This is a genomic window from Flavobacterium sp. N2550 (assembly GCF_025947265.1).
Classification (GTDB): domain Bacteria; phylum Bacteroidota; class Bacteroidia; order Flavobacteriales; family Flavobacteriaceae; genus Flavobacterium; species Flavobacterium endophyticum.
Map to the genome: position 1 here is coordinate 2,020,343 of NZ_CP110007.1, position 57,671 is coordinate 2,078,013.

Sequence of the window (57,671 nt, forward strand, 5' to 3'; positions counted from 1 at the left end):
GTTATGATTGTGAGCGAAAAAGCTGTGATTGTTGACGTTTCAATATCATAACGATGATTGATATTGTGCAATTTTAACTTCGTAACTTCCTTATCAATAAGTTTGTATATTTTTTGTTGGATAGCTTTTGTCTGCATGTTTCCTTCAATTAATTTGGCATGCAGTAGGGCAGGATCGGTAATTTTTGAATTGGAAATGGCCAAGACTTCTTCAAAAAGCGCTAGCCTTTTTTGGATATCTTTGCTCAGGTTTTCGATATTCTGGATATCTTCGCGACTTGAATAACCGGTTTTTAGCTGGGAAAGACCGTTGAAGAGTTTTCGTTTAAGTTGCAGATTGTTTTCATAAAAAAGGGAATCTTTGGTAATGATATAGCTTCGGATCCCGCTTTCCCTTTGGATTATTTCGGTGATGATTTTTTCGAGCTCAAATTGTTTCTTATTAGAATCCGAAATCAAATCTACAGATTGGTTCAAGCTTTTCATCTGGATATGAAAAACGATAGCGACGCTTATCACCAAAATAAAAGATACCCCTAGAGCTGTTCTGTAAACAAGTGTAGGGGTAAGTAATTCCTTTAATTTCATATCCTTTAGTTTTCGCCTTTATATGCTGAAAAAGAAAGTGTCTTTGTTTAATCCAGAAGTATGGAATTGCCAATTTATATTGACGACTTCTTTAAGCACTTTTTTCAAATTCGTAAAATCATTTGGCTTTTTGATGTAGATGTTGGCACCGCCTACAAACGTTTCTTCTATGTCTTTTTCTGCCGATGAGGTAGAATAGATGGCTATGGATATATCCTTGAATTTAGAATTCTGCCTAATTTCTTTGAGGCATTCATTCCCATTCTTGCTCGGCATGTTTAAATCTAAGAATAAAATATGGGGCAGGATCGTATCCGGATGTTCCAAGTAATCCATCAATTCTCTTCCGTTTTTGAAAACGGTCAGATTGTTGTTGATTTTTAATTCTTTTATTGCATCATTAAAAAAATTGCGATCATCTTCATCATCATCTGCAAGCATAATATTTATCGGAGACTTATCCTTAATCATGGTTTAGGTTTTTTTTTGATATCTCAAATATAGCGTTTAATTTCTTTATTCCTTAGTCATGTTGCGCCTTTTATCGACAATCCTTTTAAACATTGAAGGCGTAAGCCCTGTTGTTTTTTTGAATTGTCCGGATAAATGGGCTACGCTGCTGTAATTCAATTTATAAGAAACTTCTGTCAATGTGAGTCCGTCTTCTATAATTAGCTTTTTGGCTCGCTCTATTTTCTGCATGATTATATAATTCTCTATTGAGGTATAGGTATGCTCAGAAAATATATTCGAAATATAGCCGTAGCTAAGATTGAGTTTATCCGAAAGATAAGATGAAATGGTCGAGGTAGGGAGTTTGTCTTTTTCATATACCATTTCTACTATAGTGTCTTTTATTTTTTGGATGAGCTGGCTTTTTTGGTTATCGAGCATTTCGATACCGTATTTTTTTAGGGCCTCTCTCAGCTGGGAATAGATTTCTTCAGGAATTGCTTCCTTGAATTCGATCTCGCCTAAGTCTAAAAGCTGGTATTGAATGCCAAATTTTTCAAGTTGTTCTTGCAAAATTACCCTGCAAGCTTGGTTAATATCATATTTGATGTATAGTTTCATATTCGTGTCGCAGATTAGGACAATAAATTTATTAAAAAATGTTCTAAGTCCTATCGTTTCTCACCGACTATTCACATGAATTTTTAATTGCATATAGTTTTTAGTTAGGAGTCAGCTACTTAACGATATAAAAATGGAATGCTTTATAAAGCATTCCATTTTTTATAAATTGAGATTCATAGCATTTTCTCCCGTTTTAATCAATTGATAGGTTTTTACGTTAATTTTATTTTATTTTTTAATAAATTGGTTTAGTTTGTTTTACAAATCTCAGTTTTGTTAATACGTAAATAGTTACATTATTAATATTTTAATTTATATAATTTCTATTCTTATTGTGAAATAGAGGCAAATTTTCTGTTTTCATTCTATAACTATTTCTTAAAATTATGTAAAAATTTTTGTTAACAAAATTATAACTTTGATAACTAAGGTAAAATGTACCTGCCCAATTTATTAGTTCAATTAAAAACACAAAATCATGAAAATAGCATCCTTATTCTTATCGATTTTTGTTTTCGCAATTGCCGCCTATTTCTTTGCGGTCGATTTTAGAAGCTCTTTTGAGCTGAACTATATTATCTATATGAGCCTGTTGTTAATCTTGATGTCGATATGTGTCGTTGGGATTATGATTAATTTGCCGCTGTTCATTCGTGGAAGGCGGAAGGTGAATGTGTTTTTATACAGCAATTTTTCACAAAAAAAGCTTGCGGCGAAACACAAGCGAATCATGAGGCTGAAACAGCATAATCATTTCAAGGAAGAACCAAAATATCAAGATACTGTTTAGTTTATGCAAGTATACTAAATGCAAAACGGCTTATAACCATAGCATAAGCCGTTTTTTTATTTTCTAAGCTGGACGCTTCTATAATACTGCATTTTTTAGCTTTGAAGCTTCGTAATGTTTTTTGTTTACTGTTTTTTCTTCTCCTTTCGGAAGAGTACTCAACGATTCTCTTTCTCTTTTTCTGTAGCCTTTGTGGAATAGTTTGTCTTCCATGTCCGATGCCTTGTCGCACATTGCATCCCAGTGCCCAGTTTTTTTCATGATCATTCTGGCTACTGCTACGGCAGCAAATCCAGCTGCAATTCCTAATATTAAGTTTTTGGTTTTCATTGTGTTAATGTATTAGTTATTTTTTGATACTTAAATTTACGATTTTAAAAACGGTTATGTATTAATGATTTTATAAAATTTGAGATTTTTAGCCTCCGACAATTTCTCCGCCGTTAATATGTAATATCTGGCCGGTCATATAACTTGCGTCTTGGCTGGCCAAAAAAACATAAGCTGGCGCGACTTCGCTTGGTTGTCCTGCTCTGCCCATTGGGGTATCTTTGCCAAATTTCTTGACTTCTTTCCCATCAAAACTCGAAGGAATCAAAGGCGTCCATATGGGTCCAGGGGCTACACCGTTGACACGAATGCCTTTTTCTGCGAGCATATTCGAGGCAGAACGCGTGAAGGAAACAATAGAGCCTTTGGTGCTCGAATAATCTAAAAGGTGCGCGCTTCCGCGATAGGCTGTTACAGAGGTGGTATTAATGATGGTGTCGCCTTTTTTCATGTGCTTCATCGCTTCGATTGAAACATAAAAAAAGGGAAATATATTTGTCTCGAAAGTTTCTAGAATCTGTTTTTTGTCTATTTTCTGGATTTCTTTTTCTGGAAATTGAACAGCGGCATTGTTGACCAAAATATTCAAAGAGCCAAATTTTGCTATAGTTTTCTTGACAATGTTTCTGCAGAAAGCTTCTTTTTTAAGATCGCCTTTTAGCAGCAGGCATTCTTGACCTTCTTCAAGAATCATTTTTTTGGTGTCTTCGGCATCTTTGGTTTCGTTATAATAAGCAATAGCAATATTGGCTCCTTCTCTCGCAAAGTGAACGGCTACGCTTCTTCCTATACCGCTATCGCCGCCGGTAATCAATGCCGTTTTTCCTTTTAGCTTGTTGCTTCCAGTATAGTCCTTGCGGATAATTTCGGGTTCCGGAATCATTTTATATTCTTTTCCGGGTTGGGATTGCTGCTGAGCGGGAAAAGAGTCTGGCTTTTTCATGTCAAAGAGATTTTCGGTTTTAAAAAACAGAAGTAAAAAAGGAATCCCTGCTCTTTAGTAGCAGGGATTCCTGAATAAATAATCCCCAAAATTAAATAATTGGGCCCTCACCCAATTACCTAGTAGGTTTGCGATCAAAAATCATCATCAGTCGGATATCCCTCCAATAGGTCGTCATTAATATCTGCAACTGCACATATCATGGACGGACTGAAAAATCCCATTAGCCAATCAGGCAGTTTGGATTTCAGATCTATCGAGTTTTCCGACCCAAGATTTAGATTACGGTTGTTTTTATTATGATTCTCTTCCATGTCTAGATTCCTTTGAAATGTTTTGACGTATTATGGCGTAGGCGTTTTTGTCGTATCTGTAGGAACGGCCATAGTGTCTGGAGCAGGCGTGGTGGCTGGTTCTACATTGGTGGTGTCGACAATATCTACATCAACATTTGTTTCTGTCGGTTTTTCTTTGCAGGAGATAGTCATACTCATCATAACAATGGCTGCCGCGAAGAATAATTTACTGGCTATACTTTTCATACTTTATTTTTTAGGTTACTATATTCAAATTTCTCCTTTTTAAGACAAAAACCTCTTACACAATTAATAGAAAAAGTTATATGATGTGTTTTAACGCAAAAAGGACTGCTTTTTTACGGCAGTCCTAACGCAATCAAAATCCCCAAAAATCTACTTTTCAATAACGATAAAGTCGGAACGCCTGTTGGCCAGATGTTCAGCTTCGGTACATTTTATTCCGTTTTTGCATTTGTTTGTCAAGCGGCTCTCGCCATACCCGATGGCGCTTTCGATACGCGATGGATCGATTCCTTTTGACAAAATATAAGTTCTTGTTGATTTTGCTCTGCTGTCTGAAAGCTTCATGTTGTAAGCATCTTTTCCTCTTGAATCGGTATGAGACTCAATCTTGATCTTGATGTTCGGAAACTTAGACATCGCAAAAACGACTTTGTCTAATTCTGTAGCTGCTTGTGGCGTGATGTCTGACTTATCATAATCGAAGAAGATTGGATTGATGTCGATTTTTTCTTTATCGCCATCAATAACAACTAAATCCTCGTATTTGCTCAACTCAAAATCCACGTCTTTGATTTCGGCACCGTTGACTTTTTTACTTTCCAGCTCTTTTTCGTCTGTGCTATGGCCAGGTTTTGTAGCAGAAACTTTGACTTTCATGCCGCACGGAACGCTAATTCTATACGTTCCGAAAGTATTGGTCGCTACTTCAGAGATTTTATCGCCAAACATATCCGCAACAATTACCGTTGCTTCTGCAATAGGCAGCTTGCTTTTCGAATTGGTCACTTTGCCAGAAACCCACTGATTGCAAGGAGCTTTTTCTTTGGTAAAATAATAAAGGTCGTCGTCGCCTTTGCCTTGTGCGCGGTTGGAAGAAAAGTAGCCGTAAGTATCTTTCGGGTCTACGATATACGCAAAATCATCTTTGTTGCTGTTTATCGGCGCTCCTAAGTTTTTAGGCTCAGAAAAAGTTGCATCTTGTTTGAATTTGCTTTCATAGATATCAAGGCCTCCCCAGCCAAAATGTCCATCTGAAGCAAAATACAGTATGCCGTTCGAAAACGAAGGAAACATGTCGTTACCTGCGGTATTTATTTCAGGACCTAGATTTTTTGGCGGGCCGATAGTACCATCTTCTGCAATTTGGCAGACATACAAGTCTGAACCTCCGTATCCTCCAGGCATATCCGAAGCAAAGAACAGCCATTTCCCGTCTTCGCTCAAGGCTGGATGTCCTGCGGAATATTTCTTGTTGTTGAAGAAAATATCTTGAGGTTTGGTCAGCTTTCCATCGGCAATAGTGCCTTTTACGATCTTGAAATTGTTGGTGCCTTCCTCGTCGTTAACGAGTTTCTTTTTGCGGACAATATTGGTCGAATAGTAAACAGTCTGCAGGTCTGGCGTAAAAGCAACCGTAGCTTCGTGATATTTGGTCATGGCATTCGGAAGAAAAACAGTCTCGTTAAATAGGCTTCCATTAGCCGTATTTCTTTCTGCTACATAGAGATTCAAGAAAGGCTGCCTGTTCCAGTTATAAAGCTTTTCCTTGAATTTTGTAGTGTCCTTGCTTGAAGAATAGACTACCTTGTCACCATAAAAAGCCGGTCCGAAATCAGACTTGTCGGTATTGATTTCTAAATTGCGGATCGTATACAAAGGCTTTTCTTTAGACAAGCTGTCCATCTGTTTTTTTAGCCTTGTATAATTGGCAATCCTTTTTTGGTCGCCCTTGCTGGCAAGATATTCTTTGGTGATTTTATCGGCCTTGTCATAATCTAACACGCCTTTTAAGGATTCTATATACCTGATAAAATAATCGTCTGGAATGCTCGTGCCTTGGATATCATATAGTTTTTGGTACCATTTGAGCGCATTTCGCTTATCGTCGATGTAGTAGAATGAATCTCCAGCATTTTTGAGTGTCTGCGTTGAAGGCGATTTTTCTTTCTCCAGATATTCTTCATAAGCCTTTGAAGCATCTACATAAGAAAACTCCTTGAATAACTTGTTGGCCTTCTTTAAATTGCTTTGTGCGCTAACAGATGCGATGCTAAGGCACAGGAATAGTATGTATATATTTTTCATGAGCTTGTTTTTTAGAAGAATCGTTGCGATTTGATTTGACTTGTTTTTCTAGACAATTGGTAGCGCAGGATGATCTCGTGAGAACCATCATTGTATTTGTTGAGGTCGGTCGTGGTATAATCGTACGAATATCCAACGAAGAAATCTTTCGAAATCTGAAACCCGGCCAAAGCACTAACGGAATCATCCCAGCGGTATCCAGCACCCAGAGTAAATTTCTCTTGGATAAGGAAATTGGCCGAAACGTCTACAGAGATAGGCGCTCCGCTCACTCCTCGGGCTAAAACAGCCGGTTTAAACTTGAAATTGTCTGAAAAATTAAAAACATAGCCTCCGATAAGATAGTAGTGAAGCCTTTCGATCTGCACGGATTCTTGAATGTCATCATAATAATCGCCTTTAATAAAGCTTGGAACAGAAGCTCCGACATACCAATTGTCAGAATACAAATAAGCTCCGGCTCCAATAGAAGGCGTTATTTTGTTATTGATGTTCGTGTTTAGCATGGCATCAGAACCGTCATAAAATCTTCCTTTCGACCAATCGACGTTCAAGACTCTAGCTCCGGCTTTTACTCCAAAAGCGAGTTTGGTTTTGTAGCTGAACATTAGCGTGTAGGAGAAATTTCCGTCAAGGTAAATTTCATTAGAAGGACCTAGGTTGTCGTTTACGGCTGTAAATCCCAAACCGATCCTGTCATTTGCCAGCGGACTGTGAAGCGTAAAAGCTTGCGTCGACGGAGCGCCGTCTATTCCGACCCATTGCGAGCGATGCAACAGGACCGCTTCAAGCGTTGCTGTTGATCCTGCATAACCTGGATTTACTGTCAGGGGATTATACATGTATTGCGTATATCCCGGGTCTTGTTGCGCATTGGTTTTTATCGAAATCAAGATAAAAAGAAATGCTATGCTGATTTTGTATATAGTGATTTTCATACTCTTGCTATTTTTAAATTGAAATTATCCTTTGGAATTAGCGGATTAAATAAAGCCATCCGCTTTTTGTTCCAGTTCCATCACCTAAATCAAGAATATAATAGTACGTTCCGGTCGGAAGTTTTTTGTCTTCATTGATAGGAGAGTTGACATTCGCAGTTCCGTCCCAAGTATTTTGGTAGGCTCTGGTCTTATAAACTTCAACACCATAGCGGTTGTGAATCTGCAATGTGTTGTTTGGATAATTCTCAATGCAGTCAATTCGGAATAAATCGTTATCACCGTCATTATTCGGACTGAATTCATTGTATACAACCAGACATATAGGCTCAATAGAAAGTCGTGCTACGTTATTGCTTAGATCAGAATCTGAAGGATTCGAAGAGGCTATAGTAACCGTATTTTCATAATTTCCTGTCGATAGCACTTTTACCGTAATCTGCAACGTAGCTGTTTGTCCAGTTCCTAGGTTAGGAATAGTCCAAACTCCAGAAGTATTAGAATAGGTTCCAAAGGAAGCGTTTGAACTTATGTATTGGAAACCGCTCTGCAATGGCTCGTTGATTATTAAATCGGTAAAATGGCTTAGACCGCTATTAGTTACAGTAATCGTAAATACTATATTTTCGTCTATGCTCGGTCTAAGATTGCTTGCTGTCTTGCTGATCGTAATGTCTGAGCAGACTCCGATAGTAATATCTCGCGTAGCAAAATTATCGCTTGAACAGCCTGTAGTATTCGTGAAAGTAACGCTTATGGTTCCTGTTCCTACGCTATTCCAGGTTACAGTAGCAAAATTATCTGTGGTCTGGCCACCAGCTGTAATAGTACCGCCAGTAGCATCCCAAATATAATCTGACATTCCTGCTGCAGTAGTGTAAGTTACAGCTTCAGAATAACAAGCTTCATTGCCTCCGCCAGTAATTACTGCTAGGCCGTCGGTCAAGAATTGAACTGTAATCGCTAGCCTTGTGGCGCTTTGACAAGTTCCATCGCTTAAAGCAACATAATAAATGCCTGCTACTAATGGCGTTGTTGAGGCTAAGGCATTTCCTCCGTTCGGCGTGTTGTAGAACACGACGTTGGTTTCATTTACCTGAAGGTCGGCTACCGTCGGTCCGTCTGCTTGACAGAATTCCTGAGTAGGATCGTTTGTCGTCGGCGTATTTGGATTGTTTACTGTAACCGTAATCGCAAGCCTGTTGATGCTTTGGCATATACCGTCTACAGTGACTGCATAATAAATTCCGCTAGTCAGTGCGGTTGTCGGAGCTAAAAGGTTGCCTCCGGTTGGCGCATCATAAAAAGCGATGCTCGTTCCGTTGACTTGGATACTTGCTACAGTTGGCGCGTCAGACAGACAGAAACTTTGCGATGCATTGTTTGTCGTTGGAGTAGAAGGATTCGTTATGGTTACTGTAATGGCAAGCCTAGCTTCACTTTCGCAGATTCCATTTTGGATAGAAGCATAATAAACTCCAGATGTCAATACCGTAGTAGTTGGTACCAGATTGCCGCCTGTCGGTGCGTCATAAAATATGACACCAGCTTCATTGACTTGTATGTTTCCGACTGTCGGATTGTTAGCCTGGCAGAAATTCTGCGTCGTACTGTCCGTTGTAGGAATTCCGACTACAGTTATCGTTACTGCAATTTCAAGGCGCGTTACGCTTTCGCATCCTGTTGCATCTAACAAACTCGCATAATAGGTTCCGTTGGTCAAGGCATCTGTCGGAGCTAAAGCAGTTCCGCCTGAAGGCAGGTTATAGAAGACAACATTCGGTTCGTTTACTTGTAAATCAGCAACTGTAGGATTTTCAGATCGGCAGAATTCCTGCGTATTATCATTTGTTGTCGGCGTTGCAGGATTGCTTATCGTTACCGTGATTGCAAGCCTTACAGCGCTTTCACAATCGCCTACTTGAAGCGCTACATAATAAATTCCAGCAGTCAACGGAGCGGTCGTAGCCAATGGCGTGCCGCCTGTCAGTACATCATAAAATACAACATTCGACTCATTGATGTCTAAATCCCCAATTGTCGGATTGTTCGCCAAACAGAAATTCTGTGTCGTATTTTTTGTCGTTGGCGTAGCAGGATTTGCCACAATAACGGTTATGGCTAATCGCGTTTCGCTTTGGCAAATACCATCTGTTAGCGCGGCATAGTAAATTCCGCTAGTCAAGGCTGCTGTTGGAGCATATTGGCTTCCTCCGGTTGGAGCATTGAAGAAAATTACATTCGTTTCATTGGTCTGAATGCTTGCTACGGTCGGATTGTCTTCCAGACAGAAATCTTGCGTATTGTCATTAGTTGTCGGTATTCCGATTATGGTAATGTTGACTGTAATTTCAAGACGTATTACGCTTTCGCATCCTGTCGGGTCTAATAAGCTGGCATAATAAGTTCCGCTTGTCAAAGCATCTGTTAATGCTAATGGCGTGCCGCCAGTTGGCGCGCTATAGAAAATTACATTGGTTTGATTAACATCCAAATCAGCTACAGTCGGATTATCGCCTTGGCAGAAGTTTTGCGTAGGCGTATCTGTTGTCGGCGTTCCCGGATCGGTAATTGTCACTGTAATTGCTAATCTGATTTCACTTTCACAAGTTCCGTCTAAGATGGTAGCGAAATAAATTCCAGGAGTCAGCGGTGTTGTTGGAGCCAGCTGATTGCCGCCTACCAACGCATCGTAAAATACAACATTGGCTTCATTTACTTGGATAGAGGCCACTGTTGGATTAGCCAGCTGACAAAAGTTTTGGATAGGTTCGGCTGTTGTCGGTGTCGGAGGATTTCCGATCGTAACAGTAATGGCCAATCTCAGATCGCTTTCGCAATCGCCGTCAATCTGTGCGGCATAATAGATTCCTGGAGCCAACGGAGTCGTTGTTGGTAGCGGAACTCCGCCTATCGGTAAGTTATAAAAGACAACGTTTGGCTCATTTACCTGCAAGTCGGCAACCGTTGGATCGTTTGTGCTACAGAAATTCTGAGTCGGATCTCCTGTTGTTGGGGCAGGAGGGTTTCCAACAGTCACTGTAACTGCTTGAAGGTTTCCTGCTGTGTTCAGACAAGTCGTATCGCTGGTTACTGCAACATAATAAGTAAATGGACTTCCGGCTGTAAGCAGGCCTGTTATAGAAAGTGTTCCGCCAGTTCCGAGCGCATACGTGATACCGCCAATTGTACCATTTGTGATAGGCTGTGTCGTATCGTTTGTGAAATAATAAGTGAACTGCGGATTTGCCAGCGTACTTGTAGGCGTAAGCGTGACAGTGCTATTTAGACAGACAGTCTTATCGTCAATCGATACATCTCCAGCGGTTGAAGGTGGCAAGATGGTAAAAGTTACTTGCGTTCTATCTGCTAAAGCAGTCTGACAGTATTCATCGGAACTGATGCCTACGAAATAGGTGTACGTTCCTGGCGCAAGCCCTGTCAATGAAAGGCTGGAATCGGTTTCTGACGGAATCAATGTTTGCGTTGTGCCGCTAAGGCTGTACCAGTAGAAAACAGGATTAGTAATAGTTAGTGTCGTATTCAAGACAGCATCCAATACTACGTTTCCTGTAGTCGAACAGAAGGAAGTCGTATTGCCTCCGTTGATTTGAACCGAGGCTATTGCGTCTTCTGGTGCTGTTTCTGTAACCGTTACGCTTACTCTGCCTCGTGACATAAACTCGCATCCAAATCGAACAGGCTGAATGTAATAGACATGTTGTCCGGCTGACAATCCATCAGGAATTGTAAATGAATTTCCTGTCGAGACAATATTGCCTCCAACTCTGGCATCGTACCATATAAAAGACGTACAGGCTATGGAATCGGCTTCCAGTGTAATCGTTTCTCCTTGACAAGCTTCAATAGCATTATTGATATCGGAACCTTCAATCTTAGTATTGGCAACTCTTTCAATATTGTGAATTCTTAATTGGTCTAAGACATTGGCAACACCTCCAAATCGTATCCTGATTCGGTCAAAAGATTCTTGAGGAACGATGGTAAGAATGGCTTCTTGGTCGCCAGGTAACAGCTGTAAATTTAATAAGACACTTGAATTGTCGATTGGCGCACCAGACAAAGCATCGTTTAACATAGGCTGTATGCTTAGTCCCGCAAGAAGATTGAGCGTCAATAACGTGCTTGGTCTTGAAATTCTTATTTTTAAAGTATCCCCTACGATTGAAGGAGTCCTGAAAACTGCCGTAAGCTCGGCTGCCGCTAAAATTCCCGCACCGCTAAATAGGGTCGCAAAAGAAGTTTCGCTGTTGTCTATGGCATTACGAGGTGTACCTACGCCAACTAATGCTGTCGCTGCGCCAACTCCTAAATCAATAGCTCCAAAAAGAACATCTTCGGCATCGCCAGTTCCGCAGGCAACTTGAGTAACCGGATTCTTGTAATACGCTTCATAGACTTTAGCGCTTTGGGCAACGCTTACAAGCGAAGTAATTTCTATTCTTACGCCGTCATAAGCCTGAGGGCCTGTATTGTTTGACGGGACGAAAGTGTATTCAAAGTTGTTTTGTCCTGATAATAAATTAAGAAGCGAACCCGAAACCGGCTGTAGCGTACCTACATCTACCGGAACTCCCGAACCATTTCTTTTTGTACCTACGACAGAAAAGCCGCCTACAAGAGTGAGTCCGCTATATTCAGAGCCTAATTTTAAGGTAACTGCAGTTCCGGCTGGAATAGTTTCATTCCATTCTAAAATCTGTGAAGTGGTTCCTATACCCAAAAGTCCTATTCCTGTTGTAATAGTAGAAAACGTCTGAGGATTTCCATCTGCGGCACTTCCGGCATTGATTACGCCGCCCGTGAGTATGGTATTCCAACGCTGAGAATCGGCATAATTTCTTTCTGTCAGCGGAGGACATTCAGCAGGATCGAGTACGGTTATCGTTACACTTCCGCTTCTAGAGCATGTTCCGTCTACGGCTATCACGGTAAAAGTATATATCCCAGCAGTTGCGAACGGACCTGCAATATTAGAAGGAAGCGCAGTTCCTGTTGCAGTATACCATGTGATAGTTCCTGTAGAAATAGCATTTAGAGTAACTGTATTTCCAATTTGGGTAACCAGAGCCGTATTTGCAATAGCAAGACTTGGCTGTGGGTTTACTGTAACTACAACTGGAAGTACATCCGAAGAACAAGAAGTATTCGCACTCTGTGCTTGGATATAAAAGGTACCGCTAGAGGTTATATTGGATGCTGCTTCCGGCGTAATAGGAGTGTTGGAAGCATCAAAGAAAATATAAGTGTTGTTTGGACTGAGGTTCAGTATCGCATCAGCTAGATTAACAGAACCGCATCCTGAGATGGCAGATTGTACTTGCAGCGAAAGTACGGTAGAGAAATTTACAGTAACTTCTTTAAGGGTGTTGGCCGCATTTTCGCAGAGTCCGCCTGAAGTTAAAGATATAAAATAGGAGTAAGGCGAATCGGTAGCATTTAGCCCACTGATAGTAAGTGCTCCCGTAACTGGATCTTTTACATACGTTACTCCTGCATCGCCGGTATACCCAGTCGTGATTTCTTGCGTCTTATTTTGGTCGGTATAGTATCGAATAAGAGCGCCTCCCAAGCTTGTCGTTGGCGAAAGCGTTATGTTTCCTTGACAGGCAGTGAGCGTGTCGGGAATATTGATGTCGGCAGCAGTCGGAACGGCTATCACCTTAACAGGAACCGCGACTCTTCGCGATTCTTCCGTACATCCGATTTTTGCGGCAGCGACATAAAATACAGTATCACTGTTTAGTTGTGTAGTTTGAAATGGAACACCAGATGCGACTGTTCCTAAAGCAACACCGCCTTGAGCAGTATTGTACCATCTGATTTCATTTCCAGGCGCTGTAGTTGCAATTAGAGAAGCCGTAGTTCCTGAGCATATTATCGCGTTCAAGGTAAATGGGTCGGTGATGGTCGGCAGTTTAGGAACGCGAACAATATCGTATAAGTCAAGGCTCTGTGTCAGCTGCAGGTTGAGCAAGGAAGAATAGCGAATCGTAATTCTATCGGCAGGTGCATTTGGGGCAAAAGGGATGGAAGCGATTTGATTTCCTTGCAGTAGCGTCAGAAGGTCAAGATTGAGCAGTGAGTTCAATGACCGCGAATCTACGATTGCAGGACCGTTGTAAGCAATGATTTGGATATTGTTCGCGACACCTAAAGCTAATAGGGAGGGGTCTACTTTCAGTCTGATGTCAAATTCATCTGTCGTCTCGGAAAGGCCGTCAAAATAAACGGTCTGCTCGATTGAGGCTGCTACGCCCAAGATTCCGAGACTTAATTTAGAGAAACTGTTTGGATTAGAATCTAATACGTTTTGCGGATTAATTACGCCGGCACCGCCCAGATTTAATAAATCAAGGCTGATACCTTCTCCACTATACGAAGTATAAGAAGCATAGCCGCAATTGTCTGCGTCAGAAATATAAAATGCATCATAGACGCCAAGTTCTTTAGTGTTGAATAGGCCTAGCAAGCTGCCAATCCTGTTTCTGAGTCGGATTCTATTATAAGGCTGAGACGGAGTGATGGCAATAAAAAAGGCACCTGTCTCGTCTGTCACGATTCGGAGCCTTTCTGTGGCAAATTCGCCAATGTCTTGGCTGTCACCCTGGAGAATTATGCTATTTCCGTTTTTTGCCTGGACCGTAAATTCTTGATTTCCTATCAATACAGCACCTAATACGTTAGAAAGTAAGTTTCCAAGACTTCCGCCCAGCAATGCCGGAAGGAGATTCTCGTCTGTTTGTATTTTTACATAAGAAGTAGTATTCGCAGGCAAAGGCGCCGGATACTCTAGTTCGATATAGCCAGAATAGGCTCCAATCCCTAAGGCTAGTCCTGAACTAGCTCTGACGGCAGCTTTAGTAGCGAGGTTTCCGTCAACTGCATTAGAGGAAAGATCAGTGTTGTTTTCGCTTGAAACTGCCGTAGCATAAACTCTAGTGGATTGCGCACTGAGAGGATTATGGTAAAAGAGCAGTAAAAGAAAAATAGGAAAGTATCGAAAATAATACGCCCCTAGAAAAGTAAAATTAATTTTCATAAGCAAAGCATTTAGTTAATAGATAGATTTTGGGAACCTTTGTTTTTAACGGGAAATTAATAGTTTTCTTAAAGTTTTTCTTACATTTTTATTGTAAATGAGTAATTATGAATAATTTATAATATGTTTTGAGTGGTATTTTTAGAAAAAGTATATATTTGTTTTCGAATTGTTATTAATCTTTAAAACGTAATAATTCATCCCCAAATTTCCAAAAGCGCGCCCTCATAGATTCATCCTGTGATATGACTTTATGCTTGGTGTTTAAAAAATACCACGAGTCCTTGTGAATATTTTTTAAAAAAATGCTTTATGAATAGATTGTGCAGTCAATTTCATAAAGTGGATTTTTAACGGAATTCATAATTTAATTTTATCTTATGATAAAGTTACAATACATTTTGCGAATATGCAAGAAAATAAATCACAAAACGCGATTAGCGTTATCGAAAGATTGAAGAAAGCGCTGAAAATCAAGACAGATATTGAATTATCTGAATTTTTGAATATTAAGCCGAATACCATTTCTACATGGAAAAAAAGAAATAGCGTAGATTTTGATTCGATAATCACAATTTGCGAGTTATACGAACTCGACCTGAACGAGATATTCTTAAACAAGAAAAAAGCTGGTTCTTTTACTAATCACACTCCTCTTATTTCTCGCGAAGTACAATTTCAATATGCAAAAGGAAACGATGTGGTCTCTTTGCTCGATATTCTCCCGAAATACAGTTTTCCTTTTATTATAGAAGAAGACTCCAGAGTGTTTCAAGTGGTAAGCAATAACATGTTTCCAGTCATAGATGAAAACTCATTCGTGATTTGTGAAAGAATAGATGTTGATAGGATTGAAAACGACTCTATAATCGTTGTAATCAGCCGAGAAAAAGGACTGTTTATTAACCGTGTGGCCAAAAGCATTTATGATGATCATATTTTTGTGCTGAGCAATGAAAATGATTTTTACAGCAGCGTCAAATTAAGCGTTGTCGAAATCGCAGAAGCCTGGGTAGTTAGAGGTGTGTTGTCTTATGATGTGAATAATGCGAATAAGTTCAAGTTTATGAACGAAAGCATCAAAAGGATAAACAAGTTCCTAGACGACACTAAAGTCAAATAATACTTTTTTAAAATATAAGATTAGCAACTGATTGGCAGAGTACTTGGATGATAAGCATTCTGCCTGTTTGGTTGCATAGGTAGCTGAATTTCTGCAAAGCTGACCTAATAAATAAAATTACCTTAAAATTATGTAACGATTTTAGAATTAGATATAAATAATTTTGTGTCCTATAAGCAATAGGAATTATGAAATTACTTTGTTTCTTACTACTCCTTTTTTGCTCCAAAAGTTTTTCGCAAACTTTTGGAAAGACTCCTATTGCTATCTATCCGTCTCCCATAGAAGAAAAGGACATGTCCTATTATAAATGGTATACCCATCCGGAAGAAGAAAACATCTATATCATTAACTTCGAGCGTGACATTAACGGATTTATTACGGCCTTCAAGGAAGTAAGACGATTACTTTCCGAAAACAACCTCAAGTTTGAAGAAACCATCAGCGATATGTCTTCATTCCATCCGAGCCTGCAGTCGGAACACAGTTACGAAGAACTGCACAATTCCGTAAAAGAAGAAAAGTCAAAAATTTTCATGACTTGGAATTCAGGAAGGGACTTTCTGACGCTTTTTTTAAAGCATGATATCTATATGCTGATAGTAGGCAATAAAAAGCCAGAATGAGATTCTTTATTCCGCAATTTTGACAAATGACACTCAAACCAAAAACTAATATTTAAAATTCATATGGATTCATCTGCTATGACTATTTTTCTTGTCGATGACGATCAAGACGACCAGCAGCTCTTTGAAGAAGTCGTAAAGGAAATCAAAGCTTCCAATAAGCTCTTGATGTTCAAGAATGCCGTAGAGCTGATGGAACATCTCAATCAAGAAAATATAGCGCTGCCGCATATCATATTCTTAGACCTGAACATGCCTTTTGTTTCGGGATCCGAATGCTTGAAAGAAATAAGAAGCAACCCTAGGTTTATGGACGTTTCTGTAGCCATATACTCCACGTCGTCTTTAGAAAAAGATATAGAAGAGACATTTATTAACGGGGCAAACATCTATATCACAAAACCTAACGACTATGCCGCCTTGAAAAAGACAATAAGAAACGTCCTGAATATTAATTGGCATTACCATAAATCAGGACTCGACAGGAAAACTTTCTTCTATAATGTCTGATTTATAAAGAGCTTAGGAGAAAGGGGATGCTGATGAATAAAAAATTCAAAATAAGTAATAAACGATAAAAAAAGGATATTCTTTTTGCAATATCTTTGCACTATTCAATAGCAATTTCTATGAAAACGTTTCTATCATCTGCCGTATTTTTCATCTGCACCGTTACAATGGCGCAAGATGTAGCTTTTATAAGCGCTATTTCCAGGACAGATAAAGGAAATGCGCGCCAGGCTTCCGATAAGATTGCCTCGCTGACAACGCTTTCCTATAGATTCTATAAGGTCATGGAGAAAGCCGCCGATTCCAGCTATACGATTATTTATGCCCCGGCTGCTATCTCTGATGTAGACCTCGAGAGCAAAAGCGAGTGGGACGAATGCCTATATGTCGACTTCAAATTGCAAAACAAGCTAGAAGCAAAAGCCTTGAAATTCCAAGCCATCAGAGGAAAATACCTCGATATCTTTCCGGCATGGAAAAAATATTTCAAGCAGAAAGCACACATCGAATATACGATTACAGATCCGACTACTCGTGAAATAGTCGACACCCATTACGGCTATCGCTTTATTCTTAAAGAAGGCGATAACGCAAGAATCCCAAGATGGAGCATAATCAATAAGTCTTAATTTTCACGACAGGCAGCTAAATCCATTCTGGAGAAGCATAATAATCATCAGGCAGATACGTGAGATACTGTACCATACGCGGATGCAATCCATGATTGGGCATAGCGCAATGCGGCAGCGTATTTTGCCAGATGATAAAGTCGCCTGCATTGGCTGCTATAGGAATAGGCTGTAACGTGTTGATTGCCTTTTCTCTCGGATGTTCCCCTTCTTCCAATCCTTCCAGCCACAAATCAATCGAATTATGGAATCCTGGCACACAGTGAAATGCGCCATCTTGCGGGCCGCAGTCCGTTAAGTATAAAAGTCCTTGCATCGCAAAAGGTATTGGCTGTTTCAAGCTGACGTCCCAATGGAGCGGACTTCCCCTAAAACGGAAATGTTCCGTCTCAGGCGGATTAAAACTTACCTTGTCTATGGTAGGATAGATTTTCGACGTTTTATAAAGCTGTTCGTACGCTTTTCGTATGCGAACAGAACCCCTGTTTTTGTTTAAAGTCTCATGATTTGAAAAACTGAGCATCAGTCCTTTTTGTTCTGCATGCCTGTTATACCAGCTTTCTTTGTCATTTGGATCCATTCCTAAGAAATTCCAAATAGCCTCTTCTGTTGCTTTACAATCTTGTTTTGAAATTGCTTCTCTTACGATAACATACCCGTTTTTATCCCAAAACTCAAGATCTTCTGGTAGGAGTACGTCATCTTCGCCTTCACTTGCAACAGCTTCAGCTTCTCTTTTTCGATTATGTATCCAAGTTTTGAAAGCTTCAAAATTAGGTTTTTCAAAATAAAGGAATTGGAGGGCGTCTTCCATGCTGATACCGAGCCGGTAGAGCGTTTCGATTTCTTTGTCCCAAGAAGTTGTATCAGAATTTACAGTTACGTGCGAACTTACTGTTCGTTCCCAGAGTTTCTCAAGAAGAGACCAAGCCATAGTTTTTATATCAAAGTTGCATCAAAAATAGCGAATAATGACAAAGAGGGTATCAAAAACAATCTCTTATTTCATTAACCATTATTTCCTATAAGATTCATTCGTTGTTCTTTAGAATGTGCGCTGTTTCCTCAATTTTTCAATGAGTTACAATTTAAATGTCAACACTTTTGTCAACGCGGTTTTTTATGTTCTTGGATGAATATGAAGTAGTTTTGATAAAGAAAGTTATTCTTTTATGAAATTCTTTCAATCAATTAAGAATACAATTATTAATGTCTAATCCTTAAAAAACAGGTATGAAAAATAATTACAAATATCTAAGACTCATTGTTGTGATATTAGGTTGCGGTTTCTATGGCCCGGCCTTTTCTCAAACAATACTTGGTACAGAGGCCCAAAAATTTCATGGCTATGAATTATCTCAAAAAGAAGGGATACTGTCAAAACTGAAAAATGTCAAAGAGGGACAAAATAACCAATTAGAAAGAAAGTCTTTGATTGGTACAGACTTAAATGAAGGAGATGCGGCACGAGAAGTCACTCCTTCAAATTATGGTTTTAAAGCCACTATCTTAAGCGGTAGAAGTGTCCCTTTTTCAAGCATCAACGATGCAGCAGGAAATGTCTATATAACCGGAACAAGCTCGAATAGCATTTCGGCTGAGGCAAACTTTGTAACCATAAAAGTAGATGCCAACGGAAACAGAGTGTGGGAAAAACGTCAAGAAGGAACATTATATGCAGCAGAGATAGGAACTAAAATTGCCCTTGATGCAACAGGAAGCCCAATTGCAACAGGAATTAAATGGAACGGAAATGATATGGATATTCGAACTGTAAAATATGATGCCGCTTCAGGAAATGTAACTTGGGAAAGAGTTTTTGATGGAGGCAGCGAAGGACTGGATGTGCCGACAGCCATGACAGTCGACGGAAACGGAAATATAATTATTGTCGGGGTCGCCTATGCCGGAACAAGCATACGCTATGTGACCTTGAAATACGATGCGGCCGGAACGCTCCTTTGGTCGGTTATTGACAGCAACGAAGTCGAAGAATCATGGAATGAGCCGACTTCAGTAGCTGTAGACAATGCAGGCAATATAGCCGTAACTGGATTTGGCACGAATGCCGACTATTGGCAGACCTACTATACAATCAAGTATGCAAGCAATGGGAATGTGTTATGGAAACAAAACTACACGTATACAGATAGCTCCGATCCGAATGATCCCGATAGTCCTTTGCAAGATACAAACTCTATCGCGCGCGATGTTACGTTTGATGCTGATGGTAATTGCTACGTAACCGGAACCCTAAATACTTTTATGAGCAAGGCAGGAACCGTAAAATATAATGCTTCCGGACAGCAGCAATGGCTAAAAATATTCAGAAGCGGTACAGATTTCACCAATGCTTATGATATTATAGTGACCCCAAATGCTAAGATCTATGTCGGAGGAAAACATCTTGGCGATTGGGTTGATGACGGCTTTTTCCTCATTTCTTATAATCCAGATGGGACAGAAAATTGGACAAGAGAAACCAACAATCTTATCGAAATAAAAGATGCCCACCTGACTTTAGATGCTACAAACCTTCCTGTCATTGCAGGTCGAGGCTTAGACGAGAATTTTGCCGACAACAAATTTGTAGCCCACAAATATAATGTTGATGGTTCGTTGGCTGGAGAAACAAGTTTTGTCAAGCCATTTTCTCCAACAGAATCGACTTCTGAGTTTATTGGAGTTGGAGTAACAAGTTCAAACAACCTGATGCCGGTTTTTACTACAGACCTTTCTGCCGAAGGAACCGTTTTTGAAACTCTAAAACTCTCTTTTACTGCGACAGCCACTCAGCCTGTGTGGAGAAATATTTATAGCAGTGATGCCTTTGCTTCGCAAGCTTTATCGGCAGTACATGATGACGATAATAATTCCTATGTTGCCGGAGTTTTCAGCACAGTGAGTGGAGATAGAGGCATATCCAACTATTACGTAAAAAAATATTCTCCGACCGGAAACCTAGAGTGGGAAAAAGTGTTCAATCCTTCCAACGGAAATGAAAGTAATGGAATTAAAATACTGGCAAATTCAAATGGGGAACTAATGGTTTACTTGATCCCATCTGAGGATGCGGCCTATCCTTTAAAAGTGAAAAAATTCACGTCGGACGGTACTTTGCTTTGGGATTTTTCTAAAAACGTTTTTGGCTCCAAACTATATGCGTTTTTTCTAGATGATTCTGGAAATGCATACATCAGCGGAAAAGCAAAAGAAAACGATTCCGATATTTTCGGAGTATTTACAACCATCAAAATATCCAATACAGGAAGCGAAGTGTGGACTGACTTTGCGACGTCTCCAAATCCAGATGACAATATCTACACTATTGAATCCGGAAAAGCAGATGCAGATGGTAATATATATTTAGTTGGAGCGTCAGGATTTGGCGGTATGATAGTCCAAGACACCAATCTTGCCGTATTAAAATATGCTGCCAATGGAACATTGCAATGGTTCAATAATTATGACATCGCAGGCCATTTTTCAGCAGGAAGCGATTTGATTTTTGATCAAGATGGCAGCCTTTATGTGAATGGTGCCACACAATCAGAAACAGAATATAATGAGAAATCATTAGTGGCAAAGATAAATCCAGCCGGTGCTCTTCAATGGTCATCACTCTATGAAGAGCCAGGAAGACACATACGTTCCTATGCCGTAAAACAATTGAGTACAGGAGATTTGATCCTCGTTTCGTTTAGCGTAATTTATGGCGTAAACAATAAGATCGTACTTCAAAAATACGATGAAAGCGGAAACAGAATCTGGGTACGAGAAACCGAACTAAACCATTTTTATAGAGACATTTACGTTGACGCCTCAGATGATATTTTTCTGTTGAGCCAGATATATACAAGCTCATTCCCGTATAGGCTAAACTACAGTACGAGTGCTTATTACATTGGCTCTCTGATTAAAGTTGATCCTGCCGGAAACGGAACAGAAGAGCTTTTAGTAGGTCCAGAACTGTCTGCCTTTAATCCTGTGAGCTTGTTGCCGCTTCCAGACGGAAGATTAATGATGCCGGGAACCTTAGAAAACGAAATGTTTTTGTTTCAAGGAACCTATTTTTTCCAAACAGACCATAATTCTTTAGGAACAGGCGAACACCCGAATCCAGAAATTAAATCCAATTGGCTGGGACAAAACTATCCGAATCCAGCCATCGGAAAAACAGAAATACCTTTCTATATCGAAAATACAGGAGAAGTGAAAATCAAGCTCTATGACAGTACAGGAAAATACATTATGGATGTTGCCAATGATGTCTTTCCGCAAGGATACAATACTGTTGAGGTAAATGTATCGGGCTTGAACCAAGCCATTTATTTTTACCAATTGGTTGCCGACAATTTTAAGCAAGCCCGAAAAATGATTATCAAATAATAGAAAATAGTTAGTCCGTTTGACAATTGCCAAGAAATCTCCTGTCCTGCAGCAATGCAAGGCAGGAATTTCTATAGTATTTAAGACAAAACATTCTTATTTTTGATAAACCGCTACCACTATATAAAATGCTGAAAAACAAGATTGCCGCTTTATTTCTTTTGTTTTTGCTGCTAGGATTGGCCAGTTGCAACTCTACTACTTCCTCTGAAGTAAAAGAAACTGCGCTTACATCCAAAGACTCCCTCTCTAAAAATACAGAAGACAGAAGCATCGATTCGCTAAACGAATCCGCAATCAACGAATGGAGAATAGGAAACTATCAAAAAGCATTAGACTATATAACAAAAGCCTATAAGAAGGCAAAAGCGACAAATGACGAAGAAGAGCTAGCCAAAGTCCTAAACACGCTCGGACTCGTGCACTGGAGGCTTGAAAACAATGCCGATGCCATGGAATGTTATACCGAATCTGGAAAGATTGCCGAAAAACGAAACATGCACAGGTTATTAGGGCTCACCCATACCAACAGAGGATTGATCCTGAAAGAACAGCACAATTTCGAAAAAGCATTCTTTCACAACAACAAGGCCATCGAGATTTTTAAAACGTACGGATATTATAGAGACTTGGCCATTGCGCTCAACAATCAAGGGCAGATATTCAAGAACAAAGGAATGATAGACTCAGCTAGAGTATATTACTTGAGGGCTTTGGAGAACTACAAGAAAGTAAATTACAAAGACGGTGCTGCGGCGAGCTATTACAATCTTTCCGATATCTATCTCCGACAAGGGGCAGAAAAAAAATCGCTTGATGCCGTGCAAAAAAGCCTCAAGTTAAGCCTGGAAATCCAAAGCAAGGTGCATATCACAGAAGCCTACCAAAAGATGTCCGAAGTTTACGAGCACTTTCACCAGCCCGATTCAGCCTTAAAATACTTTAAAATTTACAACGACTTGAACAAAGCCATACTCGTTGCCAATCAATCCAATATATTAGCCAGATACCAAGCCGACATGGGGAGCGAAGTCAAGAACCTCCAGATTAGGAATCTTGAAAAAGAACAAGAACTAGCAGAAAACAGGATATGGTTTATTGGAACGGGAATCATAATCGTGTTGCTTATCGTAGCCTTTTTTGTCTACAGATACCTCTCAAAAATCCGATACAATAAAAGAAAGCTGGAAATGGAGCTTTCTAACTCTAAAAAAATACTAGACGTAAAAGAACAAGAACTAAAAGCCTACATAATCGATCTGACCAAGAAAAGTGTCGCTATCAGCAAACTCCAAGAAGAAGTCTCAAAAGGACTGCAACCACACAACAAAAACGACTCAGAAGTAGCCCAATTATTAGAACAAAAAATATTGACAGAAGAAGACTGGGAAACATTCAAGATCAAGTTCAAATCCATATACCCCGCTTTTTTCTCCCGAATCAAGCAATTTAAAATAACGCTGACAGAAGCAGAAATTCGCCTCATTGTCTTGCTCTATCTAGATCTGTCAGGAAAAGAAATGGCGAAAATATTAGGCATTTCGCCCCAGAGCGTTAGGGTGGGAAAGATGAGGCTAAAGAAAAAACTCAAAAATGAAGGCTATGATAGCGTAGAAGACTTTCTGCCAATGGTCATAAAATAACACCATCGTTTCAAGAATCAATCAAAATTAAAAAGAACGGCTTTTGGCCGTTCTTTTTCTTTAAAGGCCTGATTGCCCTTTTAGCTTATTAGAATACCATCGACTGCCTTCTCAAGAGCCGTATCTTGAATAGTCGGAATCATAGTCCCTTCTACGCGGTAGACCGTAATGTCATTCATGCCCAAAAAGCCCAAAGCAGATCTCAGATACGGAACAGCAAAGTCATACGATGCCATCGGACCATCAGAATAGATGCCTCCAGATGCCATCGCGACATACACTTTTTTGCCTTTTACCAGGCCTTCGGGACCATTTTCATCATACTTGAAAGTCACTCCGGCTCTGGCAATATGGTCGATCCATGCCTTTAAGCTCGAAGGAATCCCGAAATTAAAAAGCGGCGTGCCAATGACAATGATGTCAGCGTCGGTGATTTCCTGAATGGCTTCGTCAGAAGGCCGTATGGCTTCCTTGTTTTGAGCCGACCTGTTTTCTTCAGGCGTAAAAAAGGAAGCGATGTGCATTTCATCAAGGTGCGGGAACCGGTCTTTCAGAAGATCATGCTCCTTGACCTGGCTGTCCGGATAAGCAGCTTGTAGTTTTTCAATAATCGCATTGCCGAGCTTTATGCTCATAGATGCGTCGCCTCTCGGGCTCGAAATAATGTGCAGTATTTTTTTCATCTTTTTTCTATTTCTATGAGGCCAAAGTTATTTATCTTTGCTATGCAAAAGATAGCAGTATCCTAAAGGATAGTACTATCTTTTGGGATAGTAACAGACAAACAGCAACTTATGGAAATAGAACATACCCCGGAAACCTGTACCAAAAGCCTTATGGCCGTGAGGGATACTTTAGATGTCCTTAACGGAAAGTGGAAGCTTCCTATCATTATTGCTCTAGACTGCGGCCCTAAAAGATTCAACGAGCTGGAAAGAATGATAACGGGAATAACGCCGAAATTGCTCTCAAAAGAATTAAGAGATCTAGAAGCCAACGAATTTATAACGCGCACGGTGTATCCGACAACTCCGGTCAAGATCGAGTATGCCTTGACAGGGTATAGCGGCACGCTTTCAAGAGTCATCGCAGAAATGAGAGACTGGGGAATCCAGCACAGAAAAAAAATTACAGGCAGGTAAACCTTTCGACCTTATACAAAAGTGCCTATTGTTTCCGCTCTTGGAAACAATAGGCATTTTGCATTAGTCCAGTGTTATAAATAAAGAAGACCTAATCTGAGGCGTCAGGTTTTTAGTCTTGTGTCCTTTTCCAGTAACATCTTCAACCAAAAGCACCTGTCCCGATTCAAAAACTCGCTTATCTCCAAGCGAAGTCTCGATTTCAATGCTCCCGTCCAACAGCACGATATACTGCCTGGCTGGAGCTGTATGGAAATCATAATCATAGCTTGCCGCTACTTTCCGGAACACTACCGTTCCCGCTTTCTGTGTCTCCGATAAAAAGCCTATCGTGCCCTTTTCTTGCAAGGGGACGCTGACGTCTTCAAATCGGCTATCGCCCTTTTCATCAGCATACAGGCGCGTAATCACAAAATCTTCCATTAGTTAAAGTGCTTGCCGAGCCATTCTGCAGCAAGATCCAGATCCTGCTGCGTAAGGTTGTGGCTCGTGTTCAATTCAAAATGTGCAGTGTCAAATCCTGCTTTGGTCAATACCTCCAGATAATTTTCTGTAGCGTTTGGGTCTACCGTAGGGTCGTTTTTTCCAGAACTCAAAAAGACAGGCACCCTGCTTTTAGCAGCTGCGGGAAGGGGGTCTTTAAAAGGCAGCATAGGCCTAAAAAGAATAGCTCCGGCTAAAAAATCAGGTTCCAAGAACAAGGAAGCGCCTGCAATATTAGCCCCGTTCGAATAGCCGAGCGCGATAATCTTAGAAAGATTAAAACCCTCTTTCTCCGAAATTTCCTTTATAAAAGCAATCATTTCGTGCGTCCTGAATTCCAAGTCTTTCTCATCAAAGATGCCCATCCCGAGCCTCCTGAAAAAACGCGGCATGCCGTTTTCCAACACATTGCCTCGAAGGCTCAAGATATTAAAATCGGTACCCAAGCTTTCCGCTATCGGAATCAAGTCGTGCTCGTTGCCGCCCGTACCATGCAAAAGCAGCAGCGTTGCCGCTTGCGGGTTCTGTGACGGCCTGTATATATAGTGCAAAGGCTGAAAATCCATAGTTTCTTAATTTATTTTTACTAAATGTGCTTCAATCTGGTCGCGGCGTGATTCATACTGTGGCGGCAGTTTCAAATCCTTTCCTAGGTTTTCTAATGTCTCGTCGATGGTAAACCCTGGGTTGTCTGTCGCGATTTCAAACAATACGCCTCCCGGCTCCCTAAAGTAGAGCGAATGGAAATACTGCCTGTCGATCTGCGGCGTGATGCTTAACCCTCGCTTTTCGATCTTGTCGCGGAAATGCATCAAGATCTCATCGTTTTTAACCCTAAATGCTACGTGGTGTACGCTTCCGTTGGCTACATGGCCTCTTTTCTCGTCGGCTAATTCTACCAAGTCCACGATTGCGGCACCTTCAACAGCATTCGTAGCATAGCGGTAGCGGTTTGCTTCCTGCTCGATCAGCTTATAATCAAACACTTCGGTAAGGATGGCGGCTGTAGGCTTGATGCTGTTCAAGGTCAAGGTAATATGGTGAAAGCCTTTTGTAGCAACGTCTGCCTTTACTTCGTCGGTTTCCCACGCCTTTCTGTGGTCTGGCGTTTTAGATTCGATCAATTCCAATTTCAATCCGTCCGGATCTAAGAAAGTAAGGTACTTTTCTCCGAATTTTACAGACGGCTTGTTGTAGATCACATTGTACTCTTCAAAACGCTTCACCCAAAAATCCAAGCTTCCTTCGGGTACAGAATAGCCAATTTCGGTAGCCATTCCAGAACCTTTTCGGCCTTGCTGTATGCCTTCGCCCCAAGGGAAAAAAGTAAGTATCGTTCCCGCGCTTCCCACTTCATCGCCAAAATAAAAGTGATACGTGCCCGGATCGTCAAAGTTGACTGTCTTTTTGATGAATCGCAATCCCAAGACTTTAGAATAAAAATCAAAGTTACGTTTGGCATCTCCGGCAATCGCCGTAATATGATGTATGCCTAAAATTTTATTTTCCATGTGTTTTATGTGTTTGATTAGATATGCTTGTTAATTTATAGTACAAATTTACGGCAGTTCTAAAACGCAAGCATTGAACTAGGACAAGAAAATAAAATCGGCTCTTTCACGAAGCTTTTTTCTTGCCAAAAAGAATTCTTTTTAATTTTTTTCAAACTTTTCGCGCCCATTACGGAAAACCGTAAGGAAAGCCTTTTCGTCCTTTTTATATTTGAAAGGAAAGCCAACGATATATCCTTATCTGCTTTTTCGCATATTTTTTTGGATAGTGATCCGCATTCAATTTCATCATCTACCACGTAATGAAATTAGGCTGCTGGAGTTCTTAAATGATCGGCATGTTATAATCTAATGACACTAATATATGATCAAGAATCCCCCTTGCGCTCTTGTGTATATGGCCCTGCTGCTGTTTGTCCTTTGGGGCTGCGAAGAAGAGAAGCACATCGTTACCTACAATAACCTTGATTTATCAGAGCTCAAAGACCATGAGCATCTTTCCAAAGATTCCATCATCTGCTATATTATTTCCCAACACCAAGAAGTGCCGCATACTGCTGACTCAGCAGATTACGAATCGCACTATGACGTAGTCGGTTCAGACAAAGAGGGCAACATGGTAACAGGCTATGCCGATATTGAAGGAAAGCATGGAAAAGGCGCCATCGAAGACGACATGGGCAATGAGATTGAGGTCGATGTCGAATGGATCGGGAAGGATCGGCTGGCAGCTAAAGATCAAGAAGGCAATAATTGGGAACTGGTAGTTGAATAAATAATAAATAGTTAAAAAGGAAAAGATGATAATTAAAAAAGAAGACCTAAAAGAAAACAAGGATTTTAACCTTGAGGAGCACAGTCCGTTTATGATCTTGGATACGAAACATTTCCAATATTTTAGCGATGTAGAGAAGTTCGGATATTCTGTCGAGGTACTGAACGTGATTAATTCTATTACTTGGATCAATAAGCTATACAGGGACCTGAAATCGGATCTGCATATAGAAACCGAGATTTTTTATGAGATCATAGACTGCGTCTTGAACGGCAGGCATTTTAACGACTCGCAATTAGAAAGGTATTATGCAGCGCAGCAGAAGCTGGAACACTTCTCGAGCATAACGCACAAGCTGACCGATACGGACAACAATTTTGACGTGCCGTTTATCATCGATTTCATCATCTTGGGCACGAATCTGGAACGATACGACAGCCTTAACGAAGACAAGAGAGGAGAGCTTCATGATGAGTACGCGGCCTTGTTCTGCCAGATACGCACACAAGAAATCGAAATCGAAGACTTTCTATTGCAAGCCAAGGCGCTCGTTTTTAGCGTAAACGAAATAGAACTCGAAAACATCATCTAGATGTTGTTTTTATCAAATTGGTTATAAAAAAAGGGAGCTGCAATCGCAGCTCCTTTTTTTAACTATTCGGTTCAATATGAATCAGGATATAGCCCAGCTGCGGGATTTCCCGATGCAGCGTATCGATCAGCTGGTGGGCGAGGTCATGCCCTTCTTTTACGGTAATGGTGGCATCTACAATCGCGTGCAGGTCTACATGATACTTCATGCCCGCTTTGCGGATATAGCACTTTTCTGTCCCAAGAATTCCGTTTGACGTGACCGAAACCTTTCTGATTTCTAGTACCAGGTCATCATACAGGTGCTCGTCCATAATTTCTCCCAGTGCAGGCCTAAAGATCAGGTAGCTGTTATAAAGTATTAGTCCCGATGCCAGCAGTGCCGCCCAATCGTCGGCAGACTCATATCCTTTTCCAAAAAATAAGGCAATCGAGATTCCGATAAATGCGGCTACCGAAGTGATGGCATCGCTCCTGTGGTGCCATGCGTCCGCCTTTAGCGAAGAACTGTTCGTCTCCTTGCTTTTTTTCATGACCAAGCGGAAAGAAATCTCTTTCCAAATGATAATCGCCCCCAAGACAATCAGCGTATACGGCTTTGGCAGGTCATGCGGATTTCCTATGTTGACAATGCTTTCGTAGGCAATGATAGTAGCAGAGGTAATCAAGAAGCCAACGACCAAAAAGGTAATCAGCGGCTCCGCACGGCCGTGTCCGTAAGGATGGTTTTCATCAGCAGGACGGCTTGAATACTTTAATCCAAACAAGACCAAGAAAGACGAAAAGATATCAGCCGTCGATTCTATCGCGTCTGCTATCAAGGCATACGAATTCCCAAAATACCCGGCCAGCCCTTTTATGAGCGCCAAGGCCGTGTTTCCTATAATGCTAAAATAGGTCGTCTTGATGGCTGTTTCGGTATTTTTTGTCATCAGGTCAGGCTTGCGGGTTGGTATTTTTAATTGGGTGCAAGATACTTCACGTTGTCGAGAATTTTTATATAAATCGTACTTTTTTATACATCAGTAAGGCTTGTTTTAATCGGCCCCAAAAAAGATAAAAATAAGCCTCAAAAAGTCTTTTTTTCGGCCTTGCTTCGGGTCTTCTTGCACCCTTGTTCGGTAAAAAAGTTTTTTTGCGAAATTTTCCCGAAGAAAACCCGAACGAGACCCGAACGAAACCCGAACAAAACCTCCTGAAAAATAAAGCGAAAAAATATGTATTATCTTACAGAAATTGACAAAAAACGAATAAATTTTCATTTTTTTCAATACCAGTTTTTAAAAATCTAGCGTCCCAATTCTTGTAAGAAAAGATTGAGGTCTTCTTCCTTTTGCAGACCTAATTTTTGCTTGATTCGGTAGCGGCTCATACGCACGCTTTTTGGCTCGATATGCATGAGCTGCGAAATCTGTCGGTTGTCCATCTTGAGGTAGAGGTAGGCGCAGAGTTTCATGTCGAGCAGCGTAAGCTTTTTGTGTGCCTTTTCATTGATAAGGCTGAAAAAATCAGGATGCACTTGTTGGATACGGAGCTTGGCGTCTTCAAAATCCTTGTCCAGTATCATTTCTTCTTTCAGCAGCTTCTGCATGTTTACAGGGTCGCCATCGGCCAGCTTGTCCTTGATGTCAGAGAGCATGCGGTTTTTGTGTTCCAACTGCAATACGTTGGCCATGACTTCTTTCTGGAGCTGCTGCTGCTGGGTTTCCAGCAACTGCTGTTCTGCTTTTAGGCGAGCCTGCTCTTCTTTTTCCAGCAGCACCTGTATTTCAGATTCCTGCTTTTCTAATTTTAGCTGCTTTTCGCGCTGCAACGACAGGCGCAATTTAAAATGATAAGAGCGGAACATAAACAGCAGTCCTAGCGAAGAGGCAATCGCGATACACGCATACAAAAAGCCTTGGCGCCTGCGGCTTTCCTCACGCTCTTTCAATAGGTGTACTTCGTTGTTTTTCTTTTCGGTCTCAAATTGTACTTCCAGCTTTTGGGCGGCCATGTCTTGTTTCTGCGCGAAATTTTTATTGGTGTACTCGGTTACTTCTTCTTGATAGGCGAGTGCTCTTTTAAAATCGCCCTGTTTTTTATAGAGGGCAGATAGGGAATGTACTACGCTGATCAGCGTATAATAATATGGATGCTCTTCGGCCTTCATAAGGTTATAGGCTTCCAAAAGGTAGGCTTCTGCCTGTGTATAGTTTCCTTTACGCGCGGCATATTCGCTCAGTATGCCTAGGCTGCTGGCGGTCACTTCTTGGGTATTGCCCATATTTTTCACGATTTTTTTTGCGGCTTGGGCATATCGGATGGCCTGCGCTTCTGCGGTCTTGTCGGCAGTCGGAAAGTATTTGAGGTAAGCGCTGGCAATATTGATGCAGGTTATCGCATAGGTATAATTGGCTACTTGTTTCGGATAGCTATGGTAGAGCGTTTCCGACTTTTTCAGGTAGTATAAGACACTGTCAAGCGCTGTCTTGTTCTTCGCTGTTTTGTAGTTGTATTCGTGAGCTACCGACAGCGCAGTATAGCAATTGCTGAGCAGGTTGTAATCTTTGGTTTGCAGGGCATTTTCGACAGCCTTGTGGGCATAGGCGTTTACCTTGGGAATATTGTCCCAATCAGAATGGATGACATACAGCTGGTAATATAATTTGGCGGCTATATAAGGATCTGGCGCCTTTTCGAGTTCTTTTAGGCCGAGCTGGCAGAACTTCATCCGGTTTTCCGGATCTTCGAGCATCTTATACAGGAAGGCCTGCGCATAATAACCATACGCCATCGCTATAGGATTTCTGGCTTTCTGGGCGAGCATAAAAGCAGAATCGCTATTTTTTTTTAGCGCAGCAAATTGCTGGTCGTTGGCTTTGATGACGGTGAGCAGTGTATAGGCTTTTGCGGCTTCAGTATAGTCTTTATAACGCAGCGCAATAGCGATGCCCTGTTTTGCTTTGGCTTCTGCTGCAGCATACTTTCTCTCGATGCGGTAGGCTTCGGCAAGCTGGTTCAATAAGGCAGGCTTTTCTTTTTCGTGGAGTGCAGAGTTGGCAACGACCGACAGCAGGCTGTCAGTGCGTGTGGTTTGTGCCGTGCTGCCAAAAGGCAGGCAGAGACAGAGCGCTATAAAAAATTTGTTTCGGATGCATTTCATAAGATTAAATGTAAGGAAAAATTGTCAAGAACCCATATAAAAATCGATGTACTACAGTAGTAGCATCAGTTGTAAAAGTGCTGAAAATCAGTATTTTTTTACTGTTGTAGTCGTATTGTAGACGCTCTTTAGAATACGGTAGATGGTTTGTAGGATAGCAGGGATTGGAAACAGGATATCATCTTGCGGATATTTGTAATAGCAATAGTGCTGATAACCTAATCTTACATTGTTATGGACAACAAGACATTATCTATCGTTTCTTACATTACTATCGTGGGCTGGCTGATTGCCTACCTGGTCGGCAAAGACAAGGCAGATTCGCTACTAAAATACCACCTGCGTCAGGCGCTAGGACTGGCATTAGTGAGTATTGCTTTTAATATTGTGTTGCGAATTGTGGCTTCGGTCGTTCCGGCCTTATCATTTCTAGGGCTTATCGGACTGGTTTTCTTGGTGTTCTGGATCTTAGGAATCATCAACGCAGCCAATGGTGCTGAAAAGCCAATTCCCGTATTTGGTAAGATGTTCGAGGATAAATTTGCTTTTATAGGCTAATTCGTGCTCCGGCAGGAAACGCAGAACAAAGAGAATAACTGTCTTGAGCTGCCCTTTTTAGGGCAGCAGGGACTAAAAACAATCGGAATGAGCAACTACAAGTATTTTATACAAGAAGGAAACCGTTTCCACCTGAAGACAAGCAGGCCTATCGCTATTGTGCGTGCTATCGCATGCTTGGCAATAGGCATTGCGGTTTATTTTATAGTACCTCCAGAGAAGAAAATCGGTCTCTGGGGCGCCCTGATTTTTGTGTTTTTTGCCTTGGTCAATTTGTTAAAAACGACAAAAAGGCTGGTCATCGACACAACGGCAAGGACAATTACCCACAAAAATAACTTACTGAATGCCGAAGCGGTCTACCGCTATGATGATTTTGAGCAGTTTTATGTGCTTACCGGAAAGTACCTCTTTCTCACCATGGACAGTACTGCTTTCTTCATCTTCAATCAAGAAGGCCGTGAGAAGCGGGTGCCGATAGTGGTCGGATTGTTCAGCACACGGCCTGTACAGGACACTATCAATGAAACCAGCAGCATTATGGGTTTTGATGCCCGATAGTGGGCTTGTCGTATTGAACTTGGTATAACTCTTTTAATTAGGTGTCATGATGAAGTTGAAACTGTTTTTAGTAGCGATCGCCTTTCATGCTCTCGGGTCTGCGCAAGAAAAAAAATATCTGGCGCAAGTCCGGCTGAATGATAAATATGGCTATATCGATACTTCTGGCAGAGAAGTCGTTCCCGTTATTTATGATGATGTGGGCGCCTATGGTAGTATTGACGACAGCGGTACTTGGGGGGATAATCTCATTCCGGTCAATATCGGAAAATCAAATCCTGCGCTCATCGAGCCGCCCATACCGAAACTAGCTGTCGACCCTGGAAAGGCATCCGATTCAATCGAAAACTCTTCTATCTATATCCAATTGGGGCCGCCTGCAGGAGAGCAGGGTGCAGGCAATGCCGACGGCCAATGGGGCTACTGCAATGCCGCTGGCGTATTGGCCATTCCGGTTCAGTTTGACAAAGCCTTGCCGTTCAGAGAGGGCAGGGCAGCTGTAGAAATCAAAGGCCGTTGGGGCTATATCGATACGACGGGCAAGATTATAATTCCGGCCGTATATGAAAAGGCCGAGGCTTTCTCGGAAGGATATGCCGCAGTCCAAAAAAAAGGACGTTACGGCTATATCAATACCCAAGGCGAAGAGGTCATCGGGTTCCAATACGAGAGCGCTCGTTCTTTTAAAAGCGGACATGCCCGAGTGTTTGAAAAGAAGGACCAGAATACGAATAGAAAAGGCATGGCCTGCTGGGCCATCAATAAAAAAGGGGAAAGGGTTACTGCTGCCGATTATGATATCGAATCTGATTTTTCTGAAGGACTGGCAATGTATTCTCTATCTAAGTTAGAGCCCTATGCTGCGGTACGGTACGGAATAATTACTACGGAAGGAAAGATACTGACGCCTCCTGTATATGACGAGATTTGGGACTTTACTGACGGCTTGGCTAAAGTCATGGTCTACAAATCGACAGCAGATTTAAGAGAGGCATATCCGGCGTATGGCTATATCAATACCCTAGGGAAGGAAGTCATCAAGCCGCAGTTTGCTACCGCAGAACAGTTCCGCTATGGCATGGCGGTCGTATCAGAAATTGATGATACGGATGACGGCTGGTCGCGCTATGGGCTGATCAACACCAAAGGGACTTTTGTATTGGATTTCAATTGGAAGTACTTGAGGCTGATTGACGGCAGCCAGCTTTGGGCAGTCCCCTTAGACAATTCCCAGATGAGAAGAATCACGACTAAAGGAAAAACGCTGGGATCTTTTACGGATGCCCATCTTTTGGATTTAGGCAACGGCTTGTTTGTTGAGACCAATGGATACGGAAAGCCTGTAGCTTTTGCGGGCTCGACGGCCAAAATAACAATCGACCTTGCCAAGCATCAGGATACCAAGTTTTTGGCGTACCAATTCGGATTGGTCCGATTCGGCGAGCCGTGCAGCAGTTGCGAAGGCTATGACCCACAACAGCAGGGCTTGATGGATTTGAAAGGCAATGTGGTTACCAAGACCAAGTATTCTGAAATCTCCGACTTTGAGCCTACCGATACTAAATAATCGCTTGACACAGCATAGAAACGTGCTACACATCTACAGTATATGAATCGATACCAACTAACACTGACGCCTTCCCAGCTCAGCATAAAGCCATATTTTGGCTATAAGGGCAAGATACGGCTGTTTGGCCTTTTGGCTTTGCTGTTGTTTGGCAGCCTGCCTTTTCTAAGAGAGCTAATCGGCTATGACTTGCAATGCGTAGGCTATGTGCTTGGCGGTTGTATGGTGGTGTATGCCTTATATGATTTTCTGTTCCACCTAAACGTAACGTTCTTGTTTGATAAGGAGACGGCCAGCATCTATAAGATCAATGCGCCATTTTATAAAAAACGGCTGATGGGATTTGAGGAAATGCTTATCATCAATTCTTGGGAATGTGGTGCCATGCACTATGTCATCGGCAGGAAAGGGAAACAGTTCTTAAAGAACTATAGCATCAGCGATACTTTTACCGACAGCAAAAAGAGCCGCGAGAGGGAAGTAGCTTATATAGAGGAGGTATTGGGACCTATCTTGGATTTTGTCAGAAATGCATAATTCGGTACTACTGATGACGCAAAACAACTACTAAAACGCAATAGAAATGAGACGAGGTTTTGGATTATTTTGGATACTGTTCATGCTGTTCTACGCTATTCCTTTCCCGATGCTCTTGTATTACAACATCAAGAGTGAAGACCCGCCTGAGCTGGGCAGTACAAGTCCGTGGCTGGCATTGGGCCTTTTGACCGTATCTGCCGTGTTGTGGGCATTGCTGCTGGCCGGCTATTTTAAGAAATGGGTGCTGTCTAATTTTATTGCAAAACGGAATATCGAACGCTTGAAAGCGCATGGAATACGGCGGCTGGCAGAAATCAGGTCGGCCGTAAAGATTTCTAAAGACGGCAGCCGGTACGATACCTACGAGCTTCGTCTGGCATTCAAGAACCTGGCAGATTCTGAAATCATACAAAAGGCGGTTGTAAACGATGCAAGGCCATCGGAGCGCCGTTTTGAAGCAGGCAAAAAGGTAGAGGTGCTCATTGATAGGGAGATAAAGCACCTTCCGTATTTTACATTTGCCAGTTCAGAGGCCACGATACGTCCGCTGGGCATTCTGCTTGTGTTTTTGGGCTGGATCGCAGTAGTCGTCTTGGTGGTTGGGTATTACGTCTATTCGTATCAGACAGAAAATATAGGGATGGGCTGGCGCTTTATGGCGTTCTGGCATCCCCTGATTATCTGTCCGGCCGTGCTTTTGTTTTACAGGGGCTTGCTGCGGCTGATTTTTAACCGCATCGGCGGCAAAAGGCTAGACGAGGCGGTGCTGATCAAGTACAAGGGCATACGCACTACCGCAAGGCTTATCAGTGCAAGCCAGACCGGAACGTACATCAACGAGCAGCCGATGGTACGCTTCCAGCTAGAATTTATCGACCACCTGAAACGGACCCGGAGGGCAGAAATCAAAAAAATCGTCGACCTGCTCGACCTAAACAGTGCCAAGCAGGAAACGGCAGTCATTTTTTATCTCAAGGACCATCCAGACCGTATTGCGTTTGAGGCGGATCTGGAAGAAATAAGCTAGACAGTATGAAAAAAGCATTAACCTTACTCTTGTGCGGCTCCTTTTGTATGGGCTGCCAACAGTTTTCAAAAAGCATCGAAGATACATTTCATCCTGCCGTGAAAGAAACGGTGGTGCCGCCAGCCGCAGTGCCGCCACATTCAAGTCCGTATGAGGCGGCTGTTGAAGAGCAGATAAAGCAGATCGAGCAGCAGGTCACTACTATGGTAGAAACGCATACGACGACTCATACAGTGCATCATAAAGAGGGCAGGGATATTAATTTCCTGACGGATGAAGGCAAGTTAAATGAGGCGGAAGTGGCATTAAAGAAGCTGCCGCAGTATGCAGGAAAAGATATTTTTATTTATGCCACGATTCATTTTTATAACGACGGCAATATCCATGTAATGCTCCAGCACCCTGAGAATCCGAAGTATGTAGACAGCTATGAATATAAAAAAGGGCAATGGTCAGAGCCGAGCCCGAAGCTGTTATCGGTAAGAGATAATATACAGAGCAGGATGGTTCCGCTAAGCAGCGTGCGCTTTGTTACCGTGGCCGCTATTGCCAAGACGTATAATGAAAAGGCGGCGCAGGTGGAAGGGGCAAAGCCGACGACAAGCGTGTATGTTTCGGTTTGGGACAACCGCATGCGCTGGTTTCCGTCGAGCATCAACGGCAGCCGCGAGCGTTATGCTATTGAGTTTGGCACCGACGGAACGTTGAAAAAGTTTGAGCAGGAATAAGACAATGCTAGTGTATTGCCTTATCCCTGCTCAAAAGTTCTTGATTCTATTGCGGGCTCTATTGCTTGAAAATCCGCCTTATATTTTTTCGAGCACGATAGCCGATGCGCCGCCGCCGCCGTTGCAGATGGTTGCTACGCCAAATTTTCCGTTTTCTTGGTGCAGTACAGAAATAAGGGTGGCAATAATCCTGGCACCAGAGGCTCCGATAGGATGTCCCATGGCAACGCCGCCGCCATATACATTGACTTTTTCAGGGGCAATGCCTAAGATTTTCTGGTTGGCTAAAATAACTGCTGAATAGGCTTCGTTGATCTCAAAATAATCAATAGCTTCCAGCGCAAGACCTGCTTGTTTCAGGGCTTTTGGGATGGCAATAGAAGGGGAGGTGGTAAACCATTCTGGAGCCTGTGCCGCATCTGCATAGCCGATTATCTTGGCCAGCGGAGTAAGGCCGTATTTCTCTAAAGCTTCTTCAGAAACAAGCAGCAGCGCTGCAGCGCCGTCATTTAGGTTGCTGGCATTGGCTGCAGTGATGGTGCCGCCTTCTTCAAACGACGGTTTTAGGGTCGGTACTTTTTCGGGGATGATCTTAAAAATATCCTCGTCTTCAGAAACTAGGGTCGTGCCGTTCTTTTGGGCCACAGAAATTGGAATGATCTCGTTTTTGAACTTGCCGTTTTTGGACGCATTTGCTGCCTTTTCATAAGAAGCCACTGCAAAGGCATCTTGCGCTTCGCGGGTCAGGCCGTATTCGCGGGCACAGATTTCTGCCGCATTTCCCATATGAAAGTTATTATAGACATCGGTCAGTCCGTCTTTCAGCAGTCCGTCGACCAACAGTCCGTGTCCCATCTTGTTGCCTTTGCGCTGTTGTATGTAATGGGGCGTATTGCTCATGCTTTCCATGCCGCCCGCAACTACGACAGTATCGATGCCAAGCTGTATCTGCTGGGCTCCGAGCATGACGGCTTTCATGCCAGAGGCACATACTTTATTGATGGTGGTAGCATCGGTTTCATCCGCAATTCCGGCAAATTTAGAGGCCTGTCGGGCTGGAGATTGTCCGAGATTGGCGCTCAATACATTGCCCATATAGACAGAGTCGACCGCATCGGCTGGGATGTTGGATTCTTGCAGTACGTTTTCAATGGCAAGCGTTCCCAATTCTATGGCAGACAGATGGGAAAGCGTGCCGAGAAAGCCTCCGATGGGCGTTCTCTTAGCTAGTGCGATATATACATTTTTCATATTCTTGAAACTATAAATGAGTCGCAAAAATATACCAATCGGTATAATTAAGCAACTCATTTAACTTTTATTTTTAGGAAAGCCTTTTGCTTGAAAGGCTGAGGTTGTGATGCTTAGTTCTTTTGGATCCAGTTAAGCGCGTAGTCTGCTTCTTCTTTCCAGGTAGGGAGTCCGAGCACAAAGTGGTTCTTTCCTTCAAATTCCTTGTAGTTCGTAACCGAGCCGTTGTTCTTGTATTTCTTATAGTTCTTGTAGTTTAGCGATGCGGGCATGATGTGGTCTTTATTGCCAGAAATAAAAAGAAGCGGGGCATGAGGCTTGCTGAAATCGATTCTGGAAACGCTGGTCAGGGTATCTCTCAATACGGTTCTGGATTCTGGAATCGTGTTCTTTTCGTAGGCATCTTTCTGTACGGCATAGGATAGTCCGTTCGTAAAGGCATATTGCCATTCCTTAAAGCTCATCAGGTGTGTTTTTTTGGTAGAGCTGAACGGCCCTAGCGGTTTCCACAATGATTTTAAGAAAGAGAATTCAAAAGAGAGTACGCCTTGCGGTGGTGCGGAGTGGATGGCTACTGCAGCCGCTGCGATACCACGCTGCAATAATAACTGGGCTGTCAATCCGCCTAGCGAATGTCCGATCAGTATAGGCTTTTCTGGCAGTTCTTGGATGATCTTGGCATAATGGTCAAGCACTTCGGAATACCTTAGGTTGGCCAATCCGGTATCGTTAGGCTGCCTGTCTCTCAAGGTTGAGGCTGGGGCATCTTTTTGCGGCCAGGCTGGTGCTAGGGTGGTATAGCCTTTGCTTTCAAAATAGGCTCTCCATTGGTCCCATCCGGTATGGCTAACGAAGGCACCGGTAATAAATACGACTGTTTTTGATTTGATATTTTCCATTGTAATATGATTTTAATTTAATATTTCTTGTTTTGGATAAGCATGGCATCGGGGTTCGATGCCATGCCATTGTTTGGATTATTTTAGGTGTTTTTGGAGTTCGGCTCCGGCATGAACGAATAGTGATTTTGTGGTTGGGAGTTCTGCCAAGGCATTTAGGAGTCCGAAGTCGTGAATCATGCCGTCATAGCGAACGGTGGTTACTTGCACTCCGGCTTCGTCTAGTTTTCTTCCGTAGGCTTCTCCTTCGTCACGCAAGATATCGTTTTCTGCTACTTGGATCAGTGTTGGAGGAAGTCCCTTAAAGTGTTTCGCGTCTGCACTTGCCGGAGAGATATAGATGCTCTTGCGGGCTTCGGCATCTGTAGTGTATTGGTCAAACATCCATTGCATTACAGAAGAGGTTAGGAAGCGGTCATTCCCAAATTTTTTATACGATGTTGTCTCAAAATTGGTGTCTGCCACGGGCCAGAAGAGTACTTGCGATTTGATTTCAGGTCCGTTTTTCTCTTTTGCCATCAGGGTCACGGCTGCTGCCATGTTGCCGCCGGCACTGTTTCCGACCATGGCAAGTCTTTTTCCGTCTACGTTGATTTCATCTCCGTGCTCGGCTACCCATTTGGTAGCGGCATATATTTCATTGATGGCGGTAGGATATTTAGCTTCTGGCGATGGGGTGTAGTTTACAAAAACGGCCGTATATCCTGAGGCTACTACTAGATCTCTTACGAATCGTTTGTGCGTTGGGTAATCTCCGAGTATCCATCCGCCGCCATGGATGAACATAAAGGCAGGTAGCTTTCCGGTCTTGCCTTGCGGACGGACGATGTTTAGTTTTACGGTAAGGCCGTCGCTCGTAATCGTTTTTTCTGATTCTTCGATTCCCGAAAGGTCTACCTTGACACCTGCTTGGGCATTTACTAAAACGTTTCTGGCGTCTTCTTTAGATAGTTTTTCTAGGGGTGTTCCGCCAGAGTTCAATACTTTTAAGAATTCTTTGGTGCCCCTGTCGATGTTCGGGTCGGTGGCATAGTCTTGGATTTCTACGTCTTCTGAAGCTGTTTCTTGTGCTTCGTCTCCTGTTCTTACGCTAATTTTTGGATTGTCTGAGCAGGATGCTGTAAGGATAGTCAAGAATAACAATCCGGTAGCTGGTCTTAAAAAAGTTGTTGTTTTCATAATAAAGGTGGTTTTAAATTGATTAATTATTATTTATTGAGTGTTATAAAATTGTGTATGTAGTTTGCGGTGAGTTCTGGGTATTGGTGCTGTGGTGCGTGTCCGGTGTGCGGGAAGACAATCATTTGCGTGGTCGGCAATTCCCTGAGCAATGCGAACCAGTTTTCTACGGCAAAGCTGATATCGTGGTCGCCTGAGATGACCAGAATTGGAGTCTGGGTAGTTTGCAATTGCTCCCTAAAGTTTTGCTTGTCTTCTCTAAATCCGGCGCCTCCTTTGAAATAGCGTTCGAAGACCTCTTGTGTGGCTGGAATTTTAGAAACGTCGATTCTTTTATAAATTCGGTCGTGCGACAGCTGGGCGGCTTTTTTGCTGCTTTCGGATTTGGGCTCGAAGAAAAGGACGATTTCGTCATCAAAGCTGTTGATCGGTTTAAGTGCCCGGTCAAAGAAGACTTGTTCTAGGGGGATTTCGTTTTTTCCGGGAGGGTTTGTGCCGACTAAGATAGAATGCGTAACCAGTTCGGGATATTGGAACGTGGCTGCCTGAGCTACCAATCCACCATACGACCAGCCTAGGACGATGATTTTTTTAAGCTTCAAGGCATCGGACAGGTCTTTGATGTCTTTTGCTACGGTCGGGATATCCGTAGGAAGCGTTCCTGTTGAAGAACCGATTCCGGTATAGTCAAACGTAATGACGTTGTAATTTTCTGCCAGCTTGTCTAAGAATAAAGGATCCCAAGTGTCTAATGTTCCTCTGAAACGGTTTACGAGAATGATCGGTGTTCCTTTCCCGATAGAGCGGTAGGCAATTTTTCTGTCGCCAGTGGCAGCATACTGTGTTTTTGAGCTGGCTGCGTTTTGGGCTTCGGCTTGTCCTCCTGTGGCAAGGAGCAGTACTAAGCTGATGAGTGTAGTCTTGATTTTCATGTTGTAGTATTTTATGGTTATTGTTTATTTAATATCCTTTTGTCTGTACCTTTTTGGCTGTTGTGACAAATTGATAGTACAAATGTATAGCGCATCTGAACGTCAAAGAGTTATCTGGTGTTGCATACTGTTATTTAGTGTTAAGTGGAAACGATATCTTTATTATTTATCTATTTTTGTTTTATGAGAAAACCAAGAGTTAACATAAGCAATAGGGTCATACGGCTGTATGCGGGCATTGCGATTGCCTTGATAGCGACCTTTCAGGTGTATTGGCTGTACTCTGTGTATGCAGAACAAAAAATCTTAGTTGTCAAGGAAGCCGAAAATATCCTTCAGGCTCGGGTATTAAAGAAAGACCTGAATGCGCTTGCAGGTACTGGAGCAGCTTCTGGCTTGTCGGATAATGTCAGCAGTAAATTGGCAGATGTGTTGAAATCATTAAAAGGAGAAGATATAAAAGTGAAGATTTCGTATGAAGGAGATGAGCTTCTTGACAACCAGGCTACCGATGCCTTGAACCAGATGATGGAAAAGAACGATGCGGCTCAGATGGATATCAAGCCGTATTATCTGGATATCAAAAAAGAGATGAATGCTTCTTATCCAGGATTGGAGTTTTCATTGTTGGTTGAAAAAGGAAAAAACAAGCTGGTCTTTCCGCAGCATAAATGGAAAAACACGAACAATAATTCTCAAAAGATAGTCTCTCAAATTGATTCGGGGAGAACCTACCAGCTGTATTTTAGCAACCTTATGGAGGTGATCTTATACAAGATGTTTGGGTCGATACTGCTGTCGCTCCTCTATCTTTTGATTTGCGTGAGCGCCGTGATTTTCTTGCTGAAGAATATCGACAAGCGAAGAAGGCTTATGGAGATGAAGGATAATTTCACGCACAATATGACGCACGAGTTCAAGACTCCGCTGGCTACGCTGTATGCGGCTACCGAGGCGCTGACTACGTATAATATTCTGGATGACAAGGAAACGGCAAGGGAATACATCGGCTTGATGCGGAATGACCTGAAAAGGCTTTCTGCCATGACCGAATCGATCTTGAACGATGCAAAATTGAGCAAGGGCAAGATGGTGATGGATTTCCAGATGGTAAAGCTTCGTGATTTTGTTGAGGGTATCGTATCGGACTTAAAACCGCAATTGGCCATAAAAAAAGCGGTGGTGGCGTATGAAACCATCCCTGATACTATTTTTGTTACGGTAGACAAGGAGCATTTTACGAATGTCTTTACGAACCTGATCGACAATTCGCTGAAATATTCTGCTGAGGATGCGCGAATCTTGATTGAGGCGGCAGAAGATGGCAAGTTTACAACAATTCGTTTTTCGGATAATGGAATCGGAATTGACCTGAAGTACAAAAATCAGATATTTTCTTCTTATTTTCGAGTTCCGAATGGCGACCAGTATAAAGTAAAAGGCTATGGGCTTGGCTTGAGCTATGTAAAAGATGTAGTTGCGCTTCATGGCGGTACGATCGAATTGGTCGATTCAAAAGACAATCTGGGAACCACATTTGAAATCATCTTACCTATATAATATGGACACTATAAAAGTACTTTATCTAGAAGACGAAGAGTCATTAGGCAAAATAACGAATGACATGCTGGTCAAGAATGGCTTTTCGGTTCAATGGATTTTGGACGGAAGAAAAGGTTTGGAAGTGTTTAAAGCTAAGATCTTTGATATTTGTATTGTGGATATCATGATGCCCGGACTGGACGGCTACTCGTTTGTGAAAGAGATCCGGAAGACCGACCCGAACATTCCGGTGATTTTTCTAACGGCCCGTTCCTTGACAGAAGATGTGGTAAAAGGGTTTGAGATAGGGGGCAATGATTATCTAAAAAAGCCTTTTAGCATTGAAGAATTGATCATACGGATGAAGGCGCTGCTGAATCGGGTGACGGTTTCAAAGAGCGAGCCTCAGGCTCAGACTACGTTCCAGATCGGCAAGTATGTTTTTGACCATTCGAGCATGGAACTGAGCAGCGGCGAAAAAAAAACGGTGCTGACTCATTTGGAAAACGAATTGATCCTGCAATTGATATTAAACAAGAACAATGTGCTCCAAAGGCAGCGCGTGCTTCAGGACTTGTGGGGCGACGATACTTTCTTTAATGCGAGGAGCATGGATGTCTTTATTACGAAGATACGAAAGCATTTTGCGGACGATGATGCTATTTCTATCGTGAACATTAGGGGAATAGGGTATAAGATGATTGTCAAAGAAGGCTTGTAAGATAAGATTGTGCATAAAGCGCTTATAAGTAATTTTCTTACTCTTTGCCTTTCAACGAAATAATTGTATTTTTGACAGGTAAACTGACCGATCCCCATGGTAACCGAATTGAAAAAAATACTACTAGCTGACGACCACAGCGTTGTCAGGCATGGAATTTCCTTAATACTGAAGGAATCCTTTCAAGGGATTTCAGTAGACCATGCAGAAAGCTTTCCTTCTGTATTGTCACAGCTGAAAGAAAATGCCCCTGACTTATTGTTTTTAGATATCAACCTTCCGGGTGGCAACAGCACCAAGATGATTGAAAAGATCAGGGAATCGCACCCTGACCTGACGATCTTGATGTTTTCGGCTTATGACGAAGAGCAGTATGCGTTGCGTTATATCCATGCCGGAGCCAACGGCTTCTTGAACAAGCACAGTTCAGAAAGCGAGATCGTGAACGCCGTGCAGGTGGTCATGGAAACCGGAAAATACATCAGCGCTGCCGTCAAAGAGAAGATCTTGGAGAATGTCTTGCACAAGACTCCTATCAATCCTCTAGAAAGCCTGTCGGATCGAGAAATCGAGGTAGCCGGACTTTTGGCTCGCGGGGAAGGGAACTTGGAAATAGCCAACCTGCTGAACATCCAGATGACAACGGTAAGCACCTATAAGAATAGGATTTTCGAAAAGCTGCGCATCAATAATGTAGTCAGCCTGGTCGAGATGCTGAAGATTTACGATAACTAGCTGCTTTTTTCTTCTTGCAGCCAGATAGTGATTTCGGTTCCTTTGCCGAGCGTGCTTTCAATATCGATACTGCCGTTCAAGATAATCAGCAGTTCGGTAATCATGGGTAGTCCCATTCCTGTTTTTCTGGCATTTTCTGACGCTTTGGTACTTTTGGTATTCGCATAGAATGCTACTACATCGGGAGGTATTCCCTTTCCGGTATCTTTGATTTTTATAAAGATGTTTTCTCCTTTTCTTCCCGAAGTAAAGCTAATCTTGCCATTTAAGGTATTCTTGACAGCATTATCCAGCAGGTTGTGGATGATAATAGAAAGCAAGAGCTTGTTGGTCGTCAGTATGCTGCTGCGGTCAATCCTGTTGGTTATTTCCGTTTTTTGGGACGCCGCAATGTTCAGGAATATTTTTATCTTTTCTTCTACAAGACCGTATAGGTTGTAGGGGTCTGACGAATTTTCCTGTTTGCTCACCTTGGTGTATTCCAGAAGATTGTCTACAAAATTAAAGAGATGGAACGATGAGGTGTAGATCGATTTCAGGTCTTCGGCTATCGCAGCGGTGTCGTTAATGTTTTGGTAGGCATGCTTTCCGGTCAGTGCCAAGAAACGGAGCGGGCTTTTGATATCGTGCGTTATGGTTCCGATAAGCTTTTTGTGGTTGATGATCTCTTCACTGAGGTTTTCCTTGGTCTTTCTGAGCGTGCTGATGGTGTTCCTGAGCTGGGAAGTCTGCTCCGCAATTTTTTTCTCCAGAAGGATATTCTTTCTTCTGATGTATCGGATTCTCATCTTTATGGTATAGAATACCAGCAGCAGTCCGATGATCACAAGGAGGATGTTAAACCAGATTGTTTCATAGAAGGCAGGCGGCACGAGTATGGTGAGCGTCTTGTATTTGTAGCCGGAGTTAAATCCGGTAAGCTTTCGGGCCGTAAGGTAATAGGTACCGTGCGGCAGCGACGTATAGGAAATCTCGTTGTCTTTAAGCGGAATCCAATTTTGGGAGATCGGTCCCTGCAGCCTGATTTCGATATTCTGGTTGTTCGGATTTCCGTAATACGGACTGTTGATAAACAGCCTGAGCCTTCCGAAATCATTTTTTAGCTGCAGCGTATCGTTGCCGATTTCTTGGTAGCGGCTGTCGACTTCGGCTTCCTGGAAATAGATATCATTATCGGGCAGGAGCAGTTTTATCTTTTCGGGGGAAAAGAGGACAATACCCCGCATGGAAGGAAATGAAATGGAATTGTTTTCCAGCCGCAGGCCGCAAGGCTGGCAGCCGCCGTTAAATTCGTTGGTATAAAATCCATCCGACTTGTCATAATACTGGTAGTAGACATGTTTTGTCTTTTGCTCCGAATATTCAAAAAGGTTCTTTTTGGATACCTGAAAGAGCCCCTTGTTGGTCGTTATCCACAAGTAGCCGTTCTGGTCTTCGATCATGCAGTGCGATGAGAGCAGGTAGCGGTTCTTGTCGATAGGGAAGTGGGTGGTCTTTTTGGTAAACTGGTTGTAAAGAAAGAATCCCTTTTCGTAGGTAGCTACCCATATTTCGTCAGGCTTACCGATATAGATGCTGCGGACATAGGTATTCGAAATCTCTTTGATGTTCTCTATCTTTTTCTCCTTTAGAAAAATCCGGTGGAATCCCAGATGCGATCCTGTCCAGATAATATTGCTTTCGATTTCTGCCATATAGGTAGGATTGAAAGGCAGGTCCATATAGAGCTTAAAGCTGGGTTTTTTTGCTGGGTTGGAAGTGTCTAGCATAAAGAGCTTGCCATCCGGCGATCCTACAATGGCGGTTCCGGCCAGCATTTCTCCTTTTTTGGTTTCAAACAGCTGGATGACGCGGTCTTCGAAAAACCATTTGTCGATGGTCGAAAAATGAGTCTTTTTATTTAGTCGGTAGACCGTATTATTGTCTTTGGTCCATATATTGCCCTGCTTGTCGGTGAGAAGCGTATAATTGTCGGTCTCTATGTTGAATACGAGTTTTTTCTGGGCTCCCTGCTCGCTGAATATTTCTCCTGACGCAGTCAGGAAGCTGTTCTTGCCATAGTGAATCTGGGCATAGTACACGCCATTCTTGTTGTTGCCCAAGATGCTCTTGAATTTTTTCTTCTTGACGATAAGCAATCCGTTGGTACTGCTCCCGAGATAAAGAGTCTCATTTTGGAAGTCGTAATAATAGGAAATGATATTGTTCTTGGCGATGTCAAAATGGGTAAGGAGCGGCTTCAGCTGCAGCTTTCCTTGGTGGTTCTCGAGCAGGTAGACTGTGTTGTTGAAAGTAAAGAAGGTCTGCTGCGCGACCTGGTTGGGAATCAGCTCAAAACCTGAGGACGGGAGTCCTTCTATAGTAGTAAAATAGGCCCGCCCGTTTTCAAAACGCACGAAATTTTTAGCCGTATAAGAGTAGAGTACGTTGTCGCAAATAAAGAACGTGGCATCGAGATCGTGCGCGATTTCCCAAAGGCGCTTGCTGTCTCTGGTAAAAGCGGTAATGGTTCCATCAGCAAGCTTAAAGTAGCTGTTGTCGGTTTTGTAGATTTTGTGGATAAAATATCTTTTTCCCTTCAACAGTTGGTTTTGGATGCGAAAAGACTCTGGAATTTTGCTATCGGGAATTATAGCTGGCTTGTTCTTTCGGATGAGGATCAAGTCGGCAAAATCGCTGAGCACATAAATACTGTCGGTAGCTACGGTGCCTCTGAAATAGCTGATCCGGTTTGTGGTCAGTCCCTTGAGGTTCTCGATGTTAAAGACCTTGAATTTGTTTCCGTCATAGCGCACGAGTCCGTTTTCGGTCGAAAGCCACAAGAACCCATAACGGTCTTTGATAATCGATTTTACGCTATTTTGCGGCAGGCTGTTATCGTCGGCAGAATGCCATATAAGGTCGTAATCTCTATTTTCTTGCTGTGAAAATAAAGGAGAAGAGCTAAAGAGCGAGATAAGATATATGTATAAAAAGTGCTTGGGAAAACGCATCGTTACCAGATATTAATCTGTGGCATAATAATATCTTAATCTGAACGGGGCAGTTCAGTGTCCAATATTACGAAGATAAGGATGAGAAACGCGGGCTTTCTTTGTAGAATTAATTCTACAAAGAATAGTGATATGAGCCACAATTTTTTCGACAGCCAATGTGGAATTTAGTAAAAGATTTGGCCCTATTAATTTTATTGGTTTTGATTACTTCATGCAAGGGAGAGGGTTTCTTTCCCTTGCATATTATTTTTAGAGTATATGCGTTTGACTGCTTTTGCCGATAGGCATAAAAATACGATCCATACGATACAGCTCAGGAGCCTTTTGGCAGAATTTGCAGGAACTTTTCTGCTGACATTTTCTGCTCTTGCGGCTTCGGCTGTAGTAGGGTTTCAGGATGCTTTTTTGAACCAGATCCTGGCCTGCCTTTCTATCGGAGGCATTACCTTTTTGGCTACTTTTTTTCTGTATTCCGTGTCGGGATCACATTTTAATCCTGCCATTTCGGTCGGGTTTTTTATCGCGAACCGGATCGGTTTTAGCAAGCTGGTTGTCTATATATGCACCCATATCATAAGCGGTCTCTTGGCTACACTGCTTGTTTTTTTCTTGTTTTCGGATAATAGGAATGATTCTATCTTGCTGTTTTCTAAACCTGTTGTCCCGTATCATCCCGAAAGCCTGATGCTTTCGTCGGTATGCCAGAGCGTAATGATGTTTATTGTATTGCTACTTTTTTTAGGCCTGACGTATTTGCAGAAAGGCAGGCTCTATATGGCAACTTTTATGGCAATAGCCATAGGTATTGCCAACTTTGTCAACCTGTCGATTACCAGCTATCCATTGAATCCGGCCATGACAGCAGGAGAGCTGCTGCTTTTTAGAAAGCACGAAATGTTGGATGCAGTAATTGTCTGGCTCTCTCCATTTGCAGGTGCCTGCATGGCAGGGATTATTTACTTCATCACTTTTATCAGGCCTGTCCATTAGAGACTAGCCTAAAACGATATCAAGGCTTGTAGAATTTATTCTACAAATGCTGTATTTATTATCTACAACGCCTACGGTTCATACTAAGGAAATTTGCACGGTCATGGTTGCTCTAGCAATCTGGCTTGCCTTTGAACCTATTTATTAACCAAATCCATTCGTGTATGCGTAAAAATTATGCTCTTCTAAGCTGATTGCTTATAAAACGATACCACCATTAAACCGTTTTCCCCTCATTTTCAAATAAATAATTAAAATTATAACGATGAACAAAAACTACAGTTGTCAAGGCAGATTCTTGCCCTACCGACAGGTGAGCGTCATGTTTAGGGATACTGCCGTAAGAATCAAGAAAGTTTTTTTACTGAGTTTCCTTCTGACTATTGCCGGCTTTTCGTCCCTATATGCAGACGGGAGTAAAGATCTTTATCCTTCGGGAGTTACTGGGAACCGTGCTTTTCTGTACAGCAATAGCTATACGGCAGGAGGAACTACAATCAACTCTTGGCCGTTCAAGACCTTGGGGACGCACTATGTGTATGCCAATGTTGGAGAGACTATTGCTGCTGCATCGAGTGCCCAGAATATAGGGAATGGCCGAATCAGGCTGATTGCTCCAAATGGATCAGAGTATCTTACTACTGCAACCGCAACAGGACAGATACCGAACCGTAATGGCGAGCTGGCCGGACCTCAATATCCGGGACAGGGAGCAGGAGGTAACCGATACCTTCCGTATACTGTTACCGTAGGTGCGGGACAGGCCGGAATCTGGAAAGTAGAATTTTTGCCTTCGGGCTCTGAAACCAGCAGCTCTACGCCTTCAGTTACCGATACCGCTGCAGATGCTGCCTGGACGCAAGGAAACAATACGGAACTAATAGCGGCTTGGGACGTATCGGTAAGGAATGCGGCTAACTCGGCTTGGATTTCCGGAAGAGTATATTCTAACGTTTTCAACTTGCACATACAAGGAACAGTGTTTTCATCAGCAAAAGCCTTTTATGGCAAATTTGTCGTTTTAACACGAGATGGAGTTGCCTACAGGGTAACCAATAATGGCTCTAACGGAGTAGGTTTTACTTTTTTTGTAAACAATAAAGGATTTTTAGATACCACAGGAGGACCATCTTATAAGAGTTTGAATATTTCAAGTCCTTCAAGCGCTGATTTTAGGGTTCACGATCCTAGAAGCCAAGATGATGCCAATAATGTGACCCATAAGATATTTTATACAGATCCTGCAGCGGACTTGCCTGCTAACGCGATACAAGCAGTAAGTACGTCATCAAGCACTACAACATGGCTTAAGAATGCGGTGATAACGCCTACAGCCACTAACCTGACCTATACAGGTGTAGAAGGAACGCCTAACCTTTCGGGGAACAAAGGAGCCTATATCGGTTTTGATTCCAACCTAGCCGGAACGTTCAGGATTGAAATAATCGGAGATTTCCCGACCAGAACCATTACAGGAAACTGTTCTCCGGGAACAAATACTATTTTATGGGATGGAAGAGACGGAGCAGGCAATGTACTGGCGCCGAATACCAATATCGGAGAGATCAGGGTACAGCTTTTTGGTGCCGAGGTGCATTTCCCTTTTATCGACATGGAAATCAATCCGGGAGGTATCATAATCGAGCAGCTGAATGAAAGCTATGCTTTATTTACTCCGAACAGAGACTTGGTGTATTGGGACGATTCGAATGTTACTGGAGGAAATGTAAATACGGTATCAAACCCGACAGCTTCAGGAAATGCTGGTATTTCAAGTAACAGCAACGGACACAGATGGGGAAGAAATAGCTCAGGAAGTTCCGGCTCTGGAAATACAGGAGATGGAGGTTCGAGCTTTGGAAACGAAAAATCATTGGATACGTGGAGTTTTGTTCCCGGCGAAGTCATCATAAAGACATTAGATATCATTGTTGCTTCTGCCGACTTGGAAGTAGAAAGCATCACGCCATCAACGACAACTATCAGCATCGGACAAACGATGAACTATCAAGTTGTCGTAAAAAATAACGGACCTAGCGACGTAACTGGAGCCGGCTTTGCATTTATTGTTCCAGCCGGATTCACGATAACGGGCGTTACTTACGTAAACAGCCAAGGAACTGTAGTAGTTGTTACCGGAACAGTTGATCCGGTTACGGGCAATTATATTGCAGACCTTAATATGACAAACGGTTCTGAAATCGTATTCACGATTACAGGAACAGTAGGATCCTCTTTGGCAGGATTGCCTTTAAATGTAGAAGCTTCGATTATCCGTCCGGCTGACGTGACTGATATCGATGCGACGAATCCAGGTACTACGCCTCCGACAGACCCGCATTTAGAGTGTCTAAACGGAACAGCTGTTGAGAATTGTAACAACATCGCTTATAATAATTTGAACGTTGCAGCTATAGCAGATCTTAGGGTTGTGAAGACAGCAAACGCTACGGTTCCGACAGTAGGGCAGCAAGTAACCTTTACGATAGCTGTTACGAATAACGGACCGAATGCTGCTACTGGAGTTACAGTAGCAGATTTGATGCCGACTGGTTTTGCATTTGTTTCTGCAACAGTTACGGCAGGCGCTTACAATTCTGGTACGGGAATCTGGAATGTGGGTACTATTGCTAATGGTACCACCCAGACTATGACCGTTACAGCAACTGTAAATGCTACAGGAAATTATACGAACGTAGCAACAGCAACGGGAACAGAAACAGATCCGGTGCCAGGCGACAATACAGACGAGATAACAGTAGCACCAGATCCTGATGCCAACTTGCAGATCAGCAAGACTGTAAATGATACTACGCCAAACGTAGGAGATCAAGTAGAGTTCACCTTGCTTGTTACAAATAACGGAACAGCGAACGCGACAAATGTTATTGTAACAGACCAGCTTCCTACAGGATATGCTTATGTTTCTCATACGGCAGGGGCTAACTATGTTCCAGTTACAGGAATCTGGACAATTGGCAGCTTGGCCAACGGTGCCAGCCAGACATTGGTAATCACGGCAACGGTAAACGCAACAGGAAACTATACGAATACAGCTTCGGTTGACGGAGACGAAAACGATCCTGATACGACTGATAATACAGATTCTGTAACGACAACACCTAATAATGTAATCGTAGCAGACAATGATACTACTGTAACGCCAGTTAACGGACTTGCAGGAGGCACCGCTATAGCAAATGTGCTTGGCAATGACTCGCTGAACGGTGCAGCAATCGCTGCAGGCACAGTAAACATTTCAGTACTTCCGGGAGCAGTTCCGGCAGGACTTGCTTTCAATACAGCAACGGGCGCAGTTACGGTCAATGCAGGAACTCCTGCAGGAACCTATACTTTCGATTATACGATTTGCGAGACCATCAACCCGACCAACTGCGATACGGCAACGGTTACGGTAAATGTGGCAGCGGCTCCTATTGTAGCCAATAATGATACTACTGTAACGCCAGTCAACGGACTTGCAGGAGGCACCGCTATAGCGAATGTGCTTGGCAACGACACGCTGAACGGTGCAGCAATCGCTGCAGGTGCAGTAAACATTTCAGTGCTTCCGGGAGCAGTTCCGGCAGGGCTTGCTTTCAATACGGCAACAGGCGCAGTTACTGTCAATGCAGGAACTCCGTCAGGAACCTACACTTTCGACTATACGATCTGTGAGACCATCAACCCAACGAACTGCGATACGGCAACGGTTACGGTAAACGTGGCAGCAGCGCCAATCGTAGCCAATAATGACACTACTGCAACGCCAGTCAATGGATTTGCAGGAGGAACGGCTATACCAAACGTACTTACAAATGATACGCTGAACGGCGTGGCAGTTGTTCCAGATGCGGTAAACATTTCGGTGCTTCCGGGAGCAGTTCCGGCAGGGCTTGCCTTTAATACGGCAACGGGTGCGGTTACGGTCAATGGAGGAACTCCGGCAGGAACTTATACTTTCGACTATACGATTTGTGAGGTTATCAACCCAACGAACTGCGATACGGCAACGGTTACGGTAAACGTGGCAGCGGCTCCTATTGTAGCGAATAACGATACTACGGCAACGCCAGTCAATGGACTTGCAGGAGGGACAGCTATACCAAACGTGCTTACTAATGATACGCTGAACGGCGTGGCAGTTGTTCCAGGTGCGGTAAACATTTCGGTACTTCCGGGAGCAGTTCCAGCAGGGCTTGCTTTCAATACGGCAACAGGCGCGGTTACGGTCAATGCAGGAACTCCGGCAGGAACCTATACTTTCGATTATACTATCTGTGAAGTGTTAAACCCAACAAATTGCGACACGGCAACGGTTACGGTAAACGTGGCAGCAGCGCCAATCGTAGCCAATAATGACACGACTGCAACGCCAGTAAACGGTTATGCAGGAGGAACAGCAATACCAAACGTACTTACAAATGATACGCTTAACGGCGTGGCAGTTGTTCCAAGTGCGGTAACTATTTCAGTGCTTCCGGGAGCAGTTCCGGCAGGGCTTGCCTTTAATACGGCAACAGGCGCGGTTACGGTCGATGCAGAAACTCCGGCAGGAACCTACACATTTGATTATACGATTTGTGAAATATTAAATCCTACAAACTGCGATACGGCAACGGTTACGGTAAACGTAGCTGCAGCACCAATCAATGCAGTAAATGACAATCCTACTCCTGTAAACGGCTACACAGGCGATACAGATGTAGTAAACGTACTGACTAATGACACCTTGAACGGCGTTCCGGTACTTCCGTCTGAAGTAGCGGTTACGGTAACGACACCAGCTTCAAACCCAGGCGTTGAATTGAATCCAGCAACGGGAACAGTAAGCGTAGACCCTCAGACACCTGCGGGTACTTATACGATCATCTATCAGTTATGCGAGGTACTGAACCCTACGAACTGTGATACGGCAACGGTTACGGTTGTAGTAGAAGGGGCGCCGATTAATGCGGTGAACGATACTCCGGCTCCAGTAAACGGCTATACGGGCGATACAGATGTAGTCAACGTGTTAGACAACGATACGTTGAACGGCGTTCCGGTAATTCCGTCTGAAATAGTAGTTACGGTAACAACACCGGCTTCGAATCCAGGCGTTGAATTAGACCCAGCAACGGGGACGGTAAGCGTAGACCCACAGACACCTGCGGGAAGTTATACGATTATCTACCAACTATGTGAGGTGCTGAACCCGACAAATTGTGATTCGGCAACAGTTACAGTTGTAGTGGAAGCAGCAGAAATAGAAGCTTTTAACGATACCAATGCAACTCCAGTAAATGGTTATGCAGGAGGTAATGCCATTCCAAATGTACTTACAAATGACCTGTTGAACGGAGTAGCAGTACTACCTAGCCAAGTAACTATTAGCGTAGTCCCTGGAAGTGTTCCGGCAGGAATAACATTCAATACGACTACGGGAGCAGTAGATGTGCTGGCTGGCACAGCAGCAGGAAGTTATACTTTTGATTATACGATCTGTGAAATACTAAACCCGACCAATTGTGATACAGCAACCATAACTGTTGTAGTGGGAGCAGCTCCGATTGATGCGGTAAATGATACTCCAGCAACACCAGTGAATGGGTATGCTGGCGATACGGATGTAGTCAATGTATTAGACAACGATACCTTGAATGGCGTTCCGGTAATTCCTTCTGAAGTAGTGGTTACGGTAACGACACCAGCTTCTAATCCAGGCGTTGAATTGGACCCAGCAACAGGAACGGTAAGCGTAGACCCACAGACACCTGCAGGTACTTACACTATCGTATACCAATTGTGCGAGATATTGAACCCTACGAACTGCGACTCGGCAACCGTAACGGTTGTAGTAGGAGCGGCTCCGATTGATGCAGTGAATGATACTCCTGCTCCGGTAAACGGCTACACAGGCGATACAGACGTAGTCAACGTATTAGACAACGATACATTGAATGGCGTTCCGGTAATCCCGTCTGAAGTAGTGGTTACGGTAACGACACCAGCTTCAAACCCAGGCGTTGAATTGGACCCGGCAACAGGAACGGTAAGCGTAGACCCACAGACACCTGCGGGAACCTACACTATCGTGTACCAATTGTGCGAGATATTGAACCCGACGAACTGCGACTCGGCAACTGTAACAGTTGTGGTTGGAGCAGCGCCAATCGATGCGGTGAACGATACTCCAGCTCCGGTAAACGGCTACACGGGCGATACAGACGTAGTCAATGTGTTAGACAATGATACGTTGAATGGGGTTCCGGTAATCCCGTCTGAAGTAGTGGTTACGGTAACGACACCAGCTTCAAACCCAGGCGTTGAATTGGACCCAGCAACAGGAACGGTAAGCGTAGACCCACAGACACCTGCGGGAACTTACACTATCGTCTACCAATTGTGCGAGATATTGAATCCTACGAACTGCGACTCGGCAACCGTAACGGTTGTGGTGGAAGCAGCTCCGATTGATGCGGTAAATGACAACCCAGCTCCTGTAAACGGATATACGGGCGACCCAGACGTTGTAAATGTATTGGACAACGATACGTTGAACGGCGTTCCGGTAATCCCTTCTGATGTAGTGATTACGGTAACGACACCGTCTTCTAACCCAGGCGTAGAATTAGACCCTGCAACAGGAACGGTAAGTGTAGATCCTCAGACTCCTGCAGGTACTTACACTATCGTGTACCAATTGTGCGAGATATTGAACCCTACCAACTGCGAGACTGCAACGGTAACTATAGTGGTTAACCCAGCACCAATCGATGCAGTGAACGATAACCCAACTCCGGTAAACGGCTACACGGGTGACCCAGATGTAGTGAATGTCTTAGACAACGATACGTTGAACGGCGTTCCGGTAATCCCGTCTGAAGTAGTGATTACAGTAACGACACCGTCTTCGAACCCAGGCGTAGAATTAGACCCTGCAACAGGAACGGTAAGCGTAGATCCTCAGACTCCTGCGGGTACCTACACTATCGTGTACCAATTGTGCGAAATATTAAACCCAACAAATTGTGAGACTGCAACAGTAACTATAGTTGTTGAAGAAGCACCAATTGATGCAGTAAACGACACGCCTGATCCGGTAAACGGCTATACTGGCGACCCAGACGTTGTAAACGTATTGGATAACGATACCTTGAACGGAGTTCCGGTAATCCCGTCTGAAGTGGTGGTTACGGTAACGACACCGTCTTCAAACCCAGGTGTTGAGCTAGACCCTGCAACAGGAACGGTAAGCGTAGACCCACAGACACCTGCGGGAACTTACACTATCATATACCAGTTGTGCGAAATATTAAACCCTACGAACTGTGAAACGGCAACAGTAACCATAGTAGTTAATCCGGCTCCGATTGATGCCGTAAACGACGACTTAAGTGCTGCGGTTGTAAATGGTAACGAAGGACAAGTAAACGCTGGAAATGTCTTTTCAAATGACACTTTAAACGGCGTTGCAGTGATTCCTTCGGAAGTAACTTTGACTACTATAACTGCAGATGCGCCATTGACATTGAATGCTGATGGAACAATCTCTGTAGTAGCAGGAACACCGGCAGGAACTTACACTTTGCAATATAGCATCTGTGAAGTTTTAAATCCGACGAATTGCGATACAGCTACAGTAACAATTGTAGTGCAAGTGCCATCGATTGAAATTACCAAGACTGGAACTTTCAATGATGCCAACGGCGATGGTTTTGCGCAAGTAGGAGAGACGATCACGTATAATTTCTCTGTCGTAAATACAGGAAGCATGCAATTGACGAACATCACGGTAACGGATCCATTAGTGGCAGTAACCGGCGGTCCTCTTGCAGTGCTAAATGCAGGAGCAACAGACAACACTACATTTACTGCTATCTATACCTTTACGCAAGCCGATGTAGATGCTGGATTTGTAAACAACCAGGCTTTGGTTAGCGCTACTCCGATTGTCGGACAGCCAATTACTGATTTGTCTGACAGCAACGATCCTACATTGCCAGGCAATGATGATCCAACGGTAACGACCTTGCCTCAGAATCCAAGTTTCCAATTGTGGAAAGAAGGAACGTATCAAGATGCTAATAATGACGGTATCGTGAATGCGGGAGATGTTATCGAATACGACTTTACAGTAACCAATACAGGAAACGTTACCATCACCAATATTATGGTAACCGACCCAATTGTTACAGTTTCAGGCGGACCATTGGCTTCTTTAGCGCCACAAGCTTCGGATAGTACTACCTTCACAGCAACGTATACGATAACGCAGGCGGATATTGAATTAGGGGCTGTGTATAATTTAGCATTGGCTGAAGGAACTGACCCTAACGGAAACCCGATAGACGATGAATCGCAAGATCCTTCGCCAGTAGGTACGGATGATCCATTGTATGAGCCGACTTGTCCAGATTGTACTGTTACGATTCTAGAACAGAATCCAGGTATTGCCTTGATCAAGACTGCGATATTTAATGATGAGAACAATAACGGAATTGCAGAAGCTGGAGAAACGATCACGTATAATTTCACAGTGACCAATACAGGAAACGTGAGCTTGAGCGATGTGACTATCAACGATCCGCTTCCTGGAGTTGTGGTAAGCGGAGGCCCTATTACTTTAGCAGTAGGACAAAGCGACAGCACTACATTTACGGCAACGTATGCTATTACGCAAGCGGATATCAATGCAGGAAGTGTTTCGAACCAAGCTATTGCAACCGGTAGAAGTCCTCTTGGAGAAGAAGCTACCGATGCTTCAGATAACACCGACAATACAGGAAATAACCCGACGGTTATCGAAATTGACGGCTGTACGATCAATGTATTTAATGCGGTTTCGCCAAACAATGACGGAGACAACGAGATTTTATACATCGGTGGCTTAGAATGCTATCCAGATAACAAAGTAGAGATTTTCAACCGCTGGGGAGTTCTAGTCTATGAAGCAAACGGCTATAACAACAACGACAAGGCTTTCAGAGGCTATTCTGAAGGAAGAGTTACAGTGAACAAATCTGAAGGATTGCCAGACGGTACGTATTTCTATTTCTTGAAATATAAAAAACCAGACGGTTCTGTTAGTGAGAAAAGCGGCTATTTATATTTAAGCAGATAAAGTTAAATTTCTGGGAACCGTAATGGTTCCCAGAATAAACAAAATAAATCAATGAAAAAAATAATCATACTTTTCGTCTGGATTCTTGCAACCGCAACCACCTTTGCCCAGCAGGATGCGCAATACACGCAATACATGTACAATACCATCAATATTAACCCAGCCTATGCAGGTTCAAGAGGCGTTTTCAGCATCTTTGGACTTCACAGAACGCAATGGGTTGGTTTGGATGGAGCACCCGTGACCAACGCTGTTTCGATCAACTCGCCGATTAACGGTACCAATATAGGAATGGGACTTTCTTTTGTCAACGACAGGATAGGACCGACAGATGAGAATGCAATTTCTGCAGACATCTCCTATACGGTAAAGACATCAGAAACATTCAAGCTGTCTTTCGGAATCAAGGCTACTGCGAATCTTTTTAATCTGGATATCAATAAATTGAATCCTGCCGACCAAGGAGATCCTCGCTTTCAGGACCTGAATAATAACTTCACGCCAAACATAGGGGCGGGAGCGTATCTTCATTCCGATAAGATGTATTTGGGACTTTCGGTACCAAACTTTTTCGAAACGCACCGATACGATGATAATTCTGTTTCCGTAAACCAAGAAAGAATGAATTTCTACTTGATTGGAGGTTATGTTTTTGACTTGAGCGCAAGCATCAAATTCAAGCCTGCCTTTTTGGTGAAAGCCATAAACGGAGCGCCGCTTCAGACCGATCTTTCAGGAAATTTCCTTTTCAATGACAAGCTGACGCTTGGCGTGGCTTGGAGATGGGATGCCGCCGTAAGTGCAATGGCTGGTTTTCAAGTAACTGACGGACTTTTTATCGGCTATGGATATGATTTGGAGACGACTAAGCTTTCCAACTACAATTCAGGCTCGCATGAGGTATTCCTACGTTTCGAGCTGTTCAACAAATTCAATAAAGTAACATCTCCAAGATTCTTCTAAAAGCAGTAATTATGAAAAAACATTTATATACAGCCTTGGCGGTTTTTGCTTTAATGACGGCCCAGGCACAAGAAGCCAAACTTGCATCTGCAGATAAAAAATACGAAGAATTTGCCTATGTAGATGCGATCAAGACCTATGAGCGAGTTGCTGAAAAAGGATACAAGTCGGTTGATTTATTCCAGAAGCTTGGAAATGCGTACTATTTCAATGCCGAATTAGACAAGGCCAATAAATGGTATGCGGAGCTTTTTGCGATGAACCAGCCTGTCGATGCAGAATACTATTACCGTTATTCGCAGACTTTGAAATCGGTTGGCGATTATGCAAAAGCCAATGAGATGCTGTCGCAGTTCAACCAAAAGAACGCTGACGATTTAAGAGCGCAATTGTATACGAAGCATAAGGATTATCTCGAAGATATCAAGGCGAATTCTGGACGATATAAGGTAGA

At 42.8% G+C, this 57,671-nt stretch carries 44 protein-coding genes (2 of these 44 running past the window's edge); 23 read left to right on the forward strand and 21 right to left on the reverse strand.

Annotated features, from left to right (window positions below; all coding sequences use genetic code 11):
* The 3 genes in view from OLM56_RS08945 to OLM56_RS08955 are tightly spaced (at most 45 nt apart) and all read right to left on the reverse strand, a layout consistent with a single transcriptional unit that may run on beyond the window.
* Positions 1–587 carry the 5' end (the start) of an ATP-binding protein gene (locus OLM56_RS08945; protein ID WP_264526699.1) on the reverse strand. Its footprint begins 1,195 nt before the window's first position, so the window shows 587 of its 1,782 coding nt (coding positions 1–587); it begins with the start codon at positions 585–587; its stop codon lies off the left edge, out of view.
* Positions 588–605: 18 nt separating this feature from the next.
* Entirely contained in the window at positions 606–1,058 is a 453-nt protein-coding gene (locus OLM56_RS08950; RefSeq protein WP_264526700.1) for a response regulator, read from the reverse strand.
* A 45-nt stretch (positions 1,059–1,103) separates the two neighbouring features.
* Entirely contained in the window at positions 1,104–1,661 is a 558-nt protein-coding gene (locus OLM56_RS08955; protein WP_121377431.1) for a helix-turn-helix domain-containing protein, read from the reverse strand.
* Positions 1,662–2,142: 481 nt separating this feature from the next.
* Between OLM56_RS08955 and OLM56_RS08960 the strand changes: the two genes are divergently transcribed.
* Positions 2,143–2,454 carry a hypothetical protein gene (locus OLM56_RS08960; RefSeq protein WP_182493976.1) on the forward strand — a complete coding sequence of 104 codons (312 nt, stop codon included), beginning with the start codon at positions 2,143–2,145 and terminating at the stop codon, positions 2,452–2,454.
* 78 nt (positions 2,455–2,532) lie between these two features.
* Here OLM56_RS08960 and OLM56_RS08965 read toward each other — a convergent pair whose 3' ends face one another.
* The 6 genes from OLM56_RS08965 to OLM56_RS08990 form a co-directional block, all read right to left on the reverse strand.
* Positions 2,533–2,784, reverse strand: a complete 252-nt coding sequence (locus tag OLM56_RS08965; protein ID WP_121377429.1) for a hypothetical protein — start codon at positions 2,782–2,784, stop codon at positions 2,533–2,535.
* Between the two features lie 88 nt (positions 2,785–2,872).
* Positions 2,873–3,727 (reverse strand): SDR family oxidoreductase, encoded by an 855-nt coding sequence (locus OLM56_RS08970; protein ID WP_264526701.1) that lies wholly within the window; start codon positions 3,725–3,727, stop codon positions 2,873–2,875.
* A gap of 344 nt (positions 3,728–4,071) precedes the next feature.
* The gene (locus OLM56_RS08975) at positions 4,072–4,269 is read right to left on the reverse strand and encodes a hypothetical protein (protein WP_121377427.1); all 198 of its coding nucleotides are present in this window, start codon (positions 4,267–4,269) and stop codon (positions 4,072–4,074) included.
* A 150-nt stretch (positions 4,270–4,419) separates the two neighbouring features.
* Positions 4,420–6,354 carry an OmpA family protein gene (locus tag OLM56_RS08980; protein WP_264526702.1) on the reverse strand — a complete coding sequence of 645 codons (1,935 nt, stop codon included), beginning with the start codon at positions 6,352–6,354 and terminating at the stop codon, positions 4,420–4,422.
* Positions 6,355–6,365: 11 nt separating this feature from the next.
* Positions 6,366–7,292 (reverse strand): type IX secretion system membrane protein PorP/SprF, encoded by a 927-nt coding sequence (locus tag OLM56_RS08985; protein WP_264526703.1) that lies wholly within the window; start codon positions 7,290–7,292, stop codon positions 6,366–6,368.
* Positions 7,293–7,329: 37 nt separating this feature from the next.
* Positions 7,330–14,355 (reverse strand): gliding motility-associated C-terminal domain-containing protein, encoded by a 7,026-nt coding sequence (locus tag OLM56_RS08990; RefSeq protein WP_264526704.1) that lies wholly within the window; start codon positions 14,353–14,355, stop codon positions 7,330–7,332.
* Positions 14,356–14,764: 409 nt separating this feature from the next.
* Here OLM56_RS08990 and OLM56_RS08995 point away from each other — a divergent pair, with 409 nt between their 5' ends.
* The 4 genes from OLM56_RS08995 to OLM56_RS09010 all read left to right on the forward strand — a co-directional run bounded on the left by OLM56_RS08995 (position 14,765) and on the right by OLM56_RS09010 (position 17,243).
* Positions 14,765–15,478 carry a helix-turn-helix domain-containing protein gene (locus tag OLM56_RS08995; RefSeq protein WP_121377423.1) on the forward strand — a complete coding sequence of 238 codons (714 nt, stop codon included), beginning with the start codon at positions 14,765–14,767 and terminating at the stop codon, positions 15,476–15,478.
* A gap of 188 nt (positions 15,479–15,666) precedes the next feature.
* On the forward strand, positions 15,667–16,104 hold the full coding sequence (locus OLM56_RS09000) for a hypothetical protein (protein ID WP_264526705.1): 438 nt from the start codon (positions 15,667–15,669) through the stop codon (positions 16,102–16,104).
* Between the two features lie 63 nt (positions 16,105–16,167).
* Positions 16,168–16,614 carry a response regulator gene (locus OLM56_RS09005; protein ID WP_264526706.1) on the forward strand — a complete coding sequence of 149 codons (447 nt, stop codon included), beginning with the start codon at positions 16,168–16,170 and terminating at the stop codon, positions 16,612–16,614.
* A gap of 119 nt (positions 16,615–16,733) precedes the next feature.
* On the forward strand, positions 16,734–17,243 hold the full coding sequence (locus OLM56_RS09010) for a hypothetical protein (RefSeq protein WP_264526707.1): 510 nt from the start codon (positions 16,734–16,736) through the stop codon (positions 17,241–17,243).
* A gap of 16 nt (positions 17,244–17,259) precedes the next feature.
* Here the strand turns inward: OLM56_RS09010 and OLM56_RS09015 are convergent, their stop codons facing one another.
* Positions 17,260–18,177: a phytanoyl-CoA dioxygenase family protein gene (locus tag OLM56_RS09015; RefSeq protein ID WP_264526708.1), complete on the reverse strand. Its 918-nt coding sequence runs from the start codon at positions 18,175–18,177 to the stop codon at positions 17,260–17,262.
* Between the two features lie 299 nt (positions 18,178–18,476).
* On the opposite strand from OLM56_RS09015, the gene OLM56_RS09020 reads away from it, so the two are divergent.
* Together OLM56_RS09020 and OLM56_RS09025 are read left to right on the forward strand one after the other, a co-directional pair.
* Positions 18,477–21,632 (forward strand): T9SS type A sorting domain-containing protein, encoded by a 3,156-nt coding sequence (locus OLM56_RS09020; RefSeq protein ID WP_264526709.1) that lies wholly within the window; start codon positions 18,477–18,479, stop codon positions 21,630–21,632.
* A 128-nt stretch (positions 21,633–21,760) separates the two neighbouring features.
* The gene (locus tag OLM56_RS09025) at positions 21,761–23,275 is read left to right on the forward strand and encodes a tetratricopeptide repeat protein (RefSeq protein ID WP_264526710.1); all 1,515 of its coding nucleotides are present in this window, start codon (positions 21,761–21,763) and stop codon (positions 23,273–23,275) included.
* 80 nt (positions 23,276–23,355) lie between these two features.
* Here the strand turns inward: OLM56_RS09025 and OLM56_RS09030 are convergent, their stop codons facing one another.
* Positions 23,356–23,958 (reverse strand): FMN-dependent NADH-azoreductase, encoded by a 603-nt coding sequence (locus tag OLM56_RS09030; protein WP_264526711.1) that lies wholly within the window; start codon positions 23,956–23,958, stop codon positions 23,356–23,358.
* Positions 23,959–24,069: 111 nt separating this feature from the next.
* On the opposite strand from OLM56_RS09030, the gene OLM56_RS09035 reads away from it, so the two are divergent.
* A complete protein-coding gene (locus OLM56_RS09035; RefSeq protein ID WP_264526712.1) occupies positions 24,070–24,417 on the forward strand; it encodes a winged helix-turn-helix transcriptional regulator in 348 nt (115 codons plus the stop codon).
* Between the two features lie 63 nt (positions 24,418–24,480).
* Here the strand turns inward: OLM56_RS09035 and OLM56_RS09040 are convergent, their stop codons facing one another.
* The 3 genes from OLM56_RS09040 to OLM56_RS09050 are packed head-to-tail and all read right to left on the reverse strand — an operon-like array spanning position 24,481 to position 26,411.
* Positions 24,481–24,840 (reverse strand): hypothetical protein, encoded by a 360-nt coding sequence (locus OLM56_RS09040; RefSeq protein WP_264526713.1) that lies wholly within the window; start codon positions 24,838–24,840, stop codon positions 24,481–24,483.
* Positions 24,840–25,466: an alpha/beta hydrolase gene (locus tag OLM56_RS09045; RefSeq protein ID WP_264526714.1), complete on the reverse strand. Its 627-nt coding sequence runs from the start codon at positions 25,464–25,466 to the stop codon at positions 24,840–24,842. The genes OLM56_RS09040 and OLM56_RS09045 overlap by 1 nt, the downstream gene beginning before the upstream one ends.
* Before the next feature lie 6 nt (positions 25,467–25,472).
* Positions 25,473–26,411, reverse strand: coding sequence for a ring-cleaving dioxygenase (locus OLM56_RS09050; RefSeq protein WP_264526715.1), 939 nt, complete (start codon positions 26,409–26,411; stop codon positions 25,473–25,475).
* A 364-nt stretch (positions 26,412–26,775) separates the two neighbouring features.
* Here OLM56_RS09050 and OLM56_RS09055 point away from each other — a divergent pair, with 364 nt between their 5' ends.
* Together OLM56_RS09055 and OLM56_RS09060 are read left to right on the forward strand one after the other, a co-directional pair.
* A complete protein-coding gene (locus OLM56_RS09055; RefSeq protein WP_264526716.1) occupies positions 26,776–27,186 on the forward strand; it encodes a hypothetical protein in 411 nt (136 codons plus the stop codon).
* A gap of 25 nt (positions 27,187–27,211) precedes the next feature.
* Entirely contained in the window at positions 27,212–27,778 is a 567-nt protein-coding gene (locus OLM56_RS09060; protein ID WP_264526717.1) for a hypothetical protein, read from the forward strand.
* Positions 27,779–27,836: 58 nt separating this feature from the next.
* Here OLM56_RS09060 and OLM56_RS09065 read toward each other — a convergent pair whose 3' ends face one another.
* Together OLM56_RS09065 and OLM56_RS09070 are read right to left on the reverse strand one after the other, a co-directional pair.
* The gene (locus OLM56_RS09065) at positions 27,837–28,709 is read right to left on the reverse strand and encodes a cation diffusion facilitator family transporter (RefSeq protein WP_264526718.1); all 873 of its coding nucleotides are present in this window, start codon (positions 28,707–28,709) and stop codon (positions 27,837–27,839) included.
* Positions 28,710–29,065: 356 nt separating this feature from the next.
* Positions 29,066–30,922 (reverse strand): transcriptional regulator, encoded by a 1,857-nt coding sequence (locus tag OLM56_RS09070; RefSeq protein ID WP_264526719.1) that lies wholly within the window; start codon positions 30,920–30,922, stop codon positions 29,066–29,068.
* A 234-nt stretch (positions 30,923–31,156) separates the two neighbouring features.
* On the opposite strand from OLM56_RS09070, the gene OLM56_RS09075 reads away from it, so the two are divergent.
* The 6 genes from OLM56_RS09075 (at position 31,157) to OLM56_RS09100 (ending at position 35,903) form a co-directional block, all read left to right on the forward strand.
* Positions 31,157–31,480, forward strand: coding sequence for a DUF4870 domain-containing protein (locus OLM56_RS09075; protein WP_182493962.1), 324 nt, complete (start codon positions 31,157–31,159; stop codon positions 31,478–31,480).
* Positions 31,481–31,567: 87 nt separating this feature from the next.
* Positions 31,568–32,041 carry a hypothetical protein gene (locus tag OLM56_RS09080; protein ID WP_264526720.1) on the forward strand — a complete coding sequence of 158 codons (474 nt, stop codon included), beginning with the start codon at positions 31,568–31,570 and terminating at the stop codon, positions 32,039–32,041.
* Between the two features lie 46 nt (positions 32,042–32,087).
* Positions 32,088–33,608, forward strand: a complete 1,521-nt coding sequence (locus OLM56_RS09085) for a WG repeat-containing protein (protein WP_264526721.1) — start codon at positions 32,088–32,090, stop codon at positions 33,606–33,608.
* A 42-nt stretch (positions 33,609–33,650) separates the two neighbouring features.
* A complete protein-coding gene (locus tag OLM56_RS09090) occupies positions 33,651–34,145 on the forward strand; it encodes a hypothetical protein (RefSeq protein ID WP_264526722.1) in 495 nt (164 codons plus the stop codon).
* 46 nt (positions 34,146–34,191) lie between these two features.
* On the forward strand, positions 34,192–35,175 hold the full coding sequence (locus tag OLM56_RS09095) for a hypothetical protein (protein ID WP_264526723.1): 984 nt from the start codon (positions 34,192–34,194) through the stop codon (positions 35,173–35,175).
* A 47-nt stretch (positions 35,176–35,222) separates the two neighbouring features.
* On the forward strand, positions 35,223–35,903 hold the full coding sequence (locus OLM56_RS09100; protein ID WP_264526724.1) for a hypothetical protein: 681 nt from the start codon (positions 35,223–35,225) through the stop codon (positions 35,901–35,903).
* Between the two features lie 78 nt (positions 35,904–35,981).
* On the opposite strand, the gene OLM56_RS09105 is transcribed toward OLM56_RS09100, so the two are convergent.
* The 4 genes from OLM56_RS09105 to OLM56_RS09120 form a co-directional block, all read right to left on the reverse strand.
* The gene (locus OLM56_RS09105) at positions 35,982–37,154 is read right to left on the reverse strand and encodes an acetyl-CoA C-acyltransferase (protein WP_264526725.1); all 1,173 of its coding nucleotides are present in this window, start codon (positions 37,152–37,154) and stop codon (positions 35,982–35,984) included.
* A 113-nt stretch (positions 37,155–37,267) separates the two neighbouring features.
* Entirely contained in the window at positions 37,268–38,053 is a 786-nt protein-coding gene (locus OLM56_RS09110) for an alpha/beta hydrolase (RefSeq protein WP_121377399.1), read from the reverse strand.
* Between the two features lie 78 nt (positions 38,054–38,131).
* Positions 38,132–39,232 carry an alpha/beta hydrolase gene (locus tag OLM56_RS09115; protein WP_264526726.1) on the reverse strand — a complete coding sequence of 367 codons (1,101 nt, stop codon included), beginning with the start codon at positions 39,230–39,232 and terminating at the stop codon, positions 38,132–38,134.
* A gap of 29 nt (positions 39,233–39,261) precedes the next feature.
* Entirely contained in the window at positions 39,262–40,164 is a 903-nt protein-coding gene (locus OLM56_RS09120; RefSeq protein ID WP_264526727.1) for an alpha/beta fold hydrolase, read from the reverse strand.
* A gap of 183 nt (positions 40,165–40,347) precedes the next feature.
* On the opposite strand from OLM56_RS09120, the gene OLM56_RS09125 reads away from it, so the two are divergent.
* The 3 genes from OLM56_RS09125 to OLM56_RS09135 all read left to right on the forward strand — a co-directional run bounded on the left by OLM56_RS09125 (position 40,348) and on the right by OLM56_RS09135 (position 43,162).
* Positions 40,348–41,724 (forward strand): sensor histidine kinase, encoded by a 1,377-nt coding sequence (locus OLM56_RS09125; protein WP_264526728.1) that lies wholly within the window; start codon positions 40,348–40,350, stop codon positions 41,722–41,724.
* 1 nt (position 41,725) lies between these two features.
* The gene (locus tag OLM56_RS09130; RefSeq protein ID WP_121377395.1) at positions 41,726–42,427 is read left to right on the forward strand and encodes a response regulator transcription factor; all 702 of its coding nucleotides are present in this window, start codon (positions 41,726–41,728) and stop codon (positions 42,425–42,427) included.
* Positions 42,428–42,535: 108 nt separating this feature from the next.
* The gene (locus OLM56_RS09135) at positions 42,536–43,162 is read left to right on the forward strand and encodes a response regulator transcription factor (protein WP_170148816.1); all 627 of its coding nucleotides are present in this window, start codon (positions 42,536–42,538) and stop codon (positions 43,160–43,162) included.
* Here OLM56_RS09135 and OLM56_RS09140 read toward each other — a convergent pair.
* The gene (locus OLM56_RS09140; RefSeq protein ID WP_264526729.1) at positions 43,159–46,155 is read right to left on the reverse strand and encodes an ATP-binding protein; all 2,997 of its coding nucleotides are present in this window, start codon (positions 46,153–46,155) and stop codon (positions 43,159–43,161) included. The genes OLM56_RS09135 and OLM56_RS09140 overlap by 4 nt on opposite strands.
* Positions 46,156–46,416: 261 nt before the next feature.
* Between OLM56_RS09140 and OLM56_RS09145 the strand changes: the two genes are divergently transcribed.
* From OLM56_RS09145 to OLM56_RS09160, 4 genes are all read left to right on the forward strand, one after another.
* Positions 46,417–47,148 (forward strand): aquaporin, encoded by a 732-nt coding sequence (locus OLM56_RS09145; protein ID WP_264526730.1) that lies wholly within the window; start codon positions 46,417–46,419, stop codon positions 47,146–47,148.
* 265 nt (positions 47,149–47,413) lie between these two features.
* The gene (locus tag OLM56_RS09150) at positions 47,414–56,254 is read left to right on the forward strand and encodes a gliding motility-associated C-terminal domain-containing protein (protein ID WP_264526731.1); all 8,841 of its coding nucleotides are present in this window, start codon (positions 47,414–47,416) and stop codon (positions 56,252–56,254) included.
* 51 nt (positions 56,255–56,305) lie between these two features.
* Positions 56,306–57,217, forward strand: a complete 912-nt coding sequence (locus OLM56_RS09155; RefSeq protein WP_264526732.1) for a type IX secretion system membrane protein PorP/SprF — start codon at positions 56,306–56,308, stop codon at positions 57,215–57,217.
* A gap of 11 nt (positions 57,218–57,228) precedes the next feature.
* Positions 57,229–57,671, forward strand: the beginning of a protein-coding gene (locus OLM56_RS09160; protein WP_264526733.1) for an OmpA family protein. It continues 1,489 nt past the right edge of the window; 443 of the gene's 1,932 nt are visible here — the first part of the coding sequence; the start codon lies at positions 57,229–57,231; its stop codon lies beyond the right edge, outside the window.

Coding starts and splice junctions, on each gene's coding strand:
- OLM56_RS09080 (WP_264526720.1), top strand. CDS start 31,568: ATGAGCAACTACAAGTATTTTATACAAGAAGGAAACCGTTTCCACCTG.
- OLM56_RS09140 (WP_264526729.1), bottom strand. CDS start 46,155: ATGCGTTTTCCCAAGCACTTTTTATACATATATCTTATCTCGCTCTTT.
- OLM56_RS09045 (WP_264526714.1), bottom strand. CDS start 25,466: ATGGATTTTCAGCCTTTGCACTATATATACAGGCCGTCACAGAACCCG.
- OLM56_RS08975 (WP_121377427.1), bottom strand. CDS start 4,269: ATGAAAAGTATAGCCAGTAAATTATTCTTCGCGGCAGCCATTGTTATG.
- OLM56_RS09025 (WP_264526710.1), top strand. CDS start 21,761: ATGCTGAAAAACAAGATTGCCGCTTTATTTCTTTTGTTTTTGCTGCTA.
- OLM56_RS09020 (WP_264526709.1), top strand. CDS start 18,477: ATGAAAAATAATTACAAATATCTAAGACTCATTGTTGTGATATTAGGT.
- OLM56_RS09105 (WP_264526725.1), bottom strand. CDS start 37,154: ATGAAAAATGTATATATCGCACTAGCTAAGAGAACGCCCATCGGAGGC.
- OLM56_RS09150 (WP_264526731.1), top strand. CDS start 47,414: ATGAACAAAAACTACAGTTGTCAAGGCAGATTCTTGCCCTACCGACAG.
- OLM56_RS08990 (WP_264526704.1), bottom strand. CDS start 14,355: ATGAAAATTAATTTTACTTTTCTAGGGGCGTATTATTTTCGATACTTT.
- OLM56_RS09100 (WP_264526724.1), top strand. CDS start 35,223: ATGGGCTGCCAACAGTTTTCAAAAAGCATCGAAGATACATTTCATCCT.
- OLM56_RS09000 (WP_264526705.1), top strand. CDS start 15,667: ATGAAATTACTTTGTTTCTTACTACTCCTTTTTTGCTCCAAAAGTTTT.
- OLM56_RS09125 (WP_264526728.1), top strand. CDS start 40,348: ATGAGAAAACCAAGAGTTAACATAAGCAATAGGGTCATACGGCTGTAT.
- OLM56_RS09060 (WP_264526717.1), top strand. CDS start 27,212: ATGATAATTAAAAAAGAAGACCTAAAAGAAAACAAGGATTTTAACCTT.
- OLM56_RS09050 (WP_264526715.1), bottom strand. CDS start 26,411: ATGGAAAATAAAATTTTAGGCATACATCATATTACGGCGATTGCCGGA.
- OLM56_RS08970 (WP_264526701.1), bottom strand. CDS start 3,727: ATGAAAAAGCCAGACTCTTTTCCCGCTCAGCAGCAATCCCAACCCGGA.
- OLM56_RS09155 (WP_264526732.1), top strand. CDS start 56,306: ATGAAAAAAATAATCATACTTTTCGTCTGGATTCTTGCAACCGCAACC.
- OLM56_RS09030 (WP_264526711.1), bottom strand. CDS start 23,958: ATGAAAAAAATACTGCACATTATTTCGAGCCCGAGAGGCGACGCATCT.
- OLM56_RS09015 (WP_264526708.1), bottom strand. CDS start 18,177: ATGGCTTGGTCTCTTCTTGAGAAACTCTGGGAACGAACAGTAAGTTCG.
- OLM56_RS09010 (WP_264526707.1), top strand. CDS start 16,734: ATGAAAACGTTTCTATCATCTGCCGTATTTTTCATCTGCACCGTTACA.
- OLM56_RS09130 (WP_121377395.1), top strand. CDS start 41,726: ATGGACACTATAAAAGTACTTTATCTAGAAGACGAAGAGTCATTAGGC.
- OLM56_RS08995 (WP_121377423.1), top strand. CDS start 14,765: ATGCAAGAAAATAAATCACAAAACGCGATTAGCGTTATCGAAAGATTG.
- OLM56_RS09065 (WP_264526718.1), bottom strand. CDS start 28,709: ATGACAAAAAATACCGAAACAGCCATCAAGACGACCTATTTTAGCATT.
- OLM56_RS09120 (WP_264526727.1), bottom strand. CDS start 40,164: ATGAAAATCAAGACTACACTCATCAGCTTAGTACTGCTCCTTGCCACA.
- OLM56_RS09075 (WP_182493962.1), top strand. CDS start 31,157: ATGGACAACAAGACATTATCTATCGTTTCTTACATTACTATCGTGGGC.
- OLM56_RS09145 (WP_264526730.1), top strand. CDS start 46,417: ATGCGTTTGACTGCTTTTGCCGATAGGCATAAAAATACGATCCATACG.
- OLM56_RS09070 (WP_264526719.1), bottom strand. CDS start 30,922: ATGAAATGCATCCGAAACAAATTTTTTATAGCGCTCTGTCTCTGCCTG.
- OLM56_RS08955 (WP_121377431.1), bottom strand. CDS start 1,661: ATGAAACTATACATCAAATATGATATTAACCAAGCTTGCAGGGTAATT.
- OLM56_RS08950 (WP_264526700.1), bottom strand. CDS start 1,058: ATGATTAAGGATAAGTCTCCGATAAATATTATGCTTGCAGATGATGAT.
- OLM56_RS09005 (WP_264526706.1), top strand. CDS start 16,168: ATGGATTCATCTGCTATGACTATTTTTCTTGTCGATGACGATCAAGAC.
- OLM56_RS09095 (WP_264526723.1), top strand. CDS start 34,192: ATGAGACGAGGTTTTGGATTATTTTGGATACTGTTCATGCTGTTCTAC.
- OLM56_RS09110 (WP_121377399.1), bottom strand. CDS start 38,053: ATGGAAAATATCAAATCAAAAACAGTCGTATTTATTACCGGTGCCTTC.
- OLM56_RS09040 (WP_264526713.1), bottom strand. CDS start 24,840: ATGGAAGATTTTGTGATTACGCGCCTGTATGCTGATGAAAAGGGCGAT.
- OLM56_RS08985 (WP_264526703.1), bottom strand. CDS start 7,292: ATGAAAATCACTATATACAAAATCAGCATAGCATTTCTTTTTATCTTG.
- OLM56_RS09115 (WP_264526726.1), bottom strand. CDS start 39,232: ATGAAAACAACAACTTTTTTAAGACCAGCTACCGGATTGTTATTCTTG.
- OLM56_RS08965 (WP_121377429.1), bottom strand. CDS start 2,784: ATGAAAACCAAAAACTTAATATTAGGAATTGCAGCTGGATTTGCTGCC.
- OLM56_RS09090 (WP_264526722.1), top strand. CDS start 33,651: ATGAATCGATACCAACTAACACTGACGCCTTCCCAGCTCAGCATAAAG.
- OLM56_RS09085 (WP_264526721.1), top strand. CDS start 32,088: ATGATGAAGTTGAAACTGTTTTTAGTAGCGATCGCCTTTCATGCTCTC.
- OLM56_RS08960 (WP_182493976.1), top strand. CDS start 2,143: ATGAAAATAGCATCCTTATTCTTATCGATTTTTGTTTTCGCAATTGCC.
- OLM56_RS08980 (WP_264526702.1), bottom strand. CDS start 6,354: ATGAAAAATATATACATACTATTCCTGTGCCTTAGCATCGCATCTGTT.
- OLM56_RS09055 (WP_264526716.1), top strand. CDS start 26,776: ATGATCAAGAATCCCCCTTGCGCTCTTGTGTATATGGCCCTGCTGCTG.
- OLM56_RS09035 (WP_264526712.1), top strand. CDS start 24,070: ATGGAAATAGAACATACCCCGGAAACCTGTACCAAAAGCCTTATGGCC.